The sequence below is a fragment of the Rubrilithobacter danxiaensis genome (assembly GCF_047272945.1).
Classification (GTDB): domain Bacteria; phylum Bacteroidota; class Bacteroidia; order Sphingobacteriales; family Sphingobacteriaceae; genus Rubrolithibacter; species Rubrolithibacter danxiaensis.
The window spans coordinates 1-57370 of the sequence record NZ_JBKOPS010000007.1 but is presented as its reverse complement, the minus strand read 5'-3'; the positions used below and the strand labels follow the sequence as shown (position 1 = coordinate 57370).

Here is a 57370-nt window from a genome sequence, read left to right as displayed (position 1 = left end):
GTTTTAGTGCTATAATTGGTTTTGTAAACGTAAACATTGTTTTGCCAGCAGCAATGCTCCTACAGGAACTGCGTCTTCTCCTAAAACGGCCAGTCGAATAGACGGCGGTGGAAGAAACGCTTTCATAATATATTGTGATATAGCTTGTTCTACCTGCTGTATTAATATTTCACCTAACATAGATAGCCCGCCTCCGATTATAATAATTTCCGGATGAAAAAGATGTATTACATGCGACAGGCCAAAAGCAAGGTCATCTGCAGTAGTATTTAAAATTTCTTTTGCACAGTTGCCATCCTGCTCAATGGCCTGTACAAGAAATTTAGCTTCACCTCCCTTTTTTGCTCCAACGAGATTTTTCAATATATCTGCCGATCCTGTTAAAATTGCCTCTCTGATTTTTTTATCAACCGCCCAGCCCGAACAGCTTGATTCTACCGTTCTGCCTTTTTTGTCGAGCCGAACATGGCCAATTTCAACCTCTCCGGGATTTGCACCATGATAAATCTGACCATTGTAAATTAAGCCACCGCCAACTCCGCTTCCCAGTGTAATGTAAAAACAGGTTGGGCAATCTTTTCCCGCACCTTTAACAGATTCTCCAAGCGCAGCAACATTCGCATCATTATCCATATAAACGGGGCATGATGTGAGAGAATTTATAAAAGATGCCAGATCAAAACCAGACCATCCTTCAATTTGATGACTTACACAAATTTTACCCGTTTGCCATTCTACCGGTCCGCCAAAGCCTATCCCTGCTGCTGAAAAAGTAAAGTCGTTTCTTAAACTTTTTATTCCTTCTTTAAGCTGATTCTGAATTCCTTCCGCTCCTTTTTCCTTTTTTATATCAAAACGGATTTTTTGTAAAATGCGGGCATCTTCATCACCTGCTACAAGCTGCAGTTTGGTGCCGCCTATTTCAATTCCTAAATAGTGTCTGCTCAAGGTTGATACAATTAATCCTGACAATCTCGTTTTCTGAGTTCAGGCGCAAATCTAATTTATGCTTAATTTTTTTAAATATATTAGCTAAAACTAACAATGCAATGAAAAATATAAACAGCCTTTTCTTCTTATCTTTTTTCTGCCTCACCGCTTATGTTTCTTCTGCTCAGACAGAAGGCACATTTGCAGAACGTTTAGGTTTTCCGAAAGGGAAAAAAGTAGTTATCCTGCATGTTGACGATGCAGGAATGTCTTTCGATTCAAACAACGGTGCTATGGATGCATTAACGAAAGGAGTTTCATCATCGTGTAGTGTAATGATGCCGTGCCCATGGGTTCCTGGCTTTCTTCATTTTCTTAAAGATCATCCTCAAATTGATGCGGGACTACACCTAACACTTACCTCAGAATGGAATGCTTACAGATGGGGCCCTTTAAGCGGGAAAGCAAAAGTACCCGGTCTGGTTGATAAGGAAGGTGCAATGTGGCCTTCGGTGGAAGAAGCGGTAAAACATGCTTCAGCAGATGAAGTGGAAACAGAAATCAGGGCACAGCTCGACAGAGCTTTAACAGCGGGTTTTAAGCCTACTCACCTTGATTCTCATATGGGTACTTTGTTTGCAACTGAAGCCTTTACAGAAAGATACATAAAAGTAGGAGTGGAGTATAAAATTCCGCTTATGTTTCCCGGGGGGCATAATACACTGATAAAAAAGCAGATGGGTGCAGGGAATGAAGCATTAAATAGGGCGCAGGCGGTGGGGAAAATGTTGTGGAACGCCGGCTTGCCAGTTTTGGATGACCTGCATAACGAATCGTACGATTGGAAATTGCCGTTGGGCATAAAACCTGTTAAAGAAGCAATTCGTCAAAGCAAAACAGCATATTACAAACAGGCCTTAGAAGAGGTGAAACCCGGATTAACCATGGTGATTATGCACTGTACCAATCCTACAGAAGTATTCTCATCTATTTCCGACTCCGGAATTACACGTGAAGGTGACTGGCTTGCTATGACCGATCCTGAATTGAAAAAATACATTGAAAAGGAAGGAATAATTCTTACTACCTGGCGTGAGCTCATGGAAAGAAGAAACAAAGTTAAATAGTAATAATAAAAAATCCCGCCCTGTAGGGCGGGAATAAACAACAATTATACAAAAACTAATTCGCCAGTCATGGAAGCTTTATCAGGCATAGCCCCATTTCTTCATGATCTTTAAGTCTTCTTTTACTGATTCAATAGGGGTTTTTCCCTGATAAGATTCCTGTTCAACTACAAAATGAGTAGTCCCTCCTGATTTTCTTCCCCAGTCTAAAACCTGCTTGGTACCTACAATACCTTTACCTAAAATAGTACTTTCATAGCCATTATGCTCGGTCTGGCTTTTTATCTCATCCTTAACGTGCATCGATTCAAATCGACCCGGATATTTCTTCAGGATTTCCATCGCATATCCTCCGCCGCCTACCATATTTCCAATATCTAATTGCTGAACAACTAATTTCGGATCAGTATTTTGCAGGATGATATCGTACAATGTTTTATCATTCAATTTTACACTGAATTCAAAATCGTGGTTATGATAGCCGAATTTCATTCCTGATTTCTGACACAGCTCGCCGCTTTTGTTGAAAACTTCCATATACCGCAGGGTGTCGTCGTATGTTTTCCGTAAACTTTCATCAAGCCAGGGGCTTATTACATATTTCTGTCCTACGGTGGCCGCGTCCTCTACTGTGTATTTCCAGGCGTCGGTAAAATCATTTTTAGAGGCATCCCAGTGATCTTTACCCATTACAGTATGACCGCTGGTCATTTTTAATCCCAGGTCGGATAAGATCTTTTTAAATTCTGTTGCAGAGTATCCGTAAAACTTCCGGTCGATGTAATTTGCATGTTCTACGTCTTTATATCCCATTTCGGCAATGAGTTTTAATGTACCGAGGGGATCTTTTTTCATATCATCCCGCACAGAATACAATTGTACGCCAACTATTTCGCCTGATTTAATGGCAGCAAACAGCCTGTTGCTAAACAACGTTGCACCTGCAACAGCCAAAGCACTGTTTTTAACAAAAGTTCTTCTTGATTTATTCATGGTTTTATTGGTTATATTAAAATAGATGGTTCAAATATTTTAACGCTACATAATAAGAATAAAACTTTAATAGCTGCTTAGACACAGCGTAAATAATTTGTTGCATTGCATGAACAGATCTTGCCCTCTCATTTTTTAAGTTAAATCATTCAAACATATTCCTTTATTACCGTTAAAATTTCTCTATTATAAAGTCGCTTTTGTTTCGTTGGCAATGAATCAACAAAACTTAACTTGTTTTTAGAATGAAATCAAGATTTGATTTTTAAATCGAACGCAGGTTAATAGCTTTGCGTTTACATTATTTACTTGTGCATGGAATTGATCGAACTTACAATAAATGACCAGGAAAAATACAAACGTTTTTTTATCCGAGGTTTACTGGAACATAAAGATAATTTCAGAATGAGTGCAAACGATGAGGAGCAAGAAGCATTTCCTACAAAGGGTACTTCCGATAGTTTTACGCTTGCATGTGTAACTGCTGAAGGAGAACTTGCAGGAGTTGTAAGCTTTGAACGGGAAGGAGCTAAACGCGAAAAACTAAGACATAAAGGCCTTTTATTCCGCATGTATGTATCGGCAGATTTCGCAGGACAGGGAATAGGTAAACGGCTGGTACAGGAAACAATAGAACGTGCCAAAAAAACAGACATTGAACAGGTAAATCTTACAGTAGTATCTTCCAATACAATAGCTAAAAATCTGTATCACAAATTCAATTTCAAAACCTTTTCTGTTGAAGAGCGGGCAATGAAAGACGGAAACAAATATCTTACCGAAGAACAGATGGTATTATTCATTAAATAAAAACGCGGTTATATTTACGGATGTTCTTTATTCTTTCTAAAACGCTCTTTTATTTGGTAATGCCGCTGGTTTGGGTGCTTGTTTTATTTATATATTCCTTCTTTTCAAAAAATAAAAGGAGGAAAAAAGCCAGTGCTGTTACAGGTCTGCTTATCCTCTTTATTTTTAGCAATGATTTCCTGGTAAATGAGGCTTTTTTATTATGGGAGAAAAAACCTGTTACTATAGCAAGTATGCCCGTATATCAAACTGGAATTGTTCTAACCGGCATGACACATCGAATGCCCCAATACAACGATCGTGTATTTTTTGATAAAGGAGCAGATCGCCTTCTTCATACTGTACAACTGTATAAAGCCGGTAAAATAAAAAAGATCCTGATAACCGGAGGCTCAGGTTACGTATTTAAAGAAGGAATCGGTGAATCGGATGCATTGAAGAATGTATTTGTTTACTGTGGTGTACCGGAAAAGGATATTATTATAGAAAACAAGTCAAGAAATACGGTTGAGAATGCCCGTTTTTCAAAAAAGATGATAGCCGATTTGCATTTACAGCCTGATTATTTACTTATTACTTCTGCTTTTCATATGCGCAGGGCAGAAGGCTGTTTTGTAAAAGCAGGATTGGAGGCGGCTATTTTTCCGGTAGATTATTATTCAGGGCCCCGTGATTATACTTTTGACCAATATCTGATCCCTTCTGAGTTTGCTTTGGCGAAATCAGCATTACTGATTCATGAACTTACCGGCTTTATAGTGTACAAGCTATTGGGATATTGCTGATGCTGAATAGTCACTCAACATCCAGCTCTGCAATCTGGGCCTTATATTGTTTTGGAAGTACGATGTTTTTCAATAATCCTTCCAATTTAATCCTCCTGCTGAGTTTATATATCGATAATACTGGTGTTAAAAGCTGTAATTTGCCAAGTGAGAGAAAGCTATTTACTCGTTTTGGAACTACCAATACCTGTGCCTGCTTTAAGAGCTGATATCTGAACCAGCCGAGATGTTTTTTATATTGTTTGTACAAGTCGGCTGTAAATTGACTGTAAACCAAATTTTCCTGAATGTGCTCTTCGCGTTTTACCAGCCATTCTGGGAAAATATCAGGTAATTCTTTAATTTCCATTCTCAATCCAACGCGATAAAAAACGGTAAACACTTCGGTTTTTTCTGATTCAGTAAGTTTACGTTCCAGTACTTCAAATGCACGTATAGAATAATCAATCAGCATAAAGAGTACATCCCGGTAGGCCCAGTCCGGAATTTCTTTTCCCCGCTGTTGTTCTACTCCTTTGTGTATAGCCGTAATAGTATCGATAGCTCGAAGAGCGGCCGGATATTCAGAAAAAACGATTTTACGGGCGTAAGAAACAGTGGAAAATAATCTTCCGAGCGGATCGGCAGGAAGACGTCCCGTAAAGTAAAGCCAATCAACGGCTTTATTTAAAGCGAACTCGGCAGAAGCGCCGGCAAAAATAAAAAGAATAGTATCACCATTCCCCCAGATCTTTCTCACAATTGAATCTCTCTCCACAAAAAACTCCATATTCTTTTAACGTTTCAGAAGCACTATTAATTGGTTAAGCTTACCGTCCTTTTGTCCTTTTATTCTAATTTTTTCTGCAATTACCAGTGTAAGTGTCCCTAATGTATAAGCAAGCATATCCATCCAGGCAAATGAATTACCGATAAGTATTCTTGCAATTTCAGAATCAGCAAGTCCGATAAATTGTATAAAATGGAAATATTGCAGTGTTTCAACTATATAAGAAAAAAGAAGCACCACCAATGCCGTAATTATAGCCGGTGAATTTATAAAGCTCTGAATAAAACAATATAAAAGTATAACGACCAGAAAATCTCCACCATACGGACGTACAATTGTATCTTTTATGTATATCGCTATAAATATTTCTGTTAACAACAACAGAACAGCAAAGAAAAAATAGTTTTTGTTAAATATGAACATAGCTGAGACTAAAGACCAATCATGAAAACCTAAAAGAACTTTGAATAACAAAGTAATGAAAAATTTTCGAACTATTCAAGAATAATTTTCAAGGGAATACATTCAGCACTAAATAAGTGCGTTCAAAATCACACCTAAAAAAATGTTATTTTTAAGGGTGATACCTTTCCATTAATTTGCACTTAGTTTAAAACAGACAGCAAATGGCTGAGATTTTAATACAGGAACAATCAGCAAAATTGAGAGAAAGCAAGCTTGTAGAACTATACACAAGCATCTTTCCTGACATAGCCAGATTTATCAGCAGGAAAGGAGGGACTCTTGAGCAGGCAAAAGATATTTTTCATGATGCCATCATCATTTGGTACGAAAAGCAGCAAGTAATTGAACAACTTATTACTCAAACCGAAAGGCAATATATTTTCGGAATTGCAAAACACCTTTGGTACCGGAACTTTTCCAAAGAATCTCAAATAATCTCATTGGATGCCGTGCAACATTCGGTCATCGAAGCGGCAGTTAGAGAGCAGCTTTCAATCAATAAACTGCTAAACCTGCTCGAAAGAAGTGGGAAGAAATGCCTGGATCTGTTAAAATCTTTTTACTATGATAAACTCAGCATGGCAGAACTTGCCCAAAGATTTGGTTATCGAAGCGTACGTTCAGCAACAGTGCAGAAATACAAATGCCTTGAAAAAATAAGAGAAACGGTAAAAGAAAAATCAATTTGCTATGAGGACTTCCTTGAATGAGATACAACACATCGAAAATCACCTGTTTGGGCAACTGAGCGGAGAGGAGGAATTATTATTTCAGGCCAATCTGCTCATCAATACAACCTTGGAAGAGAACAAGCAGGCACAGCAAAAAAGCTATCAGCTTATTAATGCTTTTGGGCGTAAGCAATTAAAGCAAGAACTCGAAGGCGTACATCTAAAACTCTTTTCAGAAAAACGATATAAACACTTTCGGCAAAAAATACTGGCCCTGTTCAATATATAAAACCAACATCGCCACTTTTTATCGCCGCTCGAGATCTCGTTTTCTGCTCCGGAATATTCTTAGTTAAATGTAAAACTAACTGCTATCCTGTTGTATGGAATCGCTATGTCTAATTTCTTATTATTAAATAAATGAAAAATCTTAAAAATGAATTTCGAAATTACGCTGTTAAGCATCATCGTATTAGCAGTCTTACAGTTGATAGTGCTATTTCCCGCACCGAAAAATACGTTCTTCCCATTGCGATGACGCCCCACATTATCGAAGAACGTCAGCTAAACGTAGCCCAGATGGATGTCTTCTCACGTTTAATGATGGATCGCATTATTTTCCTCGGTGAAGCAATTGATGACCGGATTGCAAATATTATACAGGCGCAGTTGCTATTTCTGCAATCTACCGACTCGAAACGGGATATTCAGATCTATATCAATTGTCCTGGAGGAGTAGTATATGCCGGACTCGGCATATATGATACTATGCAATATATTAGTCCGGATGTTGCAACCATTTGTACAGGAATGGCACTAAGCATGGCTTCTGTATTGCTATGTGCAGGAGCCGCTGGAAAGAGGGCAGCACTGGAGCATTCAAGAGTGATGATCCATCAACCATTAGGTGGAGTACAGGGGCAGGCTTCAGACATTGAAATCACTGCCAGGGAAGTACTCAAACTTAAACAAGAGCTTTACCAGATTATTTCACGCCACAGTGGACAGGATTACCAGCTGATTCACAATGCTGCCGATCGGGACCACTGGATGATAGCACAGGAAGCTAAAGAATTTGGAATGATTGATGAAGTACTGACATCAGGAAATACCGGCTTTACCGATAAAGACGAGTTGTAAAAAGCAATTAAATAAATTTATAATTTTTTTCAATCACATAGACCATCATTTTTTTCCTGATTTCAAACCCTAATTTCTGGTATAAGTTTGATGCACTAGTGTTATCAGGCAAAACGTGCAGGAAAGGAATTTTTGACGACATCAGTATTTTACTTATCTGGCTGCGTATAAGATTACTGGCATGTCCCTTTCCTGAATAATCAGGATGCGTGCATACAGCACTTATTTCCACATATGGATCAGGCTGAAAACGTTGTCCGGCCATAGCAACTAATATGCCTTTGTCAAAAACACCCTCATAATTACCAAAATCAATTGTCCTTGATAAAAATGGGCCGGGATTAGTTTTGGTTGTCAGTTCAATCATGGCAGGTATATCTTTTTCCTGTAAGGGCACAAAACTATGATCATCCACTGTAGGCACATTCCGCTGTTGATATACCATCTGTAAAAGATCTTTTTTTACCAGAACTTTCCAATCTTTAGGAATAATCAATTCTTTAGCTGCAAAAAGAACAATGGGAGAATTGAATGGGGTAAAGTTGTATAGACAGTTAAAGTCGTCTTCATTATTATCTTTCATCCCCGCAAAGGCTGCTATTTCCTTTGCAAAATATTTTGCCTTTTCACTTCCATGAGCAATGCTTTTATTTCCGGTAAGTAAGCCATTCCAGATGGGATTATCCAATATATGTTCCACTCGTTTTTATAAATACTGATGCTGAAGTAAAATCAGAAGAACAAATTTAAGTAGAATTAAATACAATGATGTGTTGAACTCGGTTTAATTCAGATTTACCACAGTAAAAATTCGAAGCCATCGTATAATTTAGAGAAACAACCTAATTCTCCGGAAACTAAACATCCTTAAAATGCTGCTGTTATAAAATTAAAAGAATATAAATCAGGACATTTAATATGAGAATAAATAAATGGTACTTATTAGCAGCTGCAGTAACCGTTGGTACAATAGGTTTGACATGTTCATCTGGCCCGTCTATTCCTGCAGGAGCAACAGCAGTTAGCCCTTTTAATGTAGAAAAATATTTGGGCCGATGGTATGAGATCGCACGCTTTGACTATCGATTTGAACGCAATCTGAATAATGTTACTGCTGATTATTCTTTAAATCCTGACGGTACTATTCGTGTACTGAACCGTGGATTTGACTATGTAAAAAATAAATGGAAAGAAAGTACAGGCAAAGCAAAATTTGTTAACGATTCAAATACCGGACGATTAAAAGTCTCTTTTTTCGGCCCTTTTTATTCGGGATATAATGTTATTGCATTAGATCCTAAATATCGATATGCCTTAATTGCCGGCGATAATCTTGATTATCTCTGGATTCTTTCACGTGAAACAACTATCCCGGACAATGTAAGGGAAGAATATATTCAAAAAGCTGAAAGTATTGGCTACGATACAAAGAAGCTTATATGGGTTAAGCATGATAAGAAATGACGACAGCAAAGTTCTCTTCACTAACAAGTCCTTATAGTTTTTTTATAAGGACTTTAAGTTTTATCAAGAGTAACAAAAAATACCCATAACCGTTCTTTACAGGGTTTATAAACTGCCATTATATTACTAACAAACATTACGGATGTCCGCTTCCTCCCGCAGCACCATACACTTGTCCGGTAGCATAGCTTGCATCATTTGCCGCCAGCTGCACATAGATTGAAGCAAGTTCTGCCGGTTGTCCTGGCCTGCCTAAAGGTGTTTGTCCTCCAAAGCTTTTAAGTTTTTCCTGGGATGCACCTCCGCTAACCTGCAAGGGTGTCCATATCGGTCCCGGTGCTACTCCATTAACTCGAATGCCTTTCGGTCCAAGCTGTTTAGCCAATGATCTGACATAATTTGTTGTGGCAGCTTTGGTTTGGGCATAATCATAAAGATCTGCTGAAGGATCTGTAGCCTGTTCTGAAGAGGTGCCAATAATAACTGAACCTGGTTTCAAATGAGGTAAGGCCGCTTTAATAATCCAAAAAGGAGCATAAATATTGGTTTTCATCGTCCAGTCAAATTGCTCAGTCGAAATGTCCAGAATGGATTGATTTGCCTGCTGTCTTGCAGCATTACTTACCAGTATATCCAGACCTCCTAAACCTTTTACTGCTTCTGAAACTAATCGCTGACAAAATGCCTCGTCTCTTAAATCTCCGGGAATAGCTATTGCCTTACAACCCTCTGCTTTAATCAGTGCAATTACCTCACGAGCATCAGGCTCCTCATCGGGAAGGTAATTTATGGCCACATCTGCACCTTCCCGTGCATAAGCAATCGCTGCTGCCCGCCCCATTCCAGAATCGCCTCCGGTAATTAATGCTTTCCTGCCTTTTAAACGTCCGGAGCCGCGATAACTTTTCTCTCCGTGATCAGGTTGCGGATCCATCTTACCTGCTAAACCGGGCCAGGGTTGAGATTGACCTTTGAAGGGAGGTTTGGGATACTTGGTAGTAGGATCTTCCAGCTTTTCCCAGTCCAATCCCGAATTTATTGTTTCTGCATCTGCAAAATTTGGTCCTACTGCAACTGCAGCTAAACCCGTTCCCAATCCACCCAGCGCTTTTCGTCTGCTTATTTTTATTTCTTCATTCATGACGAGTATGTTTTTCAGTGTACCTGATAAAACAACCTATTTTCTCGTGCCTGGTTTTTACCCTTTAAAATTTCTCAGGGAATGATAGACAGACGAAGATGAACTTCCACTAAAAATCAAATCTCTATCATCAATCCAATGGGGCAGTGGTCTGATCCCAGGTACTCATTATAAATCAGTGAATCCTTCACCTGCTCCATCATAGAATTACTTACCAGAAAATAATCAATTCTCCAGCCAATGTTTCGTGAGCGGGCGTTAAACATTACATTCCAATAAGTATATTTAACCTCATCAGGATAGAAGTATCGGAAAGTATCGGTAAAACCTGCATCAAGTAACCTGTTAAAGCCATCTATCTCTCGCTGAGTATATCCTGCAGATTTATTGTAATTCTGTTTATCTCTCGCAATGTCAATGGGTCGATGAGCTACATTTAGATCTCCGCATATAATAACAGGTTTTTTTAAACTCAGATTGGTAACATAAGCCGTAAAATCTGCATCCCATTTTTCCCGGTAATCCAGACGTTTTAAACCATCGCCAGAATTTGGAACATAAATGGTCACCAAAAAAAACTGTTCATACTCGGCTGTTATAACCCTGCCTTCCTGGTCATGTTCTTCAATATCCATATCACATGTAACATTGAGGGGTTCAGTTTTACTAAGAATCGCTGTTCCAGAATATCCTTTGCGGGCTTTAGATGAATTAACATAAACCTTATACTCGGGTAATAACTCACATAAAGATTTAACTTCCTCGTACGAAGCTTTTGTTTCCTGTAAACAAAGCACCTCCGGATTGATAGATTGAATATCCTTTACAAAATCCTTTTTCATGATGGACCGGATCCCATTTACATTCCAATTTACAAGATGAAGAGTAGACATAGAATTAATATTTAGAGAGTAATAAAGATTTAGATTAAAATTCAGTTGTTAAAAATGATGAAAAAAACATGGGTAGCAAAATGCTATACCAGGATTATAATTAAGCGATAAGCTTATAATATTAAACCCTAGGTCTATAAAAAAGAAAACTGTGCAAGTTTTTCTTTGACTTGCACAGTTAAAATATGATATAACGAATAATTACGGTTGGCACCGAAATATTTCAATTACTAAGAATATTTACCGGAAGAAGAATAGGTTTGATACTCTTCTCCTTCAGCATAACGTTTGAAATTAATCACATCTTCACGCACCATATTTTCAAAAACGCCATTAAATAATTTAGCCAAACCGTGGCCAATTGCTCCGGCAGGTGGGAAGTAGCTTATTTCAACATAAAGCTCTGTTCCCGTACCGTTCAATGCTTCCTTAAATTCAACTTTTCCGGCATTATCAATTTTCGATCCCGAAACAGATTGCCATCCGATATATTCATTTTCTTCTTCTTTTGTAATCTGTGCATTCCAGGAAACTTCTATTAATTGTCCGGGTACCTTTGCTTTCCAGTGTGATGTTTTTGCATCTATTTCTTCCACCGAAGCCAGATGTTTCATAAAACGGGGCAGATTTTCAAGCTTACGCCAGAAAGCAAAAACCTGCTCCTTTGGGCTGTTGACAATAAAACGTTCGGTTATGCGTATGGCTTCCAGGTCAGTAGTATCTTTTCCTAAGCGTGAATAAGCTGGGCAGTGACCGGTAGCACCCCGATATAATAAAAACCCTCCTACCAACGCTTCCTGAACAGCAATTAAAGGGTGCTTAATAATCTGACTAAGTCCTTTGTAAAATATGAAGGAACCTGCTGCAATCGATAATATCCGTTCTGTTGGATTAACATTAATATTTTGATTGCTGTTTAAGAATGAATTATTTAAGGTGTCGGTTATTTTGTTAACAGTTGTATCTAACATAATTCTAAATTTTTATTTATAAATTTTAAGGTAGTAGTACGATGAATGCATTTAAATCACATGCAAGAATTATAGTTATAACGTTAAAGTGCGTTCACTGTTTGCCTTATGGAAATTGTTCTTAAAAATTTGGTTTTAAAGAAAAGATGGTATGGATTTTGGAATACGAACGCGAGAATACTTCAAAAATAAAATTAATAAAAACGATTGCTATGAGTAAAGATCTGTTTCTGATTTGCCATGAAACCAAATCGGCTGTTCAAGTAGGAAGAAGTATTGGGGGAATTCCGGAAGTACAAAAAGAGAGAATAGAAGCCCTAAATGCGTTTCTTACCATTAATCACAATAAAAATATAATTCCTTTGTGGGATGATGATGATGAGTTTGAAGAGATACTAGACACCTACACCTTTATCACTATTGAAGATGCCAGCCAAAGTATTTATAGTAAAAAATCTTTAGATGAGTTACAATAGGCGCCGATAGACAAAGCAATAAAAAAAGCTGTTTCAATGAAACAGCTTTTTTTATTGCTTTGTCTTCTAAATTAACTAATCAGCACAAGGGCAATGGAAATTGATTGTTAAAACTTCTTTTGCAGCAACCTTGTCGGCATTGTTGGCATCTTTATATTGAACATTCGTTCTTTGAATTTGCCAGGTCATTGTTTTTAAAGCTGCCGAAAGTACTTCATATGTCTCTATAGAATTATTTGAGACCAAAGAAATAAATTCTTTTCCATTTGTCACCGAAAAGGAGTACTTTTTATATACTTTTAGTCCCGTATCTGTTATCCGAACAGAGTCATTTGTATTGAACAAGTATTTGGGACCTCCATTAACTGTTGTTTCATATACTTTAGTATTACTTTCATCAAAGTATTCATGCTGCTGCGTAATTGTATTCCAATGTTTTTGATTTACAATAGCATCAGAAGCTGATTTAATTTCAATTTTTTTCTTTTCTTTTTTGCATGACGTAAAAGCAACTGTAGCGGCAATCATTGATAGTAAAATAATTCTTTTCATAAGTCAGTTTTAAAAAGTAATAGTATTAACATTATGTGAAATCAACACTATCAGTAAATGAAATGTTTGTTCTCAAAAAATTTCACACTATTCATAATTTTTCACATAATGTGAGAATTGCAAAAAATATTGAAAGTAGTAGAAATGAAACCGGCCCCCAAATGGGAGCCAGTTTTATAGATAGGTGTAGGGCAGGTTCTTATTATTTGCAGTTGTTATGTCAAATGCGATTTAGAAGTAACCTGATACGCGTTGATTTGTTTAAACTTTTTTATTTAAAATTGATTTGCGATAAAAATAAAATGAATATTAAAGAAGTTTACAGCTTATTGTAGTTTTGCAGTCGCAAAAAAGACAGTAACTAATGAAATTTCTCAGGCCGATCCTTACTTTTATCATTGTTTTATTTTTAACAGGACCAGCCTTTAGCCAGAGTAGTGCAGAATTAAAACGAAGGAAAAAAGCACTGACAAAAGAAATAGAATTATTAAACAGAAGCTTAAAAAAAACCTCCAGCAACAAACAGCTTTCATTAAAACAAATTAACGTCCTTAATACCCAGATCAGACTCAGAGAGGAAAAAATCAGCACAATTAACTCAGAGATAAGGCTACTGGATGATCAGATTTCCGATAATACGTCTACTGTGAAAAACTTGCAGGCCCAGCTCAGCGATTTGAAAAAAGAGTATGCGGCTATGATTTTATTTGCATTCAAAAATCGCAGTGCATACAACAAACTGATGTTTATTTTTTCTGCGAAAGATTTTAACCAGGCTTATAAGCGATTGAAATACCTGAACCAGTTTAGCAAATACAGAAAAAAACAAGCTGGTTATATAGAGCAAACTCAACATGGGCTGCATGTTAAAATAGTAGAGCTTGATCAGAATAAAAAAGAAAAAAGCTCTTTACTTGAGGATGAACAGGAGGAGAAGCAAACATTAGGAAAGGAAAAAAATCACCAGTCGCAGGTACTTAATAAGTTAAGTTCACAGGAGAAAAAGCTGCAAAAACAGCTTGTCACAAAGAAAAAGGAATCTGCACGACTTAACCGGGCTATACGTTCTGCAATTGAAAAAGAAATTGAAGCTGCCCGCCGGAAGGCGGCAGCCCAGGCAGCTGCAAGAGCCGCAGCAGCTAAGGCGCAGGCAGCAAAAATGGCTGCTGCTAACAAAAGCAGCTCATCCACTACTGCTAAATCTTCTGTTAAAGAAGCCAAAGGCTCGAGCGTGTTATCTGCAACGCCCGAATCTGCTAAGTTATCTTCAAATTTTTTAAGTAACAGGGGTTCTTTACCATGGCCGGTTGCTTCAGGTAGCATTGTTGAAGGGTTTGGCAACCACAGCTATGGGGTAAATGTTACCCTTGAAAATAATGGAGTAGATATAAAAACAGCCCCAGGAGCTACGGTACGTGCTGTTTTTTCAGGAGAAGTGTCTACCGTAGCTAATATTGGTGGTAATTTCGTGGTGCTTATCCGCCACGGAGAATATTTTACCGTTTATTCCAATTTACGCTCAGCGAGTGTTAGCCGTGGACAGAAAGTCAGCACAAAACAAGCGATAGGAACTGTAGTAACAGATCCAAGTGACAATACAACTCAGTTACATTTCGAAGTACGAAAAGGAGCGACTCCACTAAATCCTTCAGGCTGGCTTGCCAGATAATTAACACCCACTAAGGGATTTTTCAATGAATTAGATATACTTTTCAGCCTGACTGTATACAGGGTAAAACTTTTCAACAGCACTCCTTAAAACAACTAATTTTACTAACTTCGCAGGTCGCTGAATGGCGTTAATTAAAAAAAAGGACCAATCTTAAGATGGCTGAAGAAACAGAAAACGAAAATTCATCACTACCTACCAACGATCGGATTATTCCCATAAACATAGAAGAAGAAATGAAAGCTGCCTATATCGATTATTCGATGTCGGTAATCGTTTCACGTGCCTTGCCGGATGTTCGAGACGGCCTAAAGCCGGTACATCGCCGGGTTCTGTATGGCATGCTCGACTTAGGTGTTACGAGTAATAAACCTTATAAAAAATCTGCACGTATAGTAGGGGATGTATTAGGAAAGTATCACCCCCATGGTGATGCCTCTGTTTACGACACTATGGTGCGTATGGCGCAGGATTGGAGTTTGCGTTATCCTCTTGTAGATGGGCAGGGTAACTTTGGTTCTATTGATGGTGATAGTCCGGCAGCGATGCGTTATACTGAAGCGAGGCTGAAAAAAATTGCTGAAGAAATGCTGGCTGATATCAATAAAGATACCATTGACTACCAGTTAAACTTTGATGATTCGCTTCAGGAACCTACCGTTTTGCCTACAAAAATACCCAATTTGCTGGTAAACGGAGCGTCGGGAATTGCGGTGGGAATGGCTACAAATATGGCCCCTCACAATTTAAGCGAGGTTATTGACGGTACCATTGCTTATATCGATAATAATGACATTGAAGTTTCAGGTTTGATGCAGTATATAAAGGCTCCTGATTTTCCAACTGGTGGTATCATATACGGCTATGCAGGCGTTCAGGAAGCATTTGAAACCGGTCGTGGCCGTGTTATTATGCGGGCTAAAGCTGAGATTGAAACATATGGAAATGACAGGGAACGTATAATTGTAACTGAAATTCCCTATCAGATCAACAAAGCTCAAATGATTGAGCGAACAGCAGAGCTGATTAACGAGAAGAAACTTGAAGGTATCTCAGAGATTCGTGACGAATCTGACAGAGAGGGTATGCGCATTGTTTATGAGATTAAACGCGACGGCAATGCATCGATAGTTTTAAATAACCTATATAAATATACCGCTCTTCAAACCTCATTCAGCGTTAATAATATCGCTCTCGTTCATGGGCGACCGATGATGCTGAACCTGAAAGACATGATTCGTCATTTTGTCGATCACCGTCACGAGGTTATTATACGCCGTACCAGGTTTGAACTTGCTGAAGCAGAAAAGCGTGCACATATACTTGAAGGCTTATTAATTGCACTTGATCACCTGGACGAAGTAATCAAGCTTATTCGTAATTCATCTACTCCCGAAGAGGCTCGTGACGGATTAATGCAGCAATTCTCACTTTCCGAAATTCAGGCCCGGGCAATTCTGGATATGACGCTTCGCCGCTTAACAGGTCTTGAGCGTGATAAGATTAAGGAAGAGTATGCCGAATTAATGAAGACGATCGAATATTTGAAATCTGTATTAGCAGACGAAAGCCTGCGTATGCAAATTATAAAAGATGAGCTTCTGGAAATAAAAGATAAATACGGTGATGCACGTAAAACCCAGGTTGTTCATTCGGCAGAAGATATGACAATGGAAGACTTCATTGAAGATGAGGCCGTTGTTATCACCATATCGCATGAGGGCTACATTAAGAGGACGGCCCTGACAGAATACCGCAGGCAAGGCAGGGGAGGTAAAGGTTCATTGGGATCTAACTCCAGGGATGAAGATTTTATCGAACACATTATTATTGCATCCAACCACAATTACATGTTGTTCTTCACTGAAATGGGACAATGTTTCTGGTTGCGTGTCTTCGAAATTCCGGAAGGAACCCGAACAAGTAAGGGACGTGCTATCCAAAATATCATTAACGTACCAAAAGAGGAAAAGATTAAAGCATACATCAAGGTTAAAAATCTTAAAGATCAGGAATACCTTGAAAATAACTTTATCATTATGTGTACCAGGAAAGGTACTATTAAGAAAACTTCGCTTGAAGCATATTCCCGCCCCAGAGCTAACGGAATTAATGCCATAAATATTAATGAAGGCGACCAGTTACTGGCAGCTTGTCTTACAGACGGAAATAGCGAAATTGTTATGGCATTACGTTCTGGCCGGGCAATCCGTTTTAACGAATCTACAGTTCGTCCCATGGGTCGCACAGCCACAGGAGTAAGAGGAGTTACGCTCGCCAGCGAAAGAGATGAAGTTGTCGGAATGATCAGTATAAATAATCCGGAAGTTACTGTTTTAGTAGTTTCCGAAAAAGGTTACGGAAAACGTACTGACATTGAAGACTATCGGGTAACCAATCGGGGAGGTAAAGGTGTTAAAACCATCAATGTAACGGATAAAACAGGCGAACTTGTTGCGATAAAAGATGTTACTGACAATGATGATCTGATGATTATTAACAAATCAGGTATTGTTATTCGCATTGCTGTATCCGAATTAAGGGTAATGGGCCGTGCTACACAAGGAGTTCGATTGATTACACTTAAGGGAGATGACGAAATCGCTTCTATCGCACAAGTTGAAAGAGAGGAAGAGCTGGAAGAAGATATAGAAACACTTGAAGGAGGAAACCATTCAGATAGCAGTTCTGAGGCAGACAATACTGGAGGAACAGAATCGTTAGAGGAGTAATCAAAAAACTGTTCTTAAAGAGATATGCTAAAAAGAATACTATCAGTTTTTTTCCTGCTGATCTTTTCTACCGGCGTTGTTACAGCACAGACACCTGCAAAGAACGCTTTCAATAGCTTTGCCCTTTTCGTCAAAAAAAAGGAATTTTCTAGCTTGGAGCAGGCAAAAAAGTTTATAGATGAGGGATATAAAAACAAGAAGGATTCCTTATCCTATAAAAATAACTTTGTGCGGAGCCTTATCTATTCAGCACTTGCCAGTGTTGACTCCAACCGGACATTGACTTATACTAAAGATCCGATTGAAGAGGCACTCTATTCTTTCGAACGGATTGGGCCCTTTGCAATTGAACACGAAGGCAAAATAAGTTTTATAAAAAGAGAATTAGCAACTGCATTTGTAAGACGGGCAAATAATGCATTAAATTCTTACAATTATGAGGAAGCGTACGATTCTTTTCGCTGGGTTGATTCCCTGAGTTCAGGTAATAATATTTTAATTAAACACAATTTAGCAGTTCTAAGCCAGAGATTGGGTTATAGAAGTAGGGCAATAGGTTATTATGAACAACTTATTTCAGCTTCCCCCAAGAAAATTCCTGAATATTATCTCGTTCTATCCGAACTATACGAAAATATGGGGGACACTCAACAATCTCTTGAAATAATTCAGCAGGGCAAATCAGCTTTCCCGGAAAACACAGACTTCGCATTTAAAGAACTGAACATCTTTCTGGAAGCAGGAGATTACCCTGCTATAACTTCTGTTATCAGAGACGCTATTAACTTAGATCCTGATAATATAGATCTAAACTATTTAGCGGGTTTTGCGTTTGATGTAACAGGCGTAAAAACAATTGCCGAAGAATATTACAAAAAAGTAATTTCTTTAAATCCGAATAATTATGATGCAAATTATTCGTTAGGATTACTTTATCTGGATGCTGCGTTGCATATAAAAGAAGTTAAAGATGAGAATTTTGCGAAATCTCGAAAATTTTTAAATAAAGCATACGAAATAAACCCGAATGCGGTAAACGTTTTAAAGTCATTAGCTATTTTGTACGAAACAACATCAGATAACATTCGGTTAAAAGATGTGAATAATAAATTGAATCAAATAATTATAAACTAATATCATGAAAATTAAATCTTTCATACTTGCATGTTCATTTCTTGCACTTTCTGTAAGCACCTATGCACAAAAAGGTGTATTGAACAGTGCAAAAAGTGATTACGAAAAATACACGCAGCTAAAAAATGCAAATACAGCTGCGCTTGGTGTTTCGAGTTTAAATTCGGCCAAAGAATCTATTGACAAAGCTTCTGCCAATGCTAAAACCTCCGGCGATCCGGCTACATGGACTTATCGTGCTCTGATTTATGCCGACCTGGCTTTATTAGATACTGTTCAATCAAAAACAGATCCATTAGTTAAAGAAGCTGCAAGCTCGCTGAAAAAAGCGTCAGAACTGGATAAAGAAGGCCAGAATAAAGCGAACATTGATCTTGCCGGAAAATTAATTGCTCAGAGTGCGTTAAATAAAGGAGTAAGAGAGTTCCAGGCAAAAAATTATGAAGGAGCATATAATTCTTTTAATGAAGGATTGGTTTTTATGCCTACTGATTCCACTTTTAATTATTATGCCGGTTTAGCTGCAATTAATTTAAAGGACTATGATAAGGCTATTGAGAAATACAATCAGCTTACCAAAACAAATTTTTCAATTGGCAACCAAGTTTATTTAGACCTTTCACGTTTGTATGCTTTAAAAGGCGATACCACTTCTGCTATCCGTGTAGCTTCTGAGGGTACTCAGAAATATCCTAAAGATGCAAAACTGGCTACACAGGAAATTGAACTTGGTTTAGTTGCAGGTAAGCAAAAAGAAATAGTAAGTAAAATATCTGCGCAAGCTGAAAAAGATCCTTCAAATAAAACATATCCTTTTTATTTAGGAGTAGCTTACAACTCTTTAAAAGACTATCAGAAAGCCGAAGAAGCTTACAAAAAAGCATTAGCTATTGATCCGAACTTTGCAGATGCAAACCTCAACCTTGGCGGTGTTATTTTAAATAATGCAATTGATATTTATAATAAGGCAAGAAATATTCCCACAAATAAGCAAACGGAATACAATGCAATGCTGAAAAAAGCAAATGTTGAGGCTGACCGTGCTTTGCCTTATATTCAAAAAGCAAACGAATTAAATCCAAAATCTGTTTTAGCACTTGAAAATTTAAAAACGTATTATCTGCTTAAAAATGATACAGGTAAAGTGGCTGAGATCAAAAAGAAAATAGATGCTTTACAATAAGCAGTAACAAATCAACAAGAAAAAACCGGATTCCAATAATCCGGTTTTTTTATTTCAACTTCTCCAAAGCTTTTTTCAAATCATTTTTACACTCGGTGATGTCTTTCCATAGATCACCTTTTTCTTTTAAACGATCTAAGGTATTAAATATGGTAAAGTTTTTAATATCAAGATCTTCATTTACTTCGTCCCATTCTATTGGAGTAGAAACAGTTGCACCTGGTTTTGGACGGGCAGAGTAGGGGGCTGCTATTGTTTGACCGCGGCGATTTTGAAGAAAATCGAGATAAATTTTATTTTTTCTCTTTGAAGGACTGCGTTCAAGGCTGGTTGTATCCGGATGCTGGGCCATAACTAAATGGCCGAGATACTGAATAAAATTTTTAGATTGCTCATAATCATATTTAGCTCCGATATGAATAAAAATATGTAAGCCCCTTGAACCGGAAGTTTTAATAAAAGGTTTAATGCCCATTTCGTTCAATATTTCTTTTATTGTAAGGGCAACCCGTACTACCTCCCTAAAATCAACATCCTGCGGATCCAGATCCATTACAGCAAAAATCGGATTATCGGGTTTTTTGTATGTGCTAAGCCAGGGATTAATTTCGATACATCCCAGGTTAGCCATCCAGAGCAAAGTAGGTTCATCATTACACACTAAATAATCAATGTCTTTATCATTGCTTTCTGAATAAAGCGGAGCATATTTTATCCAGGAAGGAATTTGCTCTGTATCCAGATCTTTTTGAAAAAATCCGGGAGCATCAATCCCGTTAGGATGCCTGTTTAAGGAAAGCGCCCGGTCTTTCAGATAGGGGAGAATATAAGGTGATACCTGCCTGTAATAATCAATCAGCTGTCCCTTTGTTATTCCTTCTTTTTTCCAGTACAGCTTATTTAAATTTGTAAGCTTTAATTTCTTTTTTCCAAAGTTTTCTTCCAATTCACCCGGCATTTCTTTTGGAGTTTCTTTCTGTGTTTTCTCAGTTTTATTTATGAAAATATTATTTTCTTTATGTATTTCTTCCGATTCTTTGTCTGTTCTGAGTCCTTTAAATACCGGATGCCGCAAATGATTATCGGCCGTCCATTCTGTAAAGGTAACTTCACAAACCAGTTCAGGCTTTAGCCAGGTAGTAGTCTTCTCCTGATGAACTTTTTGCGAAACAGGCTTTCTATCGGTTTTAAGTTTCAACATCAGATTGTATAACTCCTTAAGTGAAGTTTCATTAAAACCTGTACCGCAATTGCCGATATAAATTAATTGCTCGCCCTCATACATCCCCAATACCAGAGAACCAAAGTATTTCCTGCTTCCTGCAGGTTTAGTAAATCCTATTATCACAGCTTCCTGTGAGGATTGCAATTTAAACTTCAGCCAGCTATCCGACCTTTTTCCAGATTCATATAAACTCGACGCTTTTTTTGCAATAATCCCTTCCCATTTTTTTTCTTCTGCTTCAGCAAAAAGTTTTATTCCCTTTCCCTTAATATGTTCATTGAAAATAATTACAGGATCGTTCAATTGTTCGATCAGGGCCTTTAATAACTCTTTTCTCTTTACAAGCTCCATGCTCCGCAAATCGTGCTTATCTAATGCAAGGAGGTCAAATACATAGTATTTTAAGCTGAAGTTTTTATTTCCGGAATTATAATTTTGTATTTCCTGAAAATAGCTGATGCCGTTTTTATCTTCCACAACCAATTCCCCGTCAATTACCGCCTCATTATTTATCTTAGATAAGGCTTTTGTTACCGGCTCATACTTCTCACTAAAATCAATACCGTTTCTGGAAATCAGTTTTACACTTTTCTCTGTAACGGCAATCGCACGGTAGCCATCAAGCTTTTTTTCGTAAATCCATTCGTCATTATCAAACACATCTGACGATAGTTTTGCAAGCATCGGTTTATAAGCTGCTGCTTCCGTTTTTAACTCAGGTTTCTCTTCAATTTCTGCCGGTTTAGAGATGTTTAAAAGGTTCTTTTTACCTGCTTTTTTCTTTCGTTCAACCCCTTTTTTCTTTACTGTTTCCGGCACAAGATCTTCACTGTTAAACTTTTTATCTACGGCAAATTCATCCTTATGTTTAATCAACAGCCATGAATTAGGTTCAGCATCTTTAAGTTTAACCAGCGCAAACTCACCTTTCAGAACCTTGCCCTTTAACCGGAATTTTAAATTCCCACTGTACAAACCTTTTAAAAGAGCTTTTTCATCGTTCTTTCCTTCTAAACTTTCATAAGTACCTTCATCGAATATAGTTACTACACCGGCTCCGTAATTACCTTCAGGAATAACACCTTCAAATGTTCTGTAATCATAGGGGTGATCTTCTACCATCATTGCCAGCCGCTTATCTTTCGGATTCAGCGAAGGACCTTTAGGAACAGCCCAGCTTTTTAATACTCCTTCCATTTCAAGCCTAAAATCATAATGCAGATGAGAAGCATGATGACGCTGTACTACAAACCTTAATTCTTTTCCTTTTTTTTTACCGGATATAGGTTCATTTGTTTGTGTAAAATCGCGTTTCTCAAGGTACTTTTGAAGAGTCATAGACGGCTTCTAATTAAGATGAAAAGTTGAATTTGAACAGATTGTACTTATTTTTAATGAGTTAAGCCCCTTTCCTTGAATTTAAGCTTTGCATTAATTGGTCATACAAATCGTTACTAGCAGCTTTTTGAGGTTTAAGTTTTTTGATAGTCGGACGTTTACCTTTTGCTTTTGCTTCAATAATCTTTAAGAGCTGGCTGTGGTATTCATCTTTAAATTTATCTATCTCGAATGTTGTTGTATACTGGTTAATAAGTGCCATCCCAACATCCAGTTCCTTTTTACTGATATTCACATCATCCGGTGTTAAAATTTCGTCACTGCTTCTTATCTCTTCCGCAAAGCGAATTTTTGTTACCACAATTACTTTGTCTACCGGATGAATTATGCACAGATTTTCTGTGCTTCGCAGAACAAAACGTGCCAGTCCCGCTTTTTTAGATTTTTGCAACGCTTTTATTAACAGGGCATATGCTTTTCGGCCTTGCGTTTCCGGTTCTGAATAATAGGATGTTTCATAATACATTGGGTTTACTTCCTCGATGTCTACAAAACTTTCAATTTCTATCATTTTACTTTTTTCCGGACTAGCATCTTCAAAGTCTTTATCTTCCAGAATTACATATCCGTCATTTATCGGATACCCTTTTACAATTTTATCGTAAGGAACTTCTTTTCTTGTTTTTTCATTAATTCGCTGATAACGGATACGTGACTGATCCCTGCTGTCAAGCATATCAAGGCCCAGTGAACTGCTTTGTACTGCAGAATACAGTTTAATTGGAATGTTTACTAATCCAAAACCTATTGAGCCTTTCCATATTGATCTCATAAACAATCAGTTAAACTTCAGGGCTGGAATTAAACCGCTCAAAGTACAATTTATCCATCTCATAGTAAGCCTGCGAAACTTGCATTCTTAAGCCTGTTATAAATCCTTTCAAATCCGTTTCAAGAATACTTCCCTGTAAAATATCATCAAATACATCCAGGGCGGCCTGTTCACCTGTTCGGCAGGTTTCCAGTATAGCCTGATCGTCTTTCTTATCGGATGTAAAAGCTGTTTTGAAAGACATCATAGCCCGATGAACACTTCCTGCCTTATCTCCTTCATTATTTTCAGCTTTTCCTCCCATCTTTTCAATCTTTTCTTTTAATTCCAGAGCCATATCCCGGCGCTGGTTTGAATAACTTATAAATAATTCTCTTAAATGATTGGATGTAGCTTGCTCAGCTGCTTTTGCATAACCTTCTTTTCCGTCATTTATAATTAGTAATATACGCTGAAGTTGTTTAGTATAATTTTCCGGGTATTGTTCCATAATTTTTCGGGTAGATACTTTAAAAACGCTCTTCATTTAAAATAGTTTGACAGGATGTTTTTAGGAAATTGAAATTTTTTCACATAAGTAAACGAACATTCATTTATATTTGTCGGATGCGAATACGGGACGAGCATAAAGAGCAGATGATACGACAAAAAGCCATGGAAATGGTTGTTAGTAACGGCATTGATGGGCTTAGTATGCAAAAATTGGCCCGATCAGCAGGTGTATCACCAGCTACCATTTACATCTATTTTCAGGACAGGGAGGATCTTCTCATTCAGATTTGTATAGAAGAAACTAAAAAAATGTCTGATGCAACTCTCCAAAATTTCTCGCCGGATATGCACTTTGATGAGGGATTAAAAATACAATGGCTGAACAGAGCAAAGTATTGTCTTGAAAATCCTATGCATATTGATTTTATTGAACAGATTAGGCATTCTCCTTTATACATAAAAGCATTTGAACTGATTGATAAAACCTTTATGCAAACTATGGGAAAGTTTGTTTCTAACGCAATTACAAGAAACGAACTAATCCGCGTGCCTGTAGAAGTTTATTGGTCTGTTGCTTTTGCACCTTTATACCAGCTTTTAAAATTTAACAGGCAGGGGAGAAGTATAAATGGTAAAACCAATTTTTCACTAACTGAGGAGTTAATGATGCAAACGCTCCAGTTGGTGTTAAAAGCTTTAAAACCCTAACTATGACAACAATAACAAGCATTTTGGTATTTAAGACCAATATTTATAGAAAGCGGGATGTTAGTGCGATAAAATCTATTTTAAAAAACCAGACCGAAATAATCAACTGGAATATAGATCTTATGGATTGCGATAAAGTATTACGGATAGAAACCAAAACTTTAAACGCTTGTCAGATTACACAATTAATACTAAATGCAGGATTCCAGTGTCAGGAACTGGAAGATTAACTACTAAAATTAAAGATGGAATCATCAACGAAAACAAAAGAAAAAGTATTTACAAGCTATCAGACCTTTATTATTGCAATACTTGCAATCCTGCAGTTTACGGTAGTTCTGGATTTCATGGTTTTATCTCCTTTGGGAGCACAGCTAATGAGCGAACTTAGCATTACGCCTAAACAATTCGGATGGGTTGTATCAGCTTACGCTTTTAGTGCAGGTATTTCCGGATTGCTTGCTGCTGGATTTGCAGATAAGTATGACCGTAAGAAATTATTGCTTTTTTTCTACTCGGGATTTCTGATAGGAACTTTTTTATGCGGAATAGCGCCAGATTATCATTATTTACTTATTGCACGCATTATCACCGGAATATTCGGCGGAGTTATTTCATCAGTTTCATTCGCTATTATTACCGATCTGTTTGCACTTGAGGTTAGGGGACGAGTAATGGGTGTTGTACAAATGGCTTTTGCTGCAAGCCAGGTTTTAGGAATTCCAATCGGATTATATTTAGCAAACCATTTTGGCTGGCATTCTCCATTTTTAATGATAGTGGGCTTAAGCGCAATTGTCGGAGTGATAATTGTTCTTAAAATGAAACCTGTAAACGAACATCTGAAGCTTAAATCGGAACGAAATGCGGTGCAGCACTTACTTAAAACACTATCAAAACGAGATTATTTACGGGGATTTGCGGCAACAACTTTATTAGCAACAGGCGGTTTTATGTTAATGCCTTTTGGCAGCGCATTCAGCATTCATAATTTAGGAATTTCATTAGCAGACTTACCTTTAGTTTACGCAGTTACGGGAGTTTTCGCTATCATTTTCGGGCCAATTACAGGAAAAATAAGTGATAAAATTGGGAAATTTAAAGTCTTTTGTATCGGATCTGTACTAAGCATGATCATTATAGCGATTTATACAAATCTTGGTATAACACCTTTATGGCTTGTAATAGGTCTCAGCGTACTTTTATTTATAGGAATCTCATCCAGAATGATTTCTGCTTCCGCCTTAATGTCAGCAGTACCGGATGCACAGGACCGCGGGGCATTTATGGGAATAAATTCATCTGTGCAGCAAATTTCCGGAGGAATCGCATCTGTAATAGCCGGGCTAATTGTGGGCCAAAGCGCTAACGGAGATTTATTAAATTATGATATTTTGGGGTATGTTGTTATCGCCGCCATGATATTAACAATTGTAATGATGTCAACAATAAATAAATATGTAATCCATAAATTCCCTTCCAGTAAATAGAAAGGCAAGGGTAGTAATTTTTATATTTAACATAATATTAATTATAGGACAAAAATAAAAGTGGACAAAACGATAGTATTTGAAGAAAAGTTATAACTACTATGAATCTTAAAGTTTATAATAAATGTTATAAACTTTATATATATCTGAAAAGCAGAAAGAGTAAACTGTATTTAGTTTACTCTTTCTGCTTTTATTATTTTCTCTTTTAAAAGGACTATTTCATAATTACAATCCTGAACTCTGTCCGTCTGTTAAGCATCTGTTCCTTCTCTGTACACTTAATTCCGTTTGCACAACGGGTTACTAATTCAGCTTCACCTTTGTAACTGGTGATTATTCTGTCTTCAGCAATTCCGTTTTCAATTAAATAAGCTTTTACTGAGTTAGAACGTTTTTTAGATAATTCCAAGTTATATGAATTGCTACCGCGGCTATCGGTAAATGAAGTGGCAAGAATATTAACATCCTTATGATTCTTCATAATCTCAACCATCTTGTCAAGCTCTTCAATAGAGGTATTATTTAGTGCTGATTTATTAAAATTATAATAAATGGTGTGTACAGCCAGGTCAGTTTCAGAAAGAACCGGTACCGGTTTTGAAATATTGATTTTGGCAAGATCCAAATTAAGTTCAAATGTTTTGTTCTGATTTATACCCTCCGTATTAACAGAGGCTGTGCTGGTAATATATCCATCTTTCATCACCTCTATCTGGTATTGTTTATTTGGTTCAAGATCAGACTGAAACGTTCCGATATTATTGGTATTCAAGGTATCGCTTACATTGTTAGTTTTTACAATAATTTTTGCTCCTTCAAGTCCCATTGAAGTATTTTCGTTCTTAGCAAAGACGAAACCTTTTAAGCGGATATTTAAAGGATTAAAAGCAAATTTGAAAATATCATCGTTCCCAAGGCGGTTTGAACTAAAATAACCGGATAAATTTGCTGCACTTTTAATTATACCAAAATCATCTTTAGAAGAATTTACAGGATAACCGATATTTTTAGGATTACCTGCAGGCAGATAATTTTTTACCGGAACAGAAAAGATATCCAATCCGCCTAACCCAGGCAGGCCGGTTGAAGAAAAATACAAATTCCCCTGGTTATCCAGGAAAGGAAACATTTCGTTTCCAGTGGTATTAACAGCATCACCCAGATTTACAGGCTGGCTCCATCCGGAAGTGGTACGAGTAGAATAATAAAGATCTGTTCCTCCAAATCCACCGGGCATATCAGAAATAAAATATAAAGTATTTCCATCTTCTGATAAAGCAGGATGCCCCACCGAATAACTGTCGCTGTTATACTGAAAAGATTGAAGATTGAACCATTGCCCTCCGGCATATTGAGCCGAAAATAGTTTCAAGCGGTTGGTTCCATCTTTACTCTTTTTACCATTCCTGTTAAACACTGCAAAACTTCCATTTTGTGCGAAACTGATAGGACCATCATGATACTTTGAATTAATTTCGGTACTGAAATTAACAGCACTTCCACTCACCTCTTCCTTAATTAAACTGATATTACCCAGAGTTCTGCTATCGTTGCTGGTAGGTGCAGTATCGTCAGGATTAGAAAAATGATGCTTTACAGGCTTCACTTTTATTTCATTGATTTTATTGCTGACATTAATGTTCGCAGTGTCAGGAATTTCGTAAATATCAGTAAAAGGAGTTCCATCCCATCCGAATATTCTTTTACTGGCCGAACCTGGACTTCTGTTAGAAGTAAAAACCAACCCTCTTTTGAAAAATGCGGGCGAAAAATCTGCACGTGAAGAATTAAAAGACGAATAACTTACCTGCCATCTTAATGAATCCGCATATAGGTCTCCTACTTTGCTATATATTCTAGAAAATTTTTGGCTGTTCTCGTCGCTTGGGTTTAGCTGATGATATTTTTCATACCATTCAGCAGATTGCTCATATTTTCCGTTACTGGCTAATGCTTCTGCATAATGAAGCACAGATTCTGAATCGGTATTATCGAATGCTACAAGTTTGCCATACCATTTTTCTGCGTTCTGATAGTCTTTTATATTTCTATAGCATTCTGCCAGCTGGCTGATGATATAATTATTTTCAGCATCGGTTTTAATTGCATTTAAATACAATGGAATAGCTGTTTTAAACCGGAGAGATTTGAAGTGATTGTCAGCTTTTGAAAGCATTTTTTTATTGACCGTTTCTTCTTTTCGGAAGGTCCAGGATGAAATTTCCTGAATAAATGATCTGTTTACAGGCCTGTCATTATTTGCGGCAAAAGTAGTTTCCTGGGCTTTAACAGTAAAAAAAGGGGAAAAATATAGTAATAAAATCAGCGCTTTATTTATTTTATTAATTGTCATAACTGAGCGTTCTTTTAGTAAGTACAATTAAGAAGAAATTCAACGATACTGCATCATTAAATAATCTATAAAAGTAACGATTACTTTTTAATTAACAAATTTACTTACTATGTGTAAAATTTTCTGCTATCCTTATTTAATTCAATTTTTATTTTCTTTGCGTCCTTAATTTTTTATAATGACTGATAAACGTACTGCCGCCTTAAGTTTTATTTTCATTACATTGCTTATTGACTGCACCGGTATTGGAATTATACTACCCGTTGTTCCAAAACTAATAGAGGAATTAACGGGCAGCGGATTGAGCACTGCCTCTGAATATGGAGGCTGGTTGACGTTTGCTTACGCCTTTATGCAGTTTCTCTTCTCTCCTGTCCTGGGGGGATTAAGTGATAAATGTGGTCGGCGACCAGTATTACTTGCTTCACTTTTCGGACTTGGCATTGATTATCTATTTCTGGCCTTTGCTCCCTCTATTACATGGCTCTTTGTAGGAAGAATAATAGCAGGCATATCAGGAGCAAGCTTTACAACTGCCGCTGCATACATTGCAGACATCAGTACTCCTGAAAAAAGAGCACAAAACTTTGGTTTAGTAGGCGCCGCTTTTGGTTTGGGCTTTATCATCGGACCCGTAATCGGCGGTATTTTTAGTCATTATGGTACACGTGTCCCTTTTCTTATTGCAGCCGGATTATCCCTATTAAACTGGATTTACGGATACTTTATCCTGCCAGAATCACTTTCGAAGGATCACCGGAGGGAATTTGAATGGAAACGTGCTAACCCTGCAGGTTCCTTACTTCATCTGCAGCGTTACCCTGCCATTGCAAGCCTGGTTTGGTCAATAGTGCTTTTATATATTGCAGGACACGCTGCTCAATCAACCTGGACTTATTATACCATGCTTAAATTTAATTGGAATGAATCCTGGGTTGGTTATTCGTTAGGTTTTGTAGGGCTAACTATCGCTATTGTACAGGGAGGTTTAATACGAATAATTATTCCTAAGATCGGACAAAAAAATGCAATATACTGCGGACTGGCTTTATATGTAATCGGCTTTATTCTCTTTGCCTTTGCCTCTAAGGGCTGGATGATGTTCGCCTTCATGATTCCTTACGCCTTAGGCGGGATTGCAGGCCCCGCACTCCAGGGAATTATGTCATCTCAGGTTCCAGCCAATGAACAGGGAGAATTGCAGGGGGCTCTTACCAGTTTAATGAGTGTAACTTCTATTGTAGGCCCCTTACTAATGACGTATTTATTCGCTTATTTTACAAAAAACGGGGCTCCGGTCTATTTCCCGGGAGCTCCGTTTTTAATGGGTGCTATCTTAACAATAATCAGTATTGTTTTATCTGTACGTTCGCTTTCAGTACATCACAGTAATGCTCCTGATAAACAATAACTTAATTATTTTAATATTTGCTCTATCCTATCCAATTCACCTGTTGTAAAGTCAGTATTATCAAGGCATTTTAATGAATCTGTTACCTGTTGGGGTCTACTTGCTCCAACTAAAACAGAAGTAACTCGTTTATCTTTAAGAATCCAGGATAATGCCATCTGAGCAAGTGTTTGTCCTCTTTCCAAAGCAATTTCATTCAACAATTTAACCTTATTTATATTAGCCTCCGTCACCTGGTCTTCTTCCAGCGCTCCATTTCCCGGAGCCAATGCTACTCTTGAATCTGCAGGAATTCCTTTCAGATATTTATCCGTTAAAAGTCCCTGGGCCAGAGGTGAAAAAGGGATGCATCCTACTCCTTCTTCTTCTAAAACATCCAGCAATCCGTTTTCAACCCATCTTACAAACATAGAATATTTGGGCTGATGAATTAAACAGGGAGTACCTAAGCGTTTTAAAATAGCAATCGCGTTGGCAGATTCCTCTGCATTATAATTAGAAATTCCTACATAAAGCGCTTTACCTTGTCTTACTATCAGATCAAGTGCCGACATTGTTTCTTCCAAAGGAGTTTCGGGATCCGGACGGTGGTGATAGAAAATATCCACATAATCCAGCCCCATCCTTTTAAGGCTCTGGTCTAAACTGGAAACAAGGTACTTTTTCGAGCCCCAATCCCCGTATGGGCCTTCCCACATCGTGTATCCTGCTTTTGACGATATTATCAGCTGATCGCGGTACCCTCTGAAATCGTCTTTCAATATCTTTCCAAAATTTTCTTCAGCCGAGCCCGCAGGCTGACCATAGTTGTTGGCGAGATCAAAATGAGTTATTCCGCTGTCAAAAGCTAATCTTAATATCTGGCGACTGTTTTCCAGGATATTTATATCGCCAAAATTTTGCCAAAGGCCCAGGGACAAAGCCGGAAGCTTTAGTCCACTGTTACCACAGCGGCGGTATCCCATTTTATTATAACGGGCTGGATTTGGTTGATAATGCATATTTTTTGATTTCGGTAAAAATAATCAAAGTTTTAAAAGAGCTTATTAAATATGAAAACTCTTTATTTTTTAAAAGTTTACGCTATGAATCCTACCTGATCAGATGTAATACTTCGCTTATGGGCTGATCAGAATTGATAAGAATTCCTGTGAGCCCTGCTCCTTCTCCAGCCAGTATGTCACGTTCCCTGTCGCCGATAAAATACGATTGTGCCGGATCAATATTGAATCTCGCTACGCCTTTTTCCAGCATCAGTGAGCCTGGTTTACGGCAAAGGCATTTACTGCTATACTCTGGATGATGATTGCAGTAATATATTTCTGAGAAGTGTACCCCATGCTCTGCATATTTTTCTCTTAATATGAGGTGCATGCCATCCAGCGTTTCCTGGCTATACCATTTTTTTGCAAGACCACCCTGATTGGTTGCTACAATCAATAAATAACCTCTGTCCTGCAACTCTTTTAAAGGTTTAAAATTATGTTCAAGAACAATAAAATCTTCCACCTTACATACGTAGTCGCCCAGTTCTTTATTTAAAACCCCATCCCTGTCCAGAAAAACAGCTTTATTTTTTTGCATGCGGCAAAACTACAATCCTTGCTGATAATTTTAAACTTTATTGCTATTGTTTAAGTATTATCTTTATTTGCAATTCAATTATAAATCTTATGGCAGAAATAAAAACCGAAAAAGTATTTCAACCTTACATTGCTCCTGAAAACCGTATTGCAGAGTTTACCCTCAAATCCGTTCTTTTAGGAGCGTTCTTCGGGATAATATTTGGTGCTGCAACCGTCTATTTAGCATTAAAAGCAGGTTTAACAGTATCGGCTTCTATACCCGTTGCTGTTTTAGCCATTTCCATCGGACGTAAGATTTTTAAAACTACTATTCTGGAAAACAACATCATTCAAACCACCGGCTCTGCAGGAGAATCAATCGCTGCAGGGGTAGTTTTTACACTACCGGGATTTTTATTTTTATCTGCGGGAAGCCAGGGCGAAAGTTTTTTTTCATACTGGCCGATATTTTTTCTTGCCGCCCTTGGGGGAATTCTAGGAACGCTCATGATGGTTCCACTTCGAAAGTCGCTTATTGTTGAAGAGCACGGAACACTGCCCTATCCGGAAGGAACAGCTTGTGCTTCCGTTCTTATCGCGGGAGAAAAAGGTGGTGACTTTGCCAAAACCGCATACCAGGGATTAGGGTTTGCCTTTGCTTACGCTATTTTGCAAAAAGTATTTCATATTATTGCCGAAACTCCAACCTGGGTTACAGCCCAAACAAATAAATATTTCCCTTCAGCAACTGTAAATGGAGAAATTACGCCAGAGTACCTTGGAGTGGGTTATATTATAGGCCCACGTATTGCCGGTGTACTGGTAGCTGGAGGAGTCCTTGCCTGGCTCGGATTGATTCCCTTGATTGCCACACTTGTTCCTGCGGAAACAATAGCGACCCAATTAGTTAAACTTGGTTATTTACAAAGCCTTACTGCTACAGGCGGCCCCGGAGATTGGAACCCACTTACAAAAACCTTTACTGATTATACAGATGCAATTTACCGGGCTTATGTGCGACAAATCGGTGCAGGAGCTGTAGCAGCTGGTGGATTTATTACCTTGTTAAAAACCATTCCGACAATCGTTTCCTCTTTTAAATCCAGCTTATCCTCTGTTAGTGCTGCAGCTGAAAAAGCAAGTGCAAAAAGAACAGAGCAGGACCTGTCTTTTAAAACAGTAATTTTCGGAAGTATTGGGCTTATAATCCTGATGGTTGCCCTGCCCCAAATTCCGGGAAATTCCATAATCAATAAATTATTGATTGGGGTACTTGTGGTTGTGTTCGGATTCTTTTTCGTAACTGTTTCTAGCAGAATAGTGGGACTAATTGGTTCTTCTTCCAATCCAATTTCAGGTATGACCATTGCCACTGTTATGGGTACCTGCCTTGTTTTTATAAGCGCCGGCTGGACTGGAAATTATTATGAGCCAATGGTTCTGGTTGTTGGAGGTATGATTTGTATTGCAGCAGCAAATGCCGGTGCAACTTCTCAGGACTTAAAAACAGGATATATTGTAGGGGCAACACCGAAATACCAGCAACTTGCTCTTTTTGTCGGCGCTATTGTTTCAGCCGTAATTATTGGCATTACACTTTCAGTTTTGGACAGGCCAACACCTGAATTGCAGGCACAGGGAATTAAACATGCAATTGGAAGCACCGTTTATCCTGCTCCGCAGGGAACCTTAATGGCTACATTAATTAAAGGGCTTTTATCTTTCAATTTAGACTGGCAGTTTGTTTTAGTGGGAGTTTTCCTTGCTGTTACCATTGAACTATGCAGTGTAAATGCTTTATCTTTTGCAGTTGGAGCATATCTTCCCCTATCTACTACGCTTCCTATTTTTGCCGGCGGTGCAATTAAAGGTTTGGTAGATTACCGTGCTAAAAGAAGAAATGAGTATAAAGAGGACGATGAACTTGGAAAAGGTTCGCTGTTTGCAACCGGTTTGGTGGCCGGTGGAGCATTAATGGGCGTTATTTATGCTTTTTTGATGGCTTTTGAAAACACGGCCGGGCCGGTTAATAAACTTAATATGGAAAAAGGATTAACAACAGCTTTAGGTGAAGAAGGATTTCAGATATTAGGATTTATTTTCTTTGTTATCATGGGGATTGTACTTTACAAAATTGCTACCGGTAAATCAAAAATTGATGTAAAAAGTTCTTAATCTTTCCCTGAAAATGGATTAAAATCGCGGCTATTAATATCCATAGAAATGGCCCTTGATATAGTTTTGGATCCGAACCGCAGATTTAAGTTATCAAGAGCTTTATACAGTTTTTCATTTCGCTCGTAATTATCAAATAAACCAACCTGAAAAGGGCCGTCGGTTAAGTTACTTAAACGCACACCAATGAGCCGTATCAGCTTTGCTTCTTTGTACGCTTTATTAAAAAGATCCTTTATCAATGGAAATAAAACGGTATCTGAATGAGTTGGCGGAATGGTGATCTGTTGAGTAAAGGTATCAAAATTTGAATAGCGGATTTTTACTGCAAGGCAGGTAGCTACTTTTCCTTCCTGGCGAAGGCGAAAGGTCAGTTGTTCTGTCATAGAAACAAGCAGCTGTTCTATCACTTTCTTATCTGCCGTATCCTGATGAAAAGTATTTTCGCTCGAAATAGATTTTCTTTCATGGTAAGGAATCACAAGCGAACGGTCGATGCCATTCGCTTTCTCCCACATCATTTTACCCATTTTACCGAAAACGCGTTCCAGGTTGGATAAGGTTTGCTTTTGCAGATCGCCTACTTTATGAATTCCCATGCTAAGTAAAGTCTCACAGGCTTTTTCGCCAATCATAGGTATTTTACGTACAGACAAAGGGGCCAAAAAGCTTTTTTCCTTTCCATGTTCTATATATAATTGCCCGTTTGGTTTAGCCTGACCGGTTGCCACTTTTGAAACCGTTTTGTTTGAAGAAAGGCCAAAAGAAATAGGAAGACCTGTTTCTTTAATTACTTTTTGACGCAAATCAGAGGCGATCTGATAACATCCATAAAATTTATCCATTCCTGTCAGATCAATATAAAACTCATCAATAGAGGTTTTTTCGAAAAGAGGAACTGTGTTTTGTATAATCTGAGTTACCGACTTGGAAGCCTTGCTGTAAGAAGTATAATCTCCGCCAATAATTACCGCCTGAGGGCAAAGTTGCCGGGCTTTTTTCATAGGCATGGCAGAATGTACACCAAACCGACGTGCTTCATAGCTACAGGATGCAACTACTCCCCTGTCAGAACTTCCACCAATTAAAACTGGTTTTCCATTTAGTGATGAATTTTTCAATCGCTCTACAGAAACAAAAAATGAGTCAAGGTCGATGTGAACAATATGCCTTTTTTCTTCTTCCATTTTCAAAGCAAATATAAAATTACTAATTTTATTAGCAAAAGTAAACCATGAAAAACTTATATCTTACAGCTATTCTTCCACCCGAACAACTCGCTATTCAAATTGATGAGATCAGACAAGAATGCGCCGAAAAATTCGGATTGAAAGCCGGACTAAAACCTCCGGTTCATATTACCCTTTTCAAGCCTCTACATATTGATTCATCAAAGGAAGAACTACTTATAAAGATACTTAGACAAACAGCAAGCAATCATGAGCCATTTAATATAAATCTGGAAAATTTTGATTCTTTCGATATTAAAACACTTTTTATCCGTGTAGAAAAAAATACGCATTTATCGGCACTTCAAAAAGAGATAACATACATTTACTCAAAAAATAAAATGGAGGAGGAAGAAATTAAAAGTAAAAACACTTTTAAACCCCATGTAACTATTGCTTATCGAGATATTCCCCCACACGTATTTCCTTTAATATGGGAAGATTTTAAGAACCGGAAATTTAAACGGTCTTTTACCGTTACCCATTTTTCACTTTTAAAACACAATGGAAAAAAATGGGACTCTTTCAAAGAATTTCCTTTATGCAAACCTGCCTTGCTCTCTTTGTTTTAATATCAAGATAAAACGGCAATTGTCTCTTTTAATATTATTTTAGCCCTGATGATTAATTTAACTTCCAAGCTGCCTAAAACGGCCACAACAATTTTTACCGTAATGTCACAGTTGGCTGAAAAATCCAACGCCATAAATTTGTCTCAGGGCTTTCCTGATTTTGATTGTGATCCGCAGCTGATTGACCTGGTTGACCGGTTTATGCGGGAAGGAAAAAATCAGTACGCTCCTATGGCGGGATTACCTGCTTTACAGGAAATTGTAGCTGATAAAGTAAATGTGGCTCATCAGTCTGATTATATTGCTGCGTCTGATGTTACAATTACTGCTGGCGGAACACAAGCTCTTTTTACAGCGATGGCAGCAATCATCCAATCCAATGACGAGGTCGTCATTTTTGATCCTTCATACGATTCCTATGCTGCTACCATTCGTTTATTAGGCGGAATTGTTAAACCTTTTGAACTAAATCCTCCTGATTATAAAATTGACTGGTCAATGCTTAAAAAGCTGATTACAGTTAATACCCGTATGATCATTGTAAATTCCCCTAAAAATCCAACGGGAACAATTATTAAAGAGGAAGATATTAAAGAGCTGATATCTATAACAAGAGGAACAGATATTATTATTCTGAGTGACGAAGTTTATGAGCATCTTATTTATGATGATAAACCTCATTTAAGTATGGCAAAATATCCTGAACTAAGGGAACGTAGTTTTATATGTGCTTCATTCGGAAAACTACTTCATAACACGGGTTGGAAACTTGGTTATTGCATTGCTCCTTCTTTTTTAATGAAAGAGTTTAGAAAAGTGCATCAGTTTAATGTGTTCAGTGTAAATACTCCGATGCAATATGCCATCGCTGAGTTTCTGAAAGATACCACTTACTACCAGCATATAACTTCATTTTATCAGCAAAAAAGAGATTTTTTTAGAGATTTAATGAAAGAAACAAAGTTTAATCTTTTACCTTGTGAAGGTTCGTATTTTCAAACGGTAAGCTATGCGGATATTTCTGAGGAAAATGACACCGATTTTTGTAAACGGCTTACCAAAGAATTTGGTATTGCCCCGATTCCGGTTTCTGCCTTTTATACTAAAGGGACAGATTTTGGAGTTATAAGATTTTGTTTCGCTAAAAAACAGGAGACATTAGAAAGGGCAATTGAGCGATTAATGAGAGTATAATTTAATTATTACTTTAACTGTAATATGAGCACTTTAAAGATCACTACATTTCAAGCATATCTTTTCTGGGAAAACAGGGAAAAAAATCTTAAAAACCTCGCGTTAAGGCTTTCTTCTATCCGCGAAAAAACCGACTTGATTGTGTTACCGGAAATGTTTTCGACGGGTTTTACCATGAACGTTTCTGAACTTGCTGAAGAAATGAACCAAGCCACCATGCAATGGATGCATGACCAGGCTGTAAAATTTGATTGTGTTATTACCGGGAGTCTTATAATTAAAGAAAAAGGCAATTGTTATAATCGCCTGATCTGGATGAGGCCTGACGGTACTTTTGAAAAATACGATAAGAGACATTTATTCGGGCTGGGGAAAGAAGATGAAACCTATACTGCTGGAAACAAGCGGCTGATTGTTGAATTAAACGGATGGAAAATATGCCCTGCAATTTGCTATGACCTCCGTTTCCCGGTTTGGCTAAGAAATACAGAACCTTATTACGATATGCTATTAGTTGTTGCAAGCTGGCCCGAACGCCGCTCGCAGCACTGGAGAACACTTATACCCGCGAGAGCAGTAGAAAATCAATGTTTTGTAGTGGCTGTAAACCGGGTGGGTCACGATGGAAATGAGGTTTACCATTCCGGAGATTCTATGTGCATTGATCCTAACGGCAACACGGTTTATTATAAACCCAATGATGAAGATCTTTACACCTTTTCTATTTCAAAAGAAGAAGTAGCTAAAGCCAGGAGAATTTATCCGTTTTTACGCGATGCGGACACCTTTAAAATTACAGAAAAAGTAAAGACTTAATCATCAAGCAAAGATCTTTTACATTCTTTAAGTTCATCTTCTTCTTTTTCAGATAAGCGTGGAAAGTTAAGATCAAGGGTTTTCATTTTCTCCACTAAAATACTGATGATGGCAATCCGGGCAAACCATTTTTTGTCAGCAGGAATAATATACCAGGGAGCATCTTTTGTAGCAGTTTCTGAAATAGCTTTTTCATACGCTTCCATGTAATCTTTCCAGTGTTTTCTTTCCTCTAAATCTCCCGCAGAAAATTTCCAGTTCTTAGCCGGATCTTCAATTCTTTCCAGGAAACGCTCCTTCTGCTCTTTTTTAGAAACATGCAGAAAAAATTTCAGGATCAGTGTTCCGTTGTTTACCAGGTGTTTTTCAAAGTTCCGGATACTTTCGTAGCGTTTCTCCCAAAAGTCGGCAGGAATGTCTTCCACAGTTTTATAGGAATTAACAGCTTCCTGAAGCACCAGTTCGGGATGCACTTTACAAACCAGTACATTTTCGTAATGCGATCGGTTATGTATTCCAATTATTCCCCTTTCGGGTAAAGCTATGTAATGTCTCCACAAAAAATCATGTTCCAACTCAAGCTGCGTTGGCTGTTTAAAACTATGCACTTTACATCCCATCGGGTTTATACCCCCCATTACATGTTCAATAGCACTGTCTTTTCCGGCTGCATCCATAGCCTGTAAAATGATAAGAACGGCGTTGGGTTTAGTGGCAAATAATTTTTCCTGAAGGTCTTTCAGTTCTTCCTTAAAATCATTCAAAATCTCTTTCGAGTTTTCTTTGTTATATTGTCCGCTATAATCACTATCATAATCTGAAACAGCTATTTTAGTATTTTCCGTAATCTCAAACATTTTACGAATTGATTCCATCTTAAAAGTTATTTTTACAAGTTTTATTTAAATTACAACAACAAAATCCTATACAACTGTTTTTGCTGATATTCATATATGTTTAACGAAATCAAAATTAAACCGCTCCGTTACTTCGTCATTCTTCTATATTTCATCATTATTTTCTTCTGTGCACTGGAAATTAATTTCTTAGGATTATTTGGATATTCACCCACTATAAAAGACATTAAAACACCGGCCATGCGTATCGCATCAGAAGTTTATACCGCTGATGGCAAATTGATTGGGAGATATTTTAAAGAAAACAGAAGTCCGGTAGAATACAACAAGATTTCGCCCAAAGTAATAAATGCCCTGGTTGCAACAGAAGATGTTCGATTTTTTAAGCACAGCGGAATTGATTTAACTTCTCTGATTTCCAGTACAGTATCTACAGCAACAGGCGACAAACGCGGCGCAAGTACAATAACACAACAATTAGCAAAAAACTTATATGCCACCCGAAACAATAAATCGCAGGGCTTAATAAAACATATTCCAGGTATCCGGACAATAATATATAAACTAAAGGAGTGGATGACGGCTCTGAAACTTGAAAAACAGTACAGCAAAGAAGATATCTTAACCATGTACCTGAACACAGTGCCGTTTGGAAATAACACTTTTGGTATAAAAACAGCATCAAAACTATATTTCAACGAAGAACCTGATCAGCTAAAGCTGGAGGAGGCTGCCATGCTGGTTGGTATGCTTAAAGCTACTACTACATACAATCCTCAAAAAAATCCTCAAAAAGCGCTGGAAAGAAGAAATGTAGTTCTTTCGCAAATGGAGAAATATAACTTTATTACGCCTCAGGAATATAAAGAAAGTGCTGCCAGGCCCATAAAATTAACACTTGGAAATATAGAGGAAGAAACCCAGGACGATTCCTACATTCGGTCTGCAGTTGCCCGTTATTTAGACGACTGGGCCGAAAAGAACGGATATAACCTGTACGAAGACGGCTTGAAGATTTATACCACCATTGATTCGAAGCTTCAGAAATATGCAGAAGAGGCTGTTGCTTCGCAAATGAAAATTTTGCAGCAACGTTTCAATAATGTTTGGGGAAATGAAAAACCATGGAGAGATTCTGAGGGAAACATAATTCCGAACTTTTTAGAAAAGGCAGCGCAGCATTTGCCCTACTACAGCTATCTGAAACAAAAATACAACAATGAGGAAGACTCGATAAACTATTACCTGAACAAACCTAAAAAAATGAAGGTTTTTTCATGGAACGGCGATAAAGAGGTAACCTTTTCTACAATGGATTCGCTTGCATACTATGCTAAAATGCTCAATACTGGTATGATGACACTGGATCCGTTTAACGGTGAAATAAAAGTTTGGGTTGGGGGTATTGATTTTAAACATTTTAAATATGACCATGTTAACCAGGCGAAACGGCAGGCTGGTTCTACTTTTAAGCCATTCGCGTATCTTACTGCATTAGAGACCGGCATGAGTCCCTGCGATAAGTTTACAGATAAACCGGTAAGAATTGAATACCAGGAAAAAGGTGAGACCAAACTATGGGAGCCTAAAAACGCCGATTTTTATTTTACGGGAAGAGAAATGTCGTTACGGTGGGCCATGGCGAAATCCGTTAATTCAATAACAGCGCAGGTTACCGAAAAAGTTGGCTGGGATAATGTAGTTAAATTTGCTCATAAATGCGGTATAGAAAGCCATTTAGAGGCTGTTCCTTCCGTAAGCTTAGGATCAAACGATGTATCCGTTTTTGAGATGGTTAAAGCATACGGAACCTTTTTAAACAAAGGTGTTAAAACAGATCCGATACTTGTTAAACGAATTACCGACCATGATGGCAATACCATCGAAACATTTACGGCAAAAACAGAGCGGGCAATTTCCGAAGAAATTGCGTGGCTGATGTTGTATATGTTCAGAGGCGGCATGGAGGAACCTGAAGGAACTTCACAATCTTTGTGGGAATGGGATCTTTGGAAAAAAGGGAATCAGATTGGAGGTAAAACCGGTACATCATCTGATTACGTAGATGGATGGTATATGGGTATTACTAAAGACCTCGTTACAGGCGTGTGGGTTGGTTGTGATGACCGTAGCATTCACTTCCGAACTTCAGGAACAGGTGAAGGTGCTCATACCGCCCTTCCAATTTTTGGAAAGTTTATGGAGAAAGTATATCACGATCCTTCATCGGGATACACATACGGCCCATTTCCTAAACCGGGAGTAGAAATTAACAGAGAGTATAACTGCCCTACCCCACGTTACAGAGTAGATACAGCAACTGTTGACAGTACAGCTATTGATTCTTTAGCCGTTCAGGATTCGGTTGAAACAAATGAAATGATATTACCTGAAGAGATATTGGTTCCTGAACAAAAAACAGCACCGAAAACTGCTGTGCCACAGCCTCAAAAGAATCAACAGCCCGCAGAAGTTAACGAAAAAAAATTGCGCAGGGAGCAACGAAGGGAAGAGCGACGGAGAAGAAGGGAGCAGGAAAACAATTAATAGTTTTTCACACTTATATGAAAACCAGTTTGTATCATTCTCAAAACTAAAAACGTAGATAAATATAATTCAGACATATATATGAAAGAATTTATACTATATAAAAAATCCGCCAATAAATGGATAGGGTTTATCATTTGCCTCCTTCTCACATCAGTATTACCGAGTTCGGCACAGGCTCAATACTTCGGTCAGAATAAGGTACGCTACAAGAACCTTAAGTTTAAGGTTCATCAGACCCCACATTTTGAGTTGTATTATTATCTGAAGAATGAAGACTTTATAAAACGGTTTCTAAAAGAAAGCGAAGTCTGGTATGATCTGCACCAGCAGGTTTTCCGGGACACATTTTCCAAAAAAAATCCTATAATTCTGTATGCCAACCACCCCGAATTCCAGCAAACCACAGCTCTTCAGGGAGACATCAGCGTAGGAACCGGCGGTGTTACTGAAGGGATGAAAAACCGTGTAATAATGCCCGTTATGGAGATAGCTCAGCAAACAAGACACGTATTAGGGCACGAATTAGTACACGCATTTCAATACCATTCTTTAATTGAAGGCGATTCAACCAATCTGGAAAACATAGGCAATCTTCCTTTATGGATGGTAGAAGGTATGGCTGAATACTTGTCTATTGGTAAAGTAGACGCGTTTACTGCTATGTGGATGCGTGATGCCTACCTTAACAAAGATATTCCGTCATTAAAAGACCTTACAACCAGTAACAAATATTTTCCATACCGGTACGGTGAAGCCTTCTGGTCGTACATCGGTTCTACGTACGGAGATACAATCATTGTTCCGTTTTTTAAGGCTACCGCGAAATATGGCTACGAAATGGCCATCAGAAGAACGTTTGGATATGACGAAAGAACACTTTCAAACTTATGGAAGACCAGCATTGAAAATGCTTATCGACCTTACTTAAAAGATACGGCGCAAGTACCGATAGGTACAAAAATTATTGATAACAAAAATGGCGGCGACATGAATGTTGCTCCGGCTATTTCGCCTGATGGTAAGTATATTGCCTTTCTTTCAGAAAAAGAACTTTTCTCGATAGACTTGTTCCTGGCTGATGCACAAACGGGAAAGGTATTGAAAAATCTGGGGAGCAAAGCTACAAATACGCATATAGAGGAGTTTAGCTTTATTGAATCAGCCGGTGCGTGGTCTCCGGATAGTAAGAAGTTTGCTTTCAGTATCTTCAGTAAGGGAAGAAATAAACTCCTTATTGTGGACGTAACAAACGGCCGTACAGTGACAACGGAAGCAGTAAAAGATATAGGAGAATTCAGTAATCTTAGCTGGTCGCCAAACGGAGAAGATATTGCATTTACAGGATTGAAAGAAGGACAAAGTGACTTATACCTCTACAATCTCAGAACAAAAAACCTTACCCGGCTCACGAACGATAAATATTCAGACTATCAGCCTTACTTCTCATCTGACGGAAAACAGTTAGTGTTCAGTTCTGACCGCACTACCTTCGATAATGCCATAAAAAGTGTAAATATCCCATTTAATTTGGCTACTATGGATTTATCCACCAAAGCCATAACCGATATTAAGGTATTTAATGGAGCTAATAACCTGAATCCCCAGTTCTCACCTGATAATTCACAGATTTACTTTCTTTCTAACCGGGATGGATTTAGAAACTTATACCGTTATACAATTAACGGGGGAAAAGTAGAGCAACTGACTGATTATTTTACAGGAATCAGTGGAATTACTGAATACTCTCCTGCTTTAAGTGTTTCACGTACAGGTGACATTTTGTATTCATATTACCGTTCGCAGCGTTATACTATTTACAAAGCCAAAGCCGATCAGTTCATACCTAAGGAAGTTGATCCGGAAGCTGTAAATTTTGACGCGGCTACGTTACCTCCACCGGTATCTGTAGGAGTGGATATTATTAACGCGAACCTGACTAATTTTGAACGATTTGAAACTATTCCCACAGATTCTATAAAAACCGTTGCTTACAAACCTCAATTTAAGCTGGATTATCTTTCCGGGAACGGCGTAGGTGCTTCAGTGGGAAGATTTGGAGCGGGCCTTCAAAGCGGAATTCAGGGAATTTTTAGTGATATTTTAGGCAGAAACCAGATTTATGCCGCAGCAGCTATTAATGGAGAAATTTATGACTTCGGCGGGCAGGTAGCTTATATTAATCAGCAAAGCAGAATTAACTGGGGAATAGGCGTTTCTCACATCCCATATATCCAGGCATTTTTATCCAGCGAGAAAGAAACGATTCCAACTGACGAAAATGGAAATACGAGAAGCCGGTATCGCGACAGCTACGACATAATAAGGAACTTTGAAGAAAGAGTTCAGTTATTTGCAGCCTACCCCTTTTCCCGTATCCATCGCTTTGAAGTTGGAACTTCAGCAGCAATGTATTCCTATCGAATCGACCGATTTAGCCAATACTACGCTTTAGACGAAGCTAATAATATTATCGGCTATGAGGGTGCAGATCGCAATAAAGTTTCTCTTAAAGAGGCGAACCAATATTATAATCGTATCGGATATAATTTTGAAAAATTTAAAATAGTAGGATTAGATGCCGCTTTTGTTGGCGATAATTCGTTTTTTGGAGTTACCAGCCCTTTAAATGGTTTCCGGTATCGTGTAGGTGTAAATAATATACTGGGAGACTTTCATATAGGTAATTTCCTGGTTGATTTAAGGAAATACCAACGGATAAAACCGATTACATTAGCAGGTAGAGTTTACAGCAATACTTCTTTTGGAAGAGACCAGGATGCTTACTTTGCCCAGCAGTTTGTTGGCTATCCTACCCTTATACGCGGTTATGAATATAATTCATTTTATAAAACAGGAGGTTTATATCAACCAGGGTTTAACATTAATCAATTGGTTGGAAGTAATGTAGCTGTTGCCAATTTTGAAATCAGGCTTCCTTTTACAGGCCCTGAAAAATTAGCCTCAATAAAATCAAAATTTTTATTCTCTGACCTCAATGCCTTTTTTGACATCGGATTAGCTTACAATAGCAGCGATAAAGTAGTATTTAGATCAGAACCTCGATTACTTGTACCAGGAACAGACCCTACACAGGAAAATCCCTTCGGAACCCAACCTGTTTACGAACGTGTTCCAGCTATGAGTGCCGGAATTTCTTTACGCGTAAATGTTTTTGGCTACTTTGTTCTTGAACCTTATTACGCTATTCCTTTCCAGAGAAAAGATGTAAGTCTTGGTGTATTTGGTTTAACTTTTGCTCCAGGCTGGTAGTATAAAACAAAAATTGCTTTAGCCGTCTGAGACATCAGACGGCTTTTTTTATCTCACAGGCAGAAGTGAAATAGTAGAAGGCACATTGCCATTAAGAATTATCTGTTCAAAGTCAAGCCCTACCGTTAAATCTACCCAGTCCGGATTTACGCTTCGTATTAATTTTTCCTTTTGGGCTCTGGTAAATTTACTGATAACATTAAAACGTTGTCTTACCGCCTCTTCCGAATTTAGCTCCTCAAAATATACCAGCCTGGTAAATTGTTGCGTACTGTCAAAAACCAGGTGAGGCATTTTCCTGTAAAACTTCATAGTGCCAAGAAGGTCAGAACTGGTACCAACCTGCAAAGTGCTGCGGTTGCAATCGGTAATTATAAAAACATACTTCTTCATACTGTATCAGCTTTAATTAATATTTTTTATATATGTTTAAAATTATTTGCTAATTTTATAAGCACAAACTTACTAATACTTTTAGTATATGCAAATTTTTTTATCATGAGTAATATCTCTTTTAATTTAAAATCCCTGCGGAAGAAAAAAGGGCTGACACAACAGCAATTTGCTGATGCTATGGAAATTAAGCGTTCCCTTATTGGCGCTTATGAAGAAGACCGTGCAGAACCAAAATACGAATTACTAAAAAAGTTCGCAGACTTTTTTGAACTGAGCATGGATGAATTCGTAAATGAAAAGATAACCGAAAACTGGAAACCAAAGCCAAAAAGCGATGGCTCGAATATCCGTATTTTAAGTATTTCTGTAGATAAAGATGACCGTGAAAATATTGAGCTTGTTCCGGTAAAAGCAAGCGCAGGTTATTTGAATGGATATGCTGACCCTGAATTTGTAAGCGAATTACCCAAGTTTCAATTACCTATGTTTAAACACGGTACTTACCGGGCTTTTGAAATAAAAGGAGATTCTATGCTTCCTTTACAGTCTGGAACTATTGTTATCGGAGAATACATGGAAAGCTGGAATGATATAAAACCCGGCGAAACTTACATTTTTATAAGCAAAAGCGATGGTATAGTATATAAAAGAGCCGGTAATCGTTTTAAAGATAATAAGGGTTTAAAATTAATCTCAGATAATCCCGTTTACGAAGCTTATACAATTGCACCCGAAGACCTCCTGGAGGTTTGGAAAGCCAAAGCATATATTTCAACGTCTTTCCCCGAACCTTCACCGGAACCAACCATGGAAAGCCTTACATCCATGATGTCGCAAATGCAAAAATCGATAGCAAAACTTCAACAGAATAATAACAATTAGCGTTTTTCTGACTGAACTTCTCACTAACCCTCTTCTTTTTAAGGAGAGGGAATTACTGTTGCTCTCCTAACAACTATTTTCATCTTAACATTTTTTAACAAGTCTCCTGTTTAAACCTCTTCTCTGAGAAGAAGTCTATCTTCTAAAATAAAACGAAAATGAAAAAGTTATTATTTACAGCCACTTTATTTCTTGGACTGGTAAGTTTAGGAATGGCTCAGGATACTACAGCGAAACAAAAAATCAATCCGGAAGAACGGGCTAAGAAAAAAACAGAGATGCTGACAGAAAAACTATCGCTTACGAAAGATCAACAGGAAAAAATATATGCTATCAATCTTGAACAGGCAAAACAGGCTGAACAATTCAGACAGGAAGCAAAAGAGGCCCGGGAAAAAATGGTAGACCGAAGAGCTCTAATGAAAAAAAATGAAGATAAGATCAATAGTATCCTGAACGACAAACAAAAAAAGGAATACGAAGATATGAAAAAACAACGCCAGGAACAGTTTAAACATAGAAGAGACGGATTCCGTAAAGATCATAAAGAAAAAGGGGATAAAATATAAGTTTTGTGATTAATGGTTGAAGCGGCTCGAATATTCGGGTCGCTTTTTTTATTTTAGCGGCAAATCAATCCCTTGAAAAATAGTAAGGATTTTATTGCTGAACGGCTAAATGCAAGGAGACTTGAAGGTTCTTTTCGATCCTTATCTTCAAAAAACAACTCCATTGACTTTTGTTCGAATGATTATCTTGGCTTCGCCCGATCAAAAGAATTAAAAGAACAAATAGAAACTGCTTTTATAGAATTTCCCGATGCACCTATCGGATCTACCGGTTCCAGGCTTATATCCGGGAACAGCATATTCCTGGAAAACCTTGAAAAAGAAATAGCACAGTTCCACGAGGCAGAATCCGGCCTGATTTTTAATTCCGGTTATGATGCCAACCTCGGTTTATTTTCCTCTTTACCTCAAAAATGCGATACAGTAATAACAGACGAGCTTATTCATGCTTCTGTTATTGATGGCATTCGGCTTAGTCATGCCAACCGCTATTCCTTTAAACACAACGACCTGAACAGTCTGGAACAAAAATTAAAAGCAGCTGCCGGAAAAACCTATATCGCTGTTGAAAGTATTTATTCTATGGATGGCGATGAAGCACCCTTACAAGAAATTGCGGAACTGGCTGATAAATATCAGACTGCCTTAATTGTGGACGAGGCTCATGCAACGGGAATTTTCGGAGAAAATGGACGGGGACTGGTAGCTGCAAATAATTTACAAGACAAAGTTTTTGCACGAATTATAACCTTTGGCAAAGCTTTAGGAGTGCATGGGGCAATAGTTTTAGGATGTGATACACTAAGAGAATACCTCATTAATTTTTCCCGCCCGTTTATTTATTCAACAGCTTCTGCGTTTCACAGTTACCTGAGTGTAAAGTGTGCGTACAAGTTTCTTCAGCAACAAAATCATCAGAAAATTTTAAAAGAAAAAATTGATTTATTTAAAGAACAAACTCAATCAATTTCAAATCGATTTATTAAAAGCAACTCCCCTGTTCAATGCCTGGTAATTCCAGGAAACAATGAAGCAAGGCGAGTGGCAGAAATTTTGCAACACAAAAACTTTAATGTCAGACCGATACTGCATCCAACCGTTGCCAAAGGAAAAGAAAGGTTAAGGATTTGTCTTCATACCTTTAATTCTGACGAAGAGATAAAACAGCTTGCCCACCATTTAAAAGAGAATTTATGAGACCCATATTTATAACAGGAATTGATACCGGCATAGGTAAAACTATCGTTTCTGCCATACTAACCGAAAGCCTGGAGGCAGATTATTGGAAACCGGTTCAGTCCGGCGACCTCGAATATACTGATACTGACAAAGTAAAAGAGCTGGTTAGCAATACTAAAACTCGGTTTTATCCAGAAGCATACCGCTTAACTCAACCCTTTTCTCCGCATAAATCAGCTGATCTGGATGGAATTCAAATTAACCTCGGTAATATTGCAATTCCCCCAACCGATAACCAGCTAATTATAGAAGGTGCAGGAGGCTTGATGGTACCTCTCAATAACACCGAATTGATGCTTGATCTTATTAAAAAATTAGATGCTGAAGTGGTTTTAGTATCAAGAAATTACCTTGGAAGTATTAATCATACGTTATTATCGATAGAAGTATTGAAGAGAAACAATATTCCAATAAAAGCTTTACTATTTAACGGAAACACAGACACATACTCTGAAAGCTTCATTATAAACTATTCTCCGGTAAAATCAGTTATTCATATTCCTGAAATTGATATTTTTAATAAAGAAACTATAAAAAAGCTGGCCTCAGAAATAAAGCTAAATGCATGAAAACAATAGCAGTTATTGGTTCCGGTACTATGGGGAATGGAATTGCTCATACATTCGCTCAATATGGACATCCGGTTTCTTTAGTTGATATTTCAGAAGATGCCCTGCAGAAAGCACTGTTCGTCATCAGTAAAAATACCGACAGGCAAATTTCAAAAGGAACGTTAAACGAAGATGAGAAAAAACAGCTTTTAGAGAGAATATGCACTTATACTGATTTGAAAAAAGGTGTTGAAAACGCAGATTTGGTAATTGAAGCGGCCACGGAAAATGCAGCGCTAAAATCAGAAATATTCAAAAACCTGAATGCATTTTGCAAACCAGAAACGATTCTCGCTTCAAACACATCTTCCATTTCTATCACTCAGCTGGCTGCGGTAACAAACCGGGCTGATAAAGTAATTGGAATGCACTTTATGAATCCGGTTCCGGTAATGAAACTGGTAGAAGTAATAAGGGGTTTTGCAACTTCCGATGAAGTTACAAACACGATAATGGAATTATCTAAAAAAATAGAAAAGGTTCCTGTTGAGGTTAATGATTATCCCGGCTTTGTGGCAAACCGGATTCTGATGCCAATGATCAATGAAGCTATTTACGCTTTATACGAAAGAGTTGCAGGTGCAGAAGAAATCGACACGGTAATGAAACTGGGGATGGCCCACCCAATGGGTCCTCTGCAATTAGCTGACTTTATTGGCCTGGACGTGTGTCTTTCTATTTTAAATGTTTTATATGATGGGTTTAAAAATCCCAAATACGCCCCTTGCCCGCTTTTAGTTAATATGGTAAACGCCGGAAAAATAGGTGTAAAATCAGGAGCGGGGTTTTACAATTACTCCCACTAAAACAAGTAAGGGACGCTTTGTTCAAGTATCCCTTTTATAATTTTACTTATAAATATGGTGTAAATCCTTCTCAAACAAAGTATATGGATCCTGATAAAATTTCATAAAATCGGGTACACTTGCCTGACCTGGAAAAGGAGCATAAAAGTGAGTAGGACTCTGGCTATCATTTCGCCATACTAAAACATAAGAAAGTTTCAATCCCGGAGTTTTCATCACTTTTAAAAGAGTTTCAGTCCACCAGGTAGGATTGGGAATTGATTCCAGGCCTGTTTCTGTAAATGCGGCCAGCTTTCCAGCTTTTTTTGCATAATCAGATACTATCTTCAGCTTTTTAATTGCGGCATCTGTATTGTAACTATTGTCTCTGCCCATATCGCCGTAATTATCAATCCCAACCATATCAACCCACTCGTTACCCGGATACCGTTGCAAGTATTCTTCCTCGCTCTGAAATCTATTATCCGGAGAAAATGCATATATAAAATTATGAACGCCCAATGAATCCCGCAGATAAGAAACGGTAAATCGCCATAAAGAAACAAATTCCTCTTTAGTACAATGAGATTTACCCCACCAAAACCAATCGCCGTCAAACTCATGGAAGGGCCTGAATATTACCGGAACTAATTTACCGTCAGCACCTTTAACAGTATGTGCCCAGTCCGCTATTTCTTTTAAAATTTCTTTATATTTTTCATGAGCTCCTCCTCCGGGAATAAGACACCTTACAGCAGGAAAAGAAACAGAGTCTTTCCAGTAAAAACCGCCATCTGAAAGAGGATTTGAAAAATGCCATGCAGCAGTAATTATACCTCCCCTGTTATAGGTATCAATAACCGTTTTGCGAACCTCCTCCTTAGCTTTTTCAACAGCTTCGGGCGTTTTCCCGGTAAAACCGCTAAAATCTACTCCGATTACTGCGGGATGAGATCCGGTAACAGATTTTACATCCGATCGATCTTCATCTCCTGTCCATCCATGACCATATTCTGTTGCATGCTGATGCCCAAACAGGGTATGCTTTTCTGATAATTTATCTAAATTTCTAAACAATGCTTTTGTTTCGGTAGTAGCAGAAGCATCTGTTAGTTTCTTTTGAGCAAATGTAAAACTTGTTGAAAGTACGGTAAAAACAACTGATAATATTAATTTCCTATTCATTGAATACATGCACTGATTTCTAATTTTGGTGCAAAGTAATAAATAGGTTAAAATTTATATGAACGATGGTTTCTTTATTTTTGAAACTGTAAGTAATAATTTAAAGAATATCTTCTGTTTCAAGCCAGAAACGGCGCAATACATCAAGTTCGCCAAAATCCAAACCTTCTTCCACTTCTGATTTAGATCGTTGATCCTGTATATAGGTAAAGTGACGGACAGGAGTATCTTCTGTTTCTAAAGTGAATTCGAATGTGTGCGTTCCTGTTTTATTTACTAAAACCTGAGTTCCATCTTCTAAAGTAAACTCAAGAGGATACTGCTGTTCCATAAGGCATTCTTACTTTATTGGTTAACATTTTTGTATAGAAACCTGTTTTTATTAATGTGCTTTTACTAAGCGGATGAAGGATATGAAAGCAATACCAACAATTTCTTTGTTGAGCAGTTACCTATTACAAGAAAGATTTTTTTACTATGCCTGCTTCCAAAATACCTCTTTATAGTGCTCTATTTGCAAATATTGCCATTGCGGTTACAAAATTCATAGCAGCAGGTGTAACAGGAAGTTCGGCGATGATATCCGAAGGGATACATTCTGTTGTTGATTCAGCCAATGAAATCCTGCTTTTATATGGAATAAAAAGGAGTAAAAAAACAGCGGATGAAAACAGGCCTTTCGGCTATGGCAAAGAATTATATTTCTGGGCTTTTATTGTTTCAATTTTAATTTTTGCTATAGGCGGAGGTATTTCTTTTTATGAGGGAGTTTCGCATATCCAGCATCCTGCGAAAATTGAAGATCCGCATTGGAATTATATTGTTTTAGGTATTGCAATCGTTTTGGATGGATTTTCATTTATTACGGCTTTAAAAGAATTTAAAAGGCAACGGGGAAGCACCCCTTTTTGGAAAGCAGTAAAGAAGAGTAAAGATCCGTCTACTTTTGTTGTTTTATTTGAAGATGCAGCTGATGTGCTGGGTTTAATAGTTGCTTTTTTGGGTGTTTATTTAGGGCATCGTTTCAACGATCCTCTTTTTGACGGAATTGCATCAATTGTAATTGGCTTTATACTTGCATCTATCGCAATTATGCTGGCCAGGGAAAGCAGAAGTTTACTGATGGGTGAAAGCGCTGATAAACAAACACTAGCTGACGTAATAAAATTAACAGAACACAATCCGGCGGTAGAAAAAGTTTTTCCTCCTTTATCCATGTACCTTTCGCCCGAAGAGATATTTCTGGTTTTAAAGGTGATTTTCAAACAGGATTTGCAGGGAAAGGAAATAACGCAGGCAGCAGATGATATTAAAGAGTTAATAAAAACCCACTTCCCTTCTATTAAACAAATATTTATTGAACCTGAATCTGCTTAACGGCTGCCTGATTTTTCTCTTATCAAAAACTAACTTTACTCACTTTTAGTCCGTTGTTAATAAAATTTTGCCGATATGTTTACTGCTTTCCATTAGCTGATGAGCTTCTGCCGCCTCTTCAAGTTTAAAGGTTTTATATATTATTGGCTTAATCTTACCATTACTTATTAATGGCCAGATATATTTTTCAACTTCAAAAGCAAGCCCGGCTTTAAAGTCTGCTTTCTGCGGTTTTAGCATGCTTCCTGTTATCTGCAATTGTTTACTCATTATAAAACGGATATCTATTTCAGACTTACTTCCTATCATTGCATTAATAAATGAAATCCGGCCATTCTGCTTCATAATCCGTAGATTTTTTAGTGTATTTTCTCCACCCGTCATATCCAGTATTACATCAATACCTACTTCCTTTAATTCCTCTTCAAAATCTTTATTCTTATAATTAATCGCTTTGCGGGCTCCTAATTTTTCACAAAAAGTACATTTTTCTTCTGTTCCTGCTGTAGCATAAGCTGTTCCACCCATAGCAACTACCATCTGGATTGCTGCCACCCCTATTCCACTGCTGCCTCCATGAACTAAAAAGTTCTCTCCTGCCTTAAAACCGCAGATTTTAAAAACATTAAACCATACTGTAAAAATTGTTTCAGGCAGAGATGCAGCTTCAGCTAAACTAAGCCCGGCAGGAACAGGAAGGCAGAGGCGTTCATCAATTGCCTTATATTCTGCATACCCACCACCCACTATCAGGGCGCACACTTGATCGCCGGTTTTCCACCTTTTAACAGCATTACCAGTCGCGGTAACAATACCAGAAATTTCAAGCCCAGGTATTTCCAGAGCCTCTGAACTGTATGATTTACTGCTTCTTGAAAGAATATCGCTCCTGTTAACGCCAGCCGCTTTTATTTTAATTAACACTTCATTTTCTAACGGAACCGGTACCGGAACTTCCTGTAATTTTAATACTTCCGGACCTCCTTTTTCGGAAATAACTATTGCCTTCATAAGTAAAAGTCCCGGGTAAAATTTAGATTCTAAACTTATTAATTAAAAAGGAGAAACCTCTCCGGCTTCTCCTTTTATATTCAGCATTAAAAATATTATGAATAGACAGGATTACTGGAGCTTTCCTGTGAAACTGCATTTTGATGCTGCTGATTATATTTTTCAAATTCAGCATTGAGCAGATCGATGTTTCCTTTTATTTGAACAATCTTCTGATCGCACATTTGTTCCAGGGAGTGCACATTAGCAGGATCACCAAAATTCAAATTAGTGATAAAATAAAGGGTAAGCACCTGACTTTTGGAAAAATCATCATTAACAATTAATCTGAGTGGCGTACCCTGTTTAGGCATCAACAGCAACAACCCAGGGTCGCCTTTAATACGGATATTCTTCTGAATAATATTTACTTCTACCCGATCGCTGTTGTGGAACCATTCTTCAGGCAATCCTAAATTTATTCCTTTATAGCGTTCAAGGATGTCTTTTAATTTTGTTGTCGGTTCGGAAAAATCAGCTTCGATAGGCTCATAAACTGTTTTCCTCTCTTTTTCTTGATTTTCTTTGTTCTTTTCCAGTTCTCTTTTAAGATTTTCAGCCGACTCCTTTTCAAAGTCACTGCTAAACAAAACAACTTGCTGCATACTTTAGGTTTTATGGTAAATAATTAGATTTCTTGGAGTAAAGATTCTACATAAAAGATATTGGAAAGATTTAATATTAAATTTTTAATGAGATATTGACATTCCCGAAAGGTTTCCCTCTTTTAACCTTTCGGCCAGGGATTTAGCCATATCAAGATGTTCTTTTAAGACAGGAAGAGTTTTTGTAGCAAACGCTTTTAAATCAGGGTCTTGAACTTCATTTGCAGCTTGCTGAAACAGCGCTACTGCTTTTTCATGATCGCTAAGCATTGCATTTATATACGCTTTATCAAACTCTATTCCCTTTTTTGAGATTAAATTTTCAGACTTTCCGGCAAGAGAAGCGGGAATATTAATACTTTTTTTTGCAGCTATTTTTTCAAGCTCATTATTAGCGTCGGTATGATCTTTCACCATGCGGGAGGCAAAATCTCTTATTAATTGATTCTTAGCTTTTTGCTGAGCTGTTTTCCCTAACGCAACCTCTTTTTTTCCGCTCATGGCAGCCTTAACTACAAACAGAGTAGCTGAAGTATCAGGCGAGATAACACTTACTTCTGTGTTAGTTTGAGAAGGATTGGAAGAAGATGTAGAACTTACAGCAGTTGAATTTTTGCTGCCGGTTGTATCGGTTGAATTATGTTGAGCTTGTACTTTTGAAAAAAACAAAAGCATACAAGGTAATAAGAACAATTTATTAAGGTTCTTCATAGCACTAAACATAAGAGGTGTATTAATTAAACAACCAGCAGCTTAAGGGGTTTAATAAATTTTAAAAGAAGGAAGTATCTTACTAAGCAATAGCTTTGGGAGTTTCAGAATAATGTTTCCTGTCTATCACCTTTTTAAAAAAGCCGGACAGAGCTTTTGAATGATAATCAAACGAGAATAATGCTCTTTTACTCCACACGTTTTCCCGAAGCTGCTGCATTTTTTCTTTGTCCCGTAGCTGTATGCTTAATTCTTCCATGGAATTAAAGAAAATTCCCATATCTAATTCGCGGATCAAGGATTGTGTTGCAACAAGATGGCCTGTATTGTCACGCTGCAGCATAGGAAGACCAGCTACAGCTAATGTTGCCATACGGGCAGGATAATTCAGGTCATCCCAGTTTGCACGCATTAATTCACCCCCATTTTCGCTCTGGAAAAAATGCAGCCATCCTGCATCATACTGGGAAAACTCCTTCACCCAGTTTTCCTGCGTAACATTTGAATGGATGTGAAGATAGCCCGGAGCCATAGACTGAGTTTTTAGAATCCACTGCTTCCATTGTCCGTGGGTAAAATCGCCATAAAAATGCACGTGAATTTTCTGATCCGCTAATTCAGCTACAGTGTGAGGATGTAAACCAATAGGCCTTCCGGGAACTACTGTATGTATTTCACCGTCGTATTCTGAAAGCAAGGTCGATTTTTCTGCTTTAAACCATTCTTTCTTAGGAAGATCTCCATCAAGAATCAGAGTCGTTTCAGGATTTGAAGGAACAAACTGAAGGAACCAGTCTCTCATTTCGGGACTTGAATAAATCTGGCCGTCAGATTTTGAATATAAATCAATCAGCTCGTTCCAGGTCCCTTTTTCCAGGCAAATAAAAGGACCTTCTTTAAAGTGCCACACAAAAGGAATTCCTGGATTTTTTTGCAAAACCTGATGAGCGAATGGTACAGCCTGCCAATTCAAAAGTGCATAAATGACATCTGGTTTTATTTCCTTTACTCTGTTTTCCCAATTTTCAACAGCAATATCTTCAACATGGCCAAAGGGTAAAGGCCCTACACTATTATACCAGTAGGGGTCCTTCATCCATAAGCCATATAATTTATGTCCCTGCTCTTCTAATGCCAGAACCCGTTCAGAATTATAAGCTAACTCTCCAACCAGCAGTATTTTAAGTCCGTTCTTAGCAAAAGGGGTTGATTTTCGGTTACGAAAATTTTTAAAATAACTTACTTCATCAATAAAATTACCAATGGTGCTATGATATCGTAATGGTTGTTTTACTTTGTAATAAAGCCTGTAAGGATTAATCCCTCCTACAGGCTCCTGAATTATTTTATGTCGCTGATTTGGGTGGTCAACCCACTCAGAGGAAATCTCCTCTGTATAAATAAAAGTTCCTTTATCTTTTAATTTTGACCAGAACATCCTGTTTAAATCATCCGTTACAAGTTCATCACGTTCAATCCATCTGTCTTCTGTTTTTCTATGCATAACCTGAACAAGCTGCATTGGATATCCTTCAGTAAAAGTTTTGGCCGTTCTGTTATAATGATGTTTAATTCCTGAACATGCAAGAACAGCATTTTTATCTTCCTGAAATGCGTTGTATAAAGTTTGCAGATGGTTTTTATAATACAAATCGTCTGCAGGCAAATAAGCTATATAATCATATTTAGCATTCTCAATACCCTTGTTTAAACTTGCTCCAAGACCACAATTTATATGATTATCGAAATAACGAATTTTTTCATCCGTGCGGTAATACTCAATAACTTCGATCAGATTATCTGTTGAACCGTCGTTGATCAATAAAAGTTCCCATTGCTGAAATTCCTGTAATTTTAAACTTTCAATTGCTCTGGTTATGAAAGAAGCCTGATTATATACAGGCATTATAATGGATATGCCTTCTTGCCGATAAATTTTGTTCATGAATAAGGGTTTATTAGTTAGTATTAACTAAGCAACTCCTATCATAACAATAAATATAGAACGAGGTTTTATAACATCCAGAGATAATAACAGCTATTAAAGTGGAACTATCGTGATATTTCTACTAAAGATTTTTTACCTCTGTCAGTAAAAGTGATTTTCTCCTTTTCAAATATTTTTTCCTCAATAGTAGAGTTACCCGGTTTCTGGCTATAATCTTGTTCTGGTGCAGAAGGCCAGTATTTGGAGAAAAATTGTTTCATTATTTTAGAATTACCGGAAAATTGAGCTTTGATGATTCGATCATCTTTATCAAGCCAGCAGGTCATATTAACTTTTCCATACTTATTATTTTTATCTGTACAAATTAAAGCGTACGTCATTTTCCCTTTTGCTTCTCTTACAGATTTCAAAGTCATGTTATTTTCTTGTAAGAAGCTCAAAGGTCCGTTTGTATAATAAGATTTATATCCGATAAGGTGATAAAGTTCATAGCCTTTATTGTCCCTTATAGCCACCTGGCTGATATACTCTTTTTCAGTACCGTATATTTGCTGATAAAATGTAGTCCATGGTGCTTTAATCTGGGCGCTTACTACAAAATAAGTAAAGGATAAGGTTAAGGAAAGCAGAAGTTTTTTCATGTTATTTCTTTAAAATAAATCCTTTACGGCTTTACCTTAAAAAAGTTGCATGCTTCTAAAAAGAAAGAAGAAAACACAAGTTTATAAATGGAATAGCGTACTGCCAAAAAACATCAGATTATTAGCAACTATGGAAAACTACTATGTCAACTAACCTTAAGAGAATTTACATTCCCTGTATCCAGCTGAACTTATACTCTAAAGAAGGGTTTTTAATTCTTTCAGCAATACGGATAAGTCTGTCTGGCAATTTCATTAAATAATCGCGGGCCTTTTCGCCGGTTTCATTCAATTCACGCAAACTTTCAATCTGCCAATCTTTAATAAGCTGTTGCATTATTTCTACATAATCAAGAGCAGTATATACACCCAGGCGTTGAGCAGCGTCAGAAAAATGTGCAAATGTATGTCCAATATTAGTTCCGGACTCTCTTAAAAAATGAGCAGGCATAACTATTTTCTTTCGCATCATATCTTCAAAAGCAATCAAAACTTCATTTGGATCTACTTTAATGATCTGTAATATAAAGTCCTTATAAGCCTTAGCATGTCTGGCTTCATCACTGGCTATTACTCCGCACATTTTAGATAATAAGGCATCGCCATCTCTTTTAGCCAGAGAAGCCACTCTTCGGTGAGATATATTAGTTGCTAATTCCTGAAAACTTGTATAAATAAAATTTCGGTAAGGATCTCTGTCGGTTCCGATATCAAAACCATCAGCTATAAGGTATTGTGTTGATATTTCCATTTGGCGCATATCAACTCTTCCGGATAGATACAAATATTTGTTAAGCAGGTCACCATGGCGGTTTTCTTCGGCTGTCCAATGTCTTAACCATTTCATCCAGCCGCCGTCTTCGTCTTTAGAAACATCTTCAACCGCAGCCAGCCAAGATTCATAAGTGGGTAGCGCTTCTTCCGTTATGGTATCACCAATAAGTACAGCAACCAAATCATAAGAAAGGCCTTTTGCACTCTCCTGTAGTTCTTTTATTTCTTCAAAAAAAGTATCACGGCTTGAATCAGGCAAAAAATCTGAAGGTTGCCAATTGGTATCAATGGGCTTTAAGTAATCATGCATTTTTTCAAGCATATATTTCTCAATATGCTTCATTACTTCTCGTCGTGATCCAAAACTGATATTCATGCGTTGCTGTTAAAGTGTGCCAAAGATACAGAATAAGACTGTATTTGCCTAGGTAATTAATAAACGATGTATAGAAACAGAAGTTTTAAAATTGCAATAAAAGAAAAACCCTCTAATCTACCAGACCAGAGGGTTTTAGTAAAATTTGGCACCGACCTACTCTCCCACGTGTTACCGCAGTACCATCGGCTCTGGCGGGCTTAACTTCTCTGTTCGGAATGGGAAGAGGTGGACAC

The 57370-nt window shown here is 37.7% G+C and carries 54 protein-coding genes and 1 rRNA gene; 28 read left to right on the top strand and 27 right to left on the bottom strand.

Annotated features, from left to right (window positions below; all coding sequences use genetic code 11):
* Nucleotides 1-9 precede the first annotated feature (9 nt).
* Nucleotides 10-948: an ROK family protein gene (locus tag ACLCDL_RS10510; protein ID WP_423148250.1), complete on the bottom strand. Its 939-nt coding sequence runs from the start codon at nt 946-948 to the stop codon at nt 10-12.
* A 101-nt stretch (nt 949-1049) separates the two neighbouring features.
* Here ACLCDL_RS10510 and ACLCDL_RS10505 point away from each other — a divergent pair, with 101 nt between their 5' ends.
* A complete protein-coding gene (locus ACLCDL_RS10505; RefSeq protein ID WP_423148249.1) occupies nt 1050-2057 on the top strand; it encodes a polysaccharide deacetylase family protein in 1008 nt (335 codons plus the stop codon).
* Between the two features lie 81 nt (nt 2058-2138).
* Here ACLCDL_RS10505 and ACLCDL_RS10500 read toward each other — a convergent pair whose 3' ends face one another.
* Nucleotides 2139-3050 carry a sugar phosphate isomerase/epimerase family protein gene (locus ACLCDL_RS10500; RefSeq protein ID WP_423148248.1) on the bottom strand — a complete coding sequence of 304 codons (912 nt, stop codon included), beginning with the start codon at nt 3048-3050 and terminating at the stop codon, nt 2139-2141.
* Nucleotides 3051-3365: 315 nt separating this feature from the next.
* Here ACLCDL_RS10500 and ACLCDL_RS10495 point away from each other — a divergent pair, with 315 nt between their 5' ends.
* Both ACLCDL_RS10495 and ACLCDL_RS10490 read left to right on the top strand, forming a co-directional pair.
* Complete coding sequence (locus ACLCDL_RS10495; RefSeq protein WP_423148247.1) at nt 3366-3860, top strand: GNAT family N-acetyltransferase; 495 nt, start codon at nt 3366-3368, stop codon at nt 3858-3860.
* Between the two features lie 20 nt (nt 3861-3880).
* Nucleotides 3881-4645, top strand: coding sequence for a YdcF family protein (locus tag ACLCDL_RS10490; protein ID WP_423148246.1), 765 nt, complete (start codon nt 3881-3883; stop codon nt 4643-4645).
* A gap of 10 nt (nt 4646-4655) precedes the next feature.
* Here the strand turns inward: ACLCDL_RS10490 and ACLCDL_RS10485 are convergent, their stop codons facing one another.
* Nucleotides 4656-5414, bottom strand: coding sequence for an oxygenase MpaB family protein (locus tag ACLCDL_RS10485; protein ID WP_423148245.1), 759 nt, complete (start codon nt 5412-5414; stop codon nt 4656-4658).
* 6 nt (nt 5415-5420) lie between these two features.
* Complete coding sequence (locus tag ACLCDL_RS10480) at nt 5421-5837, bottom strand: ribosomal maturation YjgA family protein (protein ID WP_423148244.1); 417 nt, start codon at nt 5835-5837, stop codon at nt 5421-5423.
* A gap of 203 nt (nt 5838-6040) precedes the next feature.
* On the opposite strand from ACLCDL_RS10480, the gene ACLCDL_RS10475 reads away from it, so the two are divergent.
* The 3 genes from ACLCDL_RS10475 (at nt 6041) to clpP (ending at nt 7690) form a co-directional block, all read left to right on the top strand.
* A complete protein-coding gene (locus tag ACLCDL_RS10475; protein WP_423148243.1) occupies nt 6041-6589 on the top strand; it encodes an RNA polymerase sigma factor in 549 nt (182 codons plus the stop codon).
* On the top strand, nt 6570-6839 hold the full coding sequence (locus ACLCDL_RS10470; protein ID WP_423148242.1) for a hypothetical protein: 270 nt from the start codon (nt 6570-6572) through the stop codon (nt 6837-6839). Before ACLCDL_RS10475 ends, ACLCDL_RS10470 begins: the two co-directional genes overlap by 20 nt.
* Before the next feature lie 131 nt (nt 6840-6970).
* Nucleotides 6971-7690, top strand: a complete 720-nt coding sequence (clpP, locus tag ACLCDL_RS10465; RefSeq protein ID WP_423148241.1) for an ATP-dependent Clp endopeptidase proteolytic subunit ClpP — start codon at nt 6971-6973, stop codon at nt 7688-7690.
* 7 nt (nt 7691-7697) lie between these two features.
* On the opposite strand, the gene ACLCDL_RS10460 is transcribed toward clpP, so the two are convergent.
* The gene (locus ACLCDL_RS10460; protein WP_423148240.1) at nt 7698-8390 is read right to left on the bottom strand and encodes a GNAT family N-acetyltransferase; all 693 of its coding nucleotides are present in this window, start codon (nt 8388-8390) and stop codon (nt 7698-7700) included.
* 218 nt (nt 8391-8608) lie between these two features.
* Between ACLCDL_RS10460 and ACLCDL_RS10455 the strand changes: the two genes are divergently transcribed.
* Nucleotides 8609-9154, top strand: coding sequence for a lipocalin family protein (locus ACLCDL_RS10455; RefSeq protein ID WP_423148239.1), 546 nt, complete (start codon nt 8609-8611; stop codon nt 9152-9154).
* Between the two features lie 136 nt (nt 9155-9290).
* On the opposite strand, the gene ACLCDL_RS10450 is transcribed toward ACLCDL_RS10455, so the two are convergent.
* From ACLCDL_RS10450 to ACLCDL_RS10440, 3 genes are all read right to left on the bottom strand, one after another.
* On the bottom strand, nt 9291-10295 hold the full coding sequence (locus ACLCDL_RS10450; protein WP_423148238.1) for an SDR family oxidoreductase: 1005 nt from the start codon (nt 10293-10295) through the stop codon (nt 9291-9293).
* 116 nt (nt 10296-10411) lie between these two features.
* Entirely contained in the window at nt 10412-11188 is a 777-nt protein-coding gene (locus tag ACLCDL_RS10445) for an exodeoxyribonuclease III (protein WP_423148237.1), read from the bottom strand.
* A 230-nt stretch (nt 11189-11418) separates the two neighbouring features.
* Complete coding sequence (locus ACLCDL_RS10440; RefSeq protein ID WP_423148236.1) at nt 11419-12159, bottom strand: SRPBCC family protein; 741 nt, start codon at nt 12157-12159, stop codon at nt 11419-11421.
* A 146-nt stretch (nt 12160-12305) separates the two neighbouring features.
* Here ACLCDL_RS10440 and ACLCDL_RS10435 point away from each other — a divergent pair, with 146 nt between their 5' ends.
* The gene (locus ACLCDL_RS10435; protein ID WP_423148235.1) at nt 12306-12635 is read left to right on the top strand and encodes a hypothetical protein; all 330 of its coding nucleotides are present in this window, start codon (nt 12306-12308) and stop codon (nt 12633-12635) included.
* A 75-nt stretch (nt 12636-12710) separates the two neighbouring features.
* On the opposite strand, the gene ACLCDL_RS10430 is transcribed toward ACLCDL_RS10435, so the two are convergent.
* On the bottom strand, nt 12711-13187 hold the full coding sequence (locus tag ACLCDL_RS10430) for a hypothetical protein (RefSeq protein WP_423148234.1): 477 nt from the start codon (nt 13185-13187) through the stop codon (nt 12711-12713).
* A gap of 364 nt (nt 13188-13551) precedes the next feature.
* On the opposite strand from ACLCDL_RS10430, the gene ACLCDL_RS10425 reads away from it, so the two are divergent.
* The 4 genes from ACLCDL_RS10425 (at nt 13552) to ACLCDL_RS10410 (ending at nt 19905) form a co-directional block, all read left to right on the top strand.
* Nucleotides 13552-14856, top strand: a complete 1305-nt coding sequence (locus ACLCDL_RS10425) for a murein hydrolase activator EnvC family protein (RefSeq protein WP_423148233.1) — start codon at nt 13552-13554, stop codon at nt 14854-14856.
* Nucleotides 14857-15014: 158 nt separating this feature from the next.
* Nucleotides 15015-17588 (top strand): DNA gyrase subunit A, encoded by a 2574-nt coding sequence (gene gyrA, locus ACLCDL_RS10420; RefSeq protein WP_423148232.1) that lies wholly within the window; start codon nt 15015-15017, stop codon nt 17586-17588.
* A gap of 24 nt (nt 17589-17612) precedes the next feature.
* Nucleotides 17613-18722 (top strand): tetratricopeptide repeat protein, encoded by a 1110-nt coding sequence (locus tag ACLCDL_RS10415; protein WP_423148231.1) that lies wholly within the window; start codon nt 17613-17615, stop codon nt 18720-18722.
* Between the two features lie 4 nt (nt 18723-18726).
* Nucleotides 18727-19905, top strand: coding sequence for a tetratricopeptide repeat protein (locus ACLCDL_RS10410; RefSeq protein ID WP_423148230.1), 1179 nt, complete (start codon nt 18727-18729; stop codon nt 19903-19905).
* Between the two features lie 49 nt (nt 19906-19954).
* Here ACLCDL_RS10410 and ligD read toward each other — a convergent pair whose 3' ends face one another.
* From ligD to ACLCDL_RS10395, 3 genes are all read right to left on the bottom strand, one after another.
* Nucleotides 19955-22468 (bottom strand): DNA ligase D, encoded by a 2514-nt coding sequence (gene ligD / locus ACLCDL_RS10405; RefSeq protein ID WP_423148229.1) that lies wholly within the window; start codon nt 22466-22468, stop codon nt 19955-19957.
* A gap of 61 nt (nt 22469-22529) precedes the next feature.
* A complete protein-coding gene (gene ku / locus ACLCDL_RS10400; RefSeq protein ID WP_423148228.1) occupies nt 22530-23300 on the bottom strand; it encodes a non-homologous end joining protein Ku in 771 nt (256 codons plus the stop codon).
* 10 nt (nt 23301-23310) lie between these two features.
* On the bottom strand, nt 23311-23826 hold the full coding sequence (locus ACLCDL_RS10395; protein ID WP_423148227.1) for a ferritin-like domain-containing protein: 516 nt from the start codon (nt 23824-23826) through the stop codon (nt 23311-23313).
* Nucleotides 23827-23906: 80 nt separating this feature from the next.
* Between ACLCDL_RS10395 and ACLCDL_RS10390 the strand changes: the two genes are divergently transcribed.
* From ACLCDL_RS10390 to ACLCDL_RS10380, 3 genes are read left to right on the top strand one after another with little or no spacing between them, the layout of a single operon-like run.
* Complete coding sequence (locus ACLCDL_RS10390; RefSeq protein ID WP_423148226.1) at nt 23907-24500, top strand: TetR/AcrR family transcriptional regulator; 594 nt, start codon at nt 23907-23909, stop codon at nt 24498-24500.
* Between the two features lie 2 nt (nt 24501-24502).
* Nucleotides 24503-24730, top strand: coding sequence for a hypothetical protein (locus ACLCDL_RS10385; protein ID WP_423148225.1), 228 nt, complete (start codon nt 24503-24505; stop codon nt 24728-24730).
* A gap of 15 nt (nt 24731-24745) precedes the next feature.
* Nucleotides 24746-25990: an MFS transporter gene (locus ACLCDL_RS10380; protein WP_423148224.1), complete on the top strand. Its 1245-nt coding sequence runs from the start codon at nt 24746-24748 to the stop codon at nt 25988-25990.
* A 217-nt stretch (nt 25991-26207) separates the two neighbouring features.
* On the opposite strand, the gene ACLCDL_RS10375 is transcribed toward ACLCDL_RS10380, so the two are convergent.
* On the bottom strand, nt 26208-28346 hold the full coding sequence (locus ACLCDL_RS10375) for an OmpA family protein (protein WP_423148223.1): 2139 nt from the start codon (nt 28344-28346) through the stop codon (nt 26208-26210).
* Nucleotides 28347-28524: 178 nt separating this feature from the next.
* Here ACLCDL_RS10375 and ACLCDL_RS10370 point away from each other — a divergent pair, with 178 nt between their 5' ends.
* Nucleotides 28525-29757: a TCR/Tet family MFS transporter gene (locus ACLCDL_RS10370; protein ID WP_423148222.1), complete on the top strand. Its 1233-nt coding sequence runs from the start codon at nt 28525-28527 to the stop codon at nt 29755-29757.
* A 5-nt stretch (nt 29758-29762) separates the two neighbouring features.
* Here ACLCDL_RS10370 and mgrA read toward each other — a convergent pair whose 3' ends face one another.
* The gene (gene mgrA, locus ACLCDL_RS10365) at nt 29763-30758 is read right to left on the bottom strand and encodes an L-glyceraldehyde 3-phosphate reductase (protein WP_423148221.1); all 996 of its coding nucleotides are present in this window, start codon (nt 30756-30758) and stop codon (nt 29763-29765) included.
* Nucleotides 30759-30849: 91 nt separating this feature from the next.
* Entirely contained in the window at nt 30850-31341 is a 492-nt protein-coding gene (locus tag ACLCDL_RS10360; RefSeq protein WP_423148220.1) for a D-glycero-alpha-D-manno-heptose-1,7-bisphosphate 7-phosphatase, read from the bottom strand.
* A gap of 89 nt (nt 31342-31430) precedes the next feature.
* Between ACLCDL_RS10360 and ACLCDL_RS10355 the strand changes: the two genes are divergently transcribed.
* Nucleotides 31431-33497 carry an OPT family oligopeptide transporter gene (locus ACLCDL_RS10355; RefSeq protein WP_423148219.1) on the top strand — a complete coding sequence of 689 codons (2067 nt, stop codon included), beginning with the start codon at nt 31431-31433 and terminating at the stop codon, nt 33495-33497.
* On the opposite strand, the gene dinB is transcribed toward ACLCDL_RS10355, so the two are convergent.
* A complete protein-coding gene (dinB, locus tag ACLCDL_RS10350; RefSeq protein WP_423148218.1) occupies nt 33494-34684 on the bottom strand; it encodes a DNA polymerase IV in 1191 nt (396 codons plus the stop codon). The two genes, ACLCDL_RS10355 and dinB, sit on opposite strands and share 4 nt — an antisense overlap.
* A gap of 47 nt (nt 34685-34731) precedes the next feature.
* Here dinB and ACLCDL_RS10345 point away from each other — a divergent pair, with 47 nt between their 5' ends.
* The 3 genes from ACLCDL_RS10345 to ACLCDL_RS10335 are packed head-to-tail and all read left to right on the top strand — an operon-like array spanning nt 34732 to nt 37308.
* Nucleotides 34732-35298: a 2'-5' RNA ligase family protein gene (locus ACLCDL_RS10345; RefSeq protein ID WP_423148217.1), complete on the top strand. Its 567-nt coding sequence runs from the start codon at nt 34732-34734 to the stop codon at nt 35296-35298.
* A gap of 48 nt (nt 35299-35346) precedes the next feature.
* Nucleotides 35347-36492, top strand: a complete 1146-nt coding sequence (locus ACLCDL_RS10340; RefSeq protein ID WP_423148216.1) for a methionine aminotransferase — start codon at nt 35347-35349, stop codon at nt 36490-36492.
* 24 nt (nt 36493-36516) lie between these two features.
* Complete coding sequence (locus tag ACLCDL_RS10335) at nt 36517-37308, top strand: amidohydrolase (protein WP_423148215.1); 792 nt, start codon at nt 36517-36519, stop codon at nt 37306-37308.
* Here ACLCDL_RS10335 and ACLCDL_RS10330 read toward each other — a convergent pair.
* Nucleotides 37305-38183 (bottom strand): polyphosphate kinase 2 family protein, encoded by an 879-nt coding sequence (locus tag ACLCDL_RS10330; RefSeq protein WP_423148214.1) that lies wholly within the window; start codon nt 38181-38183, stop codon nt 37305-37307. The two genes, ACLCDL_RS10335 and ACLCDL_RS10330, sit on opposite strands and share 4 nt — an antisense overlap.
* A 78-nt stretch (nt 38184-38261) precedes the next feature.
* On the opposite strand from ACLCDL_RS10330, the gene ACLCDL_RS10325 reads away from it, so the two are divergent.
* Entirely contained in the window at nt 38262-40712 is a 2451-nt protein-coding gene (locus ACLCDL_RS10325) for a penicillin-binding protein 1A (protein ID WP_423148213.1), read from the top strand.
* An 81-nt stretch (nt 40713-40793) separates the two neighbouring features.
* Entirely contained in the window at nt 40794-43985 is a 3192-nt protein-coding gene (locus ACLCDL_RS10320) for a tolB protein precursor (RefSeq protein ID WP_423148212.1), read from the top strand.
* 48 nt (nt 43986-44033) lie between these two features.
* On the opposite strand, the gene ACLCDL_RS10315 is transcribed toward ACLCDL_RS10320, so the two are convergent.
* Nucleotides 44034-44378, bottom strand: coding sequence for a GIY-YIG nuclease family protein (locus ACLCDL_RS10315; protein ID WP_423148211.1), 345 nt, complete (start codon nt 44376-44378; stop codon nt 44034-44036).
* Nucleotides 44379-44483: 105 nt separating this feature from the next.
* Here ACLCDL_RS10315 and ACLCDL_RS10310 point away from each other — a divergent pair, with 105 nt between their 5' ends.
* The 5 genes from ACLCDL_RS10310 to ACLCDL_RS10290 all read left to right on the top strand — a co-directional run bounded on the left by ACLCDL_RS10310 (nt 44484) and on the right by ACLCDL_RS10290 (nt 48488).
* The gene (locus ACLCDL_RS10310) at nt 44484-45263 is read left to right on the top strand and encodes an XRE family transcriptional regulator (RefSeq protein WP_423148210.1); all 780 of its coding nucleotides are present in this window, start codon (nt 44484-44486) and stop codon (nt 45261-45263) included.
* A gap of 158 nt (nt 45264-45421) precedes the next feature.
* Complete coding sequence (locus ACLCDL_RS10305; protein WP_423148209.1) at nt 45422-45832, top strand: hypothetical protein; 411 nt, start codon at nt 45422-45424, stop codon at nt 45830-45832.
* A gap of 72 nt (nt 45833-45904) precedes the next feature.
* Nucleotides 45905-47029, top strand: coding sequence for an aminotransferase class I/II-fold pyridoxal phosphate-dependent enzyme (locus tag ACLCDL_RS10300; RefSeq protein WP_423148208.1), 1125 nt, complete (start codon nt 45905-45907; stop codon nt 47027-47029).
* Nucleotides 47026-47640: a dethiobiotin synthase gene (gene bioD / locus ACLCDL_RS10295; protein WP_423148207.1), complete on the top strand. Its 615-nt coding sequence runs from the start codon at nt 47026-47028 to the stop codon at nt 47638-47640. Before ACLCDL_RS10300 ends, bioD begins: the two co-directional genes overlap by 4 nt.
* On the top strand, nt 47637-48488 hold the full coding sequence (locus ACLCDL_RS10290) for a 3-hydroxybutyryl-CoA dehydrogenase (RefSeq protein WP_423148206.1): 852 nt from the start codon (nt 47637-47639) through the stop codon (nt 48486-48488). Before bioD ends, ACLCDL_RS10290 begins: the two co-directional genes overlap by 4 nt.
* A 42-nt stretch (nt 48489-48530) precedes the next feature.
* Here ACLCDL_RS10290 and ACLCDL_RS10285 read toward each other — a convergent pair whose 3' ends face one another.
* Together ACLCDL_RS10285 and ACLCDL_RS10280 are read right to left on the bottom strand one after the other, a co-directional pair.
* Nucleotides 48531-49652: a glycoside hydrolase family 26 protein gene (locus ACLCDL_RS10285; RefSeq protein WP_423148205.1), complete on the bottom strand. Its 1122-nt coding sequence runs from the start codon at nt 49650-49652 to the stop codon at nt 48531-48533.
* Nucleotides 49653-49752: 100 nt separating this feature from the next.
* Nucleotides 49753-49983, bottom strand: coding sequence for a hypothetical protein (locus tag ACLCDL_RS10280; protein ID WP_423148204.1), 231 nt, complete (start codon nt 49981-49983; stop codon nt 49753-49755).
* Between the two features lie 146 nt (nt 49984-50129).
* On the opposite strand from ACLCDL_RS10280, the gene ACLCDL_RS10275 reads away from it, so the two are divergent.
* The gene (locus ACLCDL_RS10275; protein ID WP_423148203.1) at nt 50130-51029 is read left to right on the top strand and encodes a cation diffusion facilitator family transporter; all 900 of its coding nucleotides are present in this window, start codon (nt 50130-50132) and stop codon (nt 51027-51029) included.
* A 45-nt stretch (nt 51030-51074) separates the two neighbouring features.
* On the opposite strand, the gene ACLCDL_RS10270 is transcribed toward ACLCDL_RS10275, so the two are convergent.
* The 7 genes from ACLCDL_RS10270 to rrf all read right to left on the bottom strand — a co-directional run.
* Entirely contained in the window at nt 51075-52040 is a 966-nt protein-coding gene (locus tag ACLCDL_RS10270) for an NAD(P)H-quinone oxidoreductase (protein ID WP_423148202.1), read from the bottom strand.
* A 95-nt stretch (nt 52041-52135) separates the two neighbouring features.
* Nucleotides 52136-52684 carry a hypothetical protein gene (locus ACLCDL_RS10265; protein ID WP_423148201.1) on the bottom strand — a complete coding sequence of 183 codons (549 nt, stop codon included), beginning with the start codon at nt 52682-52684 and terminating at the stop codon, nt 52136-52138.
* Between the two features lie 84 nt (nt 52685-52768).
* On the bottom strand, nt 52769-53395 hold the full coding sequence (locus tag ACLCDL_RS10260; RefSeq protein ID WP_423148200.1) for a DUF4142 domain-containing protein: 627 nt from the start codon (nt 53393-53395) through the stop codon (nt 52769-52771).
* 82 nt (nt 53396-53477) lie between these two features.
* Nucleotides 53478-55340 carry a glycosyltransferase family 2 protein gene (locus ACLCDL_RS10255; RefSeq protein WP_423148199.1) on the bottom strand — a complete coding sequence of 621 codons (1863 nt, stop codon included), beginning with the start codon at nt 55338-55340 and terminating at the stop codon, nt 53478-53480.
* A 107-nt stretch (nt 55341-55447) separates the two neighbouring features.
* Complete coding sequence (locus tag ACLCDL_RS10250) at nt 55448-55984, bottom strand: hypothetical protein (RefSeq protein WP_423148198.1); 537 nt, start codon at nt 55982-55984, stop codon at nt 55448-55450.
* 166 nt (nt 55985-56150) lie between these two features.
* Complete coding sequence (locus ACLCDL_RS10245) at nt 56151-57134, bottom strand: acyl-ACP desaturase (protein ID WP_423148197.1); 984 nt, start codon at nt 57132-57134, stop codon at nt 56151-56153.
* Between the two features lie 143 nt (nt 57135-57277).
* Nucleotides 57278-57370: ribosomal RNA gene (rrf, locus tag ACLCDL_RS10240) — 5S ribosomal RNA — on the bottom strand; the annotation flags it as partial.

What these genes read in the sequence shown, in the direction of transcription:
- clpP (WP_423148241.1), top strand. Translation starts at nt 6,971, where the DNA reads ATGAAAAATCTTAAAAATGAATTTCGAAATTACGCTGTTAAGCATCAT.
- ACLCDL_RS10485 (WP_423148245.1), bottom strand. Translation starts at nt 5,414, where the DNA reads ATGGAGTTTTTTGTGGAGAGAGATTCAATTGTGAGAAAGATCTGGGGG.
- ACLCDL_RS10305 (WP_423148209.1), top strand. Translation starts at nt 45,422, where the DNA reads ATGAAAAAGTTATTATTTACAGCCACTTTATTTCTTGGACTGGTAAGT.
- ACLCDL_RS10250 (WP_423148198.1), bottom strand. Translation starts at nt 55,984, where the DNA reads ATGAAAAAACTTCTGCTTTCCTTAACCTTATCCTTTACTTATTTTGTA.
- ACLCDL_RS10320 (WP_423148212.1), top strand. Translation starts at nt 40,794, where the DNA reads ATGAAAGAATTTATACTATATAAAAAATCCGCCAATAAATGGATAGGG.
- ACLCDL_RS10430 (WP_423148234.1), bottom strand. Translation starts at nt 13,187, where the DNA reads ATGAAAAGAATTATTTTACTATCAATGATTGCCGCTACAGTTGCTTTT.
- ACLCDL_RS10505 (WP_423148249.1), top strand. Translation starts at nt 1,050, where the DNA reads ATGAAAAATATAAACAGCCTTTTCTTCTTATCTTTTTTCTGCCTCACC.
- ACLCDL_RS10410 (WP_423148230.1), top strand. Translation starts at nt 18,727, where the DNA reads ATGAAAATTAAATCTTTCATACTTGCATGTTCATTTCTTGCACTTTCT.
- ACLCDL_RS10275 (WP_423148203.1), top strand. Translation starts at nt 50,130, where the DNA reads ATGCCTGCTTCCAAAATACCTCTTTATAGTGCTCTATTTGCAAATATT.
- ACLCDL_RS10490 (WP_423148246.1), top strand. Translation starts at nt 3,881, where the DNA reads ATGTTCTTTATTCTTTCTAAAACGCTCTTTTATTTGGTAATGCCGCTG.
- ACLCDL_RS10270 (WP_423148202.1), bottom strand. Translation starts at nt 52,040, where the DNA reads ATGAAGGCAATAGTTATTTCCGAAAAAGGAGGTCCGGAAGTATTAAAA.
- ACLCDL_RS10475 (WP_423148243.1), top strand. Translation starts at nt 6,041, where the DNA reads ATGGCTGAGATTTTAATACAGGAACAATCAGCAAAATTGAGAGAAAGC.
- ACLCDL_RS10385 (WP_423148225.1), top strand. Translation starts at nt 24,503, where the DNA reads ATGACAACAATAACAAGCATTTTGGTATTTAAGACCAATATTTATAGA.
- ACLCDL_RS10260 (WP_423148200.1), bottom strand. Translation starts at nt 53,395, where the DNA reads ATGAAGAACCTTAATAAATTGTTCTTATTACCTTGTATGCTTTTGTTT.
- mgrA (WP_423148221.1), bottom strand. Translation starts at nt 30,758, where the DNA reads ATGCATTATCAACCAAATCCAGCCCGTTATAATAAAATGGGATACCGC.
- ligD (WP_423148229.1), bottom strand. Translation starts at nt 22,468, where the DNA reads ATGACTCTTCAAAAGTACCTTGAGAAACGCGATTTTACACAAACAAAT.
- ACLCDL_RS10325 (WP_423148213.1), top strand. Translation starts at nt 38,262, where the DNA reads ATGTTTAACGAAATCAAAATTAAACCGCTCCGTTACTTCGTCATTCTT.
- ACLCDL_RS10290 (WP_423148206.1), top strand. Translation starts at nt 47,637, where the DNA reads ATGAAAACAATAGCAGTTATTGGTTCCGGTACTATGGGGAATGGAATT.
- ACLCDL_RS10355 (WP_423148219.1), top strand. Translation starts at nt 31,431, where the DNA reads ATGGCAGAAATAAAAACCGAAAAAGTATTTCAACCTTACATTGCTCCT.
- ACLCDL_RS10450 (WP_423148238.1), bottom strand. Translation starts at nt 10,295, where the DNA reads ATGAATGAAGAAATAAAAATAAGCAGACGAAAAGCGCTGGGTGGATTG.
- ACLCDL_RS10500 (WP_423148248.1), bottom strand. Translation starts at nt 3,050, where the DNA reads ATGAATAAATCAAGAAGAACTTTTGTTAAAAACAGTGCTTTGGCTGTT.
- ACLCDL_RS10285 (WP_423148205.1), bottom strand. Translation starts at nt 49,652, where the DNA reads ATGAATAGGAAATTAATATTATCAGTTGTTTTTACCGTACTTTCAACA.
- ACLCDL_RS10245 (WP_423148197.1), bottom strand. Translation starts at nt 57,134, where the DNA reads ATGAATATCAGTTTTGGATCACGACGAGAAGTAATGAAGCATATTGAG.
- ACLCDL_RS10255 (WP_423148199.1), bottom strand. Translation starts at nt 55,340, where the DNA reads ATGAACAAAATTTATCGGCAAGAAGGCATATCCATTATAATGCCTGTA.
- ACLCDL_RS10425 (WP_423148233.1), top strand. Translation starts at nt 13,552, where the DNA reads ATGAAATTTCTCAGGCCGATCCTTACTTTTATCATTGTTTTATTTTTA.
- ACLCDL_RS10370 (WP_423148222.1), top strand. Translation starts at nt 28,525, where the DNA reads ATGACTGATAAACGTACTGCCGCCTTAAGTTTTATTTTCATTACATTG.
- ACLCDL_RS10440 (WP_423148236.1), bottom strand. Translation starts at nt 12,159, where the DNA reads ATGTTAGATACAACTGTTAACAAAATAACCGACACCTTAAATAATTCA.
- gyrA (WP_423148232.1), top strand. Translation starts at nt 15,015, where the DNA reads ATGGCTGAAGAAACAGAAAACGAAAATTCATCACTACCTACCAACGAT.
- ACLCDL_RS10435 (WP_423148235.1), top strand. Translation starts at nt 12,306, where the DNA reads ATGGTATGGATTTTGGAATACGAACGCGAGAATACTTCAAAAATAAAA.
- ACLCDL_RS10335 (WP_423148215.1), top strand. Translation starts at nt 36,517, where the DNA reads ATGAGCACTTTAAAGATCACTACATTTCAAGCATATCTTTTCTGGGAA.
- ACLCDL_RS10415 (WP_423148231.1), top strand. Translation starts at nt 17,613, where the DNA reads ATGCTAAAAAGAATACTATCAGTTTTTTTCCTGCTGATCTTTTCTACC.
- ACLCDL_RS10340 (WP_423148216.1), top strand. Translation starts at nt 35,347, where the DNA reads ATGATTAATTTAACTTCCAAGCTGCCTAAAACGGCCACAACAATTTTT.
- ACLCDL_RS10310 (WP_423148210.1), top strand. Translation starts at nt 44,484, where the DNA reads ATGAGTAATATCTCTTTTAATTTAAAATCCCTGCGGAAGAAAAAAGGG.
- ACLCDL_RS10495 (WP_423148247.1), top strand. Translation starts at nt 3,366, where the DNA reads ATGGAATTGATCGAACTTACAATAAATGACCAGGAAAAATACAAACGT.
- ACLCDL_RS10395 (WP_423148227.1), bottom strand. Translation starts at nt 23,826, where the DNA reads ATGAAGAGCGTTTTTAAAGTATCTACCCGAAAAATTATGGAACAATAC.
- ACLCDL_RS10445 (WP_423148237.1), bottom strand. Translation starts at nt 11,188, where the DNA reads ATGTCTACTCTTCATCTTGTAAATTGGAATGTAAATGGGATCCGGTCC.
- ACLCDL_RS10315 (WP_423148211.1), bottom strand. Translation starts at nt 44,378, where the DNA reads ATGAAGAAGTATGTTTTTATAATTACCGATTGCAACCGCAGCACTTTG.
- ACLCDL_RS10265 (WP_423148201.1), bottom strand. Translation starts at nt 52,684, where the DNA reads ATGCAGCAAGTTGTTTTGTTTAGCAGTGACTTTGAAAAGGAGTCGGCT.
- ACLCDL_RS10480 (WP_423148244.1), bottom strand. Translation starts at nt 5,837, where the DNA reads ATGTTCATATTTAACAAAAACTATTTTTTCTTTGCTGTTCTGTTGTTG.
- ACLCDL_RS10360 (WP_423148220.1), bottom strand. Translation starts at nt 31,341, where the DNA reads ATGCAAAAAAATAAAGCTGTTTTTCTGGACAGGGATGGGGTTTTAAAT.
- ACLCDL_RS10380 (WP_423148224.1), top strand. Translation starts at nt 24,746, where the DNA reads ATGGAATCATCAACGAAAACAAAAGAAAAAGTATTTACAAGCTATCAG.
- ACLCDL_RS10390 (WP_423148226.1), top strand. Translation starts at nt 23,907, where the DNA reads ATGCGAATACGGGACGAGCATAAAGAGCAGATGATACGACAAAAAGCC.
- ACLCDL_RS10345 (WP_423148217.1), top strand. Translation starts at nt 34,732, where the DNA reads ATGAAAAACTTATATCTTACAGCTATTCTTCCACCCGAACAACTCGCT.
- dinB (WP_423148218.1), bottom strand. Translation starts at nt 34,684, where the DNA reads ATGGAAGAAGAAAAAAGGCATATTGTTCACATCGACCTTGACTCATTT.
- ku (WP_423148228.1), bottom strand. Translation starts at nt 23,300, where the DNA reads ATGAGATCAATATGGAAAGGCTCAATAGGTTTTGGATTAGTAAACATT.
- ACLCDL_RS10375 (WP_423148223.1), bottom strand. Translation starts at nt 28,346, where the DNA reads ATGACAATTAATAAAATAAATAAAGCGCTGATTTTATTACTATATTTT.
- bioD (WP_423148207.1), top strand. Translation starts at nt 47,026, where the DNA reads ATGAGACCCATATTTATAACAGGAATTGATACCGGCATAGGTAAAACT.
- ACLCDL_RS10330 (WP_423148214.1), bottom strand. Translation starts at nt 38,183, where the DNA reads ATGGAATCAATTCGTAAAATGTTTGAGATTACGGAAAATACTAAAATA.
- ACLCDL_RS10280 (WP_423148204.1), bottom strand. Translation starts at nt 49,983, where the DNA reads ATGGAACAGCAGTATCCTCTTGAGTTTACTTTAGAAGATGGAACTCAG.
- ACLCDL_RS10470 (WP_423148242.1), top strand. Translation starts at nt 6,570, where the DNA reads ATGAGGACTTCCTTGAATGAGATACAACACATCGAAAATCACCTGTTT.
- ACLCDL_RS10455 (WP_423148239.1), top strand. Translation starts at nt 8,609, where the DNA reads ATGAGAATAAATAAATGGTACTTATTAGCAGCTGCAGTAACCGTTGGT.